The organism is Enterobacter cloacae complex sp. SHL021, assembly GCF_049237765.1.
GTDB classification, from domain to species: domain Bacteria; phylum Pseudomonadota; class Gammaproteobacteria; order Enterobacterales; family Enterobacteriaceae; genus Enterobacter; species Enterobacter cloacae.
In genome coordinates, this window is record NZ_JBMKJG010000011.1 from 1 (window position 1) to 56,123 (window position 56,123).

Below are 56,123 nucleotides of genomic sequence, written 5' to 3' on the forward strand. Positions count from 1 at the left end.
GTCCTCGGCATTGAGTTGCATCAGACGCCGGATTACGAAGCCGGGGCCGACTTCTTCACCTGCTATGAGGGTGACGTCGTTTTCTGGCTCCAGGTCGATAAACCGATCGAAGGCGGAATATTCGTCGGGTACCGAGGCGCGCAACCGGCGCATGTTGGCCTGGTGCTTAACCGAAAAGCCATTCATGCACGCGGGGAAAACGGAAGCGTGAAAGAGGATTCATTGCTGGTCATTCAGCGGGCATTCACTAAAGTGGAGTTTTTCGAATATGGCGCTGGTTGAGATATCGAATTTTCCAGGAACGCCTAAGCTGCGTTGCAGGGTGCCAAACGGCACCCTTTTTTATGACTGGCTGGCGGCCAATGATGCTAACTTTCACCGCGATCTGCTGATCGTCCGCAACGGAGTAAAGCTGGGCGACGATGACGAGCTGGCGTTTGAGTTGAGCGAACTGGACCACATCCAGATATTCGACCAGCCGAAGGGCATTGTCGGCGACATCCTGAGTCCGATCTTTAAAGTCGTTGGTCAAGTATTTTCGTTCCTGGCGCCGAAGCCAGCAATCGCTAACAACGGCGGTAATACCGTCGACTCACCGAACAATAGTTTGACCGGTCAGACAAACACCGCGCGCGTCTACAAAGCCAAGCCGGATATCTACGGCCAAATACGTTCGTTCCCGGATCTGATTCAGGAATCGGTTTTCGAATACGTGCACCAGACGTCCACCGATGGCGGCCTGAAGTACGTTACAGAGTGGATGTGCATCGGGATCGGCAAATATGATTACGAGTCCGTGCGCTACTCAGAATCAAGCCTCGGTTCACTGGCCGGTGCCGAATTCCAGTTCTTCCAGCCTGGCGAAGTTATCCCGCAGATCGTTGAGGGGTACGGATTCGATGACGTTGACGGTCAGGAAGTTCCCGGTCAGAACGAAGCCAGCGACTTCCCGATAGAAACAGCAACGGCAAACACGGTTGTCAGCGGAACGTATTCCGGCGGACAGATAGCGATGAAAATCGTCAAGCAGTCTGAGTTTGACTATTTCATGGGGCTGGTGCTGCCGCACGCGGTGACTTTCACCATTAACGTGACGTACAGCACGGCCTCCGGAACCGTTACTACCGATGCTACATTCTCCGGCACGCTGATCTCCGCCGTTGAAACAAACGACGGCGCGGTTGTTAACCCGGTGCGCTGGTACACGTTTACGATGAACCAGCTGGAGGGTCCGCAGGACATCCCGGCGAATGCAACGATCAACACCACGAAATTCGTCCTCAACGATAACGAGGCGCTGGTGGTTGGGCCGTTCTTTTCCCCGGTCGAGTCAACGCAGCTGTGGCTGCATACTCAGTCCAGCCTCGGCGGGAAGAAAGAGACGAACTGGAAGGTTGTCATCTGGAAAATCGACGACGACTACAACCAGGTTCCCGGCACACAGCAGACGTTTACGTACCGGCAGACGACTCCACACCAGTCGACGAGTGAGGTGTTCTACCGCACTGACAAAATCACACCTTCCGGGGGATTCGGAAAGTACGCGGTCAGCTTCCAGCGCACAGATAACTCCAGTGATGCAAGCCTGTTGAAGGTCGAAGAGATCCACAGCATCAATATCAGGACAAACGTCGTTCACCCGACCGACACGCTGGTACGTGTGAAGGTGAGGGCGACAGAGAACGCCCTTGGCAGCCGAGAGCGCAAATATAACGCTCTGGTGACGCGCCACACCATAACGTACGACCTGGACACGCAGACGGTGGATTACACGCTGCGTCCGTCGCGCTCGTTCGCTGATGCAGTGGCGCACACCTGGCTCATCATGGGTGAGCAGCCGGTAAGCAGCATTGACCTGTACGGCCTGTACTCGATTGCTGAAAGCCTGCCTGATGAGCGCCTGGGTTACTTCGACTACACGTTTGATGACGAGAACGACTCGCTGGGCGACCGCGTGCAGGCGATCTGCAATGCAGCGTCGGTGGTGGCGTACTGGGACGACGGCGTGCTGACGTTTACCCGTGATCAGAAGGTTGATTACCCGGCTGCCGTATTCAACCGGGCCAACATGAAGACGGACGAATACAAAATGACGTACGAAGCCACTCTTCCGGGCGGCTACGACGGCGTGCAGGTGTCCTATGTCCACCCCACAACGAACAACAAGACATACATCAACTACCGCGTGCTGAACGGCGCTATTGTCGAACAGGAAGCCGAGAACCCGAACAAACTTGAGATAGTCGGCTTCCGTAACGAGTATCAGGCGCGGGAACGCGCGCTGCGCGAAACGAAACGCCTGATCTACTCCCGGGTGAAGATGAACGCCAAAGTGTTTGAAGATGGAATCATTCAGGTAGGCAGCGTCATTCAGATGCCGGACATCTACGACAGCAACCAGCAAGGTGGTTACGTAACCGGCCGATCCGGAAATGACTTCGATACCAGCGAGCCGATCACCTTCACCGGTTCGATGTATGTGCTTGTCACCGATAGCCTGGGCAATCCGACACTGCGTTATCCGGCAACCGCACGCACAGACACAAAGTACGGCTTTACCGCGGCAATACCCGACATTCAGCTCAACATATGGAACGGAGACACTGTGCAGCTTCCGTCGCGCTATCTCATTGCGACAGTCGAGGAGCTGGACGGTCAGCTATGGACGGTCAACAGCATCAAACCGAACACAGATAATACGGTTTCACTGACCGTCGCGGAATACAGCGACGCCATCTACCAATAAGAACCGTCCCCGACCAACCGAACCCGGCCACCGCGCCGGGTTTTTTTATGGAATCAATATGACTACGCAACCTACCAATTTGCCTGTCCCAAGCGAATCACCACGCGATGCTAAGTTTAACGCGGGGAAAATTGACGAGTTCGTTACTTCTTTTTCCCATGCTTACACTGACCGATTTGGCAATGACCACTATACGATTGAAGGAATTCGCTGGCTTGCCCAGCAGGCAATAGCTGCCTTCGGTTATATCACGATCGATTCATTTCAGGATGGGGCAACTCTTACATTGCCAAATCAGGTGCTGCGCTGGAAGTTGCCTGACGGTGATGGCGATTATTATCGCTGGGATGGTTCATTCGGTTCTGCTGGTAAAGTCGTTCCGGCAGGCTCAACACCAGCAACAACTGGTGGGGTAGGGAAAGGTGCGTGGGTAAGTGTAGGTTACGCAGCAGCCCTAAATAATTTGCTGTCGGCTCAACCAGGCGCCAGCAATATTCTTGGCCTGATGCTGAAATTCACTCCAGTAGCCTATGGTGCATTAGCTAACGCCACTGACGATACGGCGGCATTTACCGCATGCATGGCTGCTATGCCTTCAGGCGCGACAATGGATCTTCAGGGCCTGACTTACTCGGTTACAGACATCGAAGTAACCAAGCCGATGCGCATCATCAATGGCACCATCAACGTGTTGTATGGCTCAGTCAAGGGTGGAATATGGGTACATGATACCCATGATGTCCGCGTTGACAATGTTAATACAAATGTAGATTATTTAAATAAAAGTTTATACACAGCCGAAAACGTATCAGGAGTTATATTCGAAAACTGTACTAACGTCACCGCCACAAATATTAATGCAATTGGTTCGAAATGTGATACATACTTACCTACAGGCTCATGGGGTTGTCCTATTCATGCATACCAGTGCGATGGCGTTGTTTTGCACAATTGTAAAGGAAGCCATTCTGATAAAGAAGGAATCATGACGCGTTTGTGTGATAACGTGAAGATGGGCATGATCCATGCAGAGGATTGCGGATACTCAGGCGTTGGTACATCAGGTGGTAATGGGCTTATCGCATGTAATATATGGTCATATCGTTCAGGGAAAACTAATTGTTCTTTCAATAGTACAAATTTTGTAATTGCAGGTATTTATTCAGAAGGGAATCTTGATGAAGGTGGTGTTTGTCTTGGACACAACCATGAAGTAGCTCAATACACAGGAAGCGGAACGGCATCGGGGATTACAATTATCAACTCAGCAAAGAGTGGATTAGTAGTTGGTAAGCACAAAAATATTACTCTTGATGGTGTAACTGTTGATACTTGTGGAACGGTTGCAGCAGGGGCAGGGATAGTGATTAATGATGCAATGGAAGGTAATTGCAATGTCCTGATTGGTAACATCAACCTAAAAAATATAACAGGCACTGGGATTAATTATCTCTACAATGGGAATACGAATTTAACTATTGATGGTGGTGTTATACAGGGCTGCACGCTAAATGCAATCCAAGCTCAGCACAATGGTTTTACTAATATAAAAAATGTTACTTTCAGGGGTAATGCTTATGACATAGCCGTGTTCCCATACGCTTCTGACGGCACTCAAAAAATGACTGCTTTGAACGTTCAAAACTGTGATATGGAATTCACTACCAACTGGAACGTTGTTTTCCGTGGTATTCAGCATGTTAAGTTTGACGGCATAGCAGCGCTTGGTTTCAATTCTGGAAACACATCAACTATGGCATCTATCAGGTGCGATACGATTGTCGGAAGCACATTCGAACTGCCAGATTCTATCGAGTTCAACAACAGTCGTTTTAATGGCGCTGTAGGTTCCGGCGTTTCGGCAACTATTGTGATTGGCGATGATGGCCTTACTACTACTGGTAAAAGACTGAAAGTAAATGGATGTCATTTCGGAGATACCACCAAAAAACCAATTCAATACACCGCCGCAAGGATGGCAATGCAGTGGGGGAGAAATACAAGGGGAACTGACACCGGACTGCAAACGGTGAGCATACCATCATCAGGCTCTGTCGTTGTTAATAACAGCAACATCACCACTGAAGGTATGCCAGTCATGGTTGCTCGTGGAAACTCCGGATTCTATGTATCATCCTGGGCATTGGGAACTATGACTATAAATAATACTGGCGCTACTTCGATCAATCTGACGATACAGCACTAATACAAAGGCCGCTATGCGGCCTTTTGTTTTAGTATTGATGTAAATAGCTTTGTATTCTCAAAGAATTTTGCAGAAATATATGCTATGAGCATACTCACAGAAAAGCCAATTGCAGACATTGTTAACGCGTTATTAAGATTGTCCTGACTGTATTCCTGAGAGCATCCAAACACAAAGAGCAGTATTGGGAAGTGGATTATATAAAGCGTGTATGAGAAAGATGCCATAGACGGAAGGATTGAAAGCCGGATATCTCGCTCTATCACAACCTTCTGCAACAATGCCGCCATAAGCATACCAAGTGCAACGTTAACAAGGGTTAGATTTGAATTGGTGAAATTATCGTATATGATAAAAAGCCTGTAAAATGCATAAACCGTGGCACAAAGTAGTGCCAGGGAAGTTGCTAGTCGAGATGCTTTTATCACCCCGTCATGCATAAGGCATAGAATTGCACCCAAAACCCACACGATTGAGTAATAGAAGAATGGTGAGTTATTAGAAATTCCCACGTATCCAATCGCTAAACCTGCAATAATCAACTCCTTCCTACCGCTGAGTATCATCCCTGCTATAACGTAGTACCACACCTCAATTGACAGGCTCCAGAGTGGAGAGTTTGAAGCTGGCGACATATCACCTACAAACCCATTAGACATAATGGCAGACGGGAGATAGCCAAACAGTTCAACATTAAAGCCATATTTGTTTACCCATCCATTTGCTGTCGAAAGGCTTCCGTCACCAGAAATAAAAAAACTTTGAGAAAGAATGGTAAGAGCCGCAACAATAATGAATGAGAATATAAGCGGAGGATAAATTCTTGCGAATCTCTTTATTGCATAATCTGTTAAATCTAGCGACCCATTACGTGCAATGTTGCCAGTTATGGATTTTGTGATCAAAAATCCACTGAGCACAAAGAAAATCATTACACACGACTGGGCCAGAACAGCGAAAAATCTGTAATATTCAGGAAGGTGTTGATTAATGAAGAGCTGAGCACAGTGACAAATCACTACTATCACAGCCGCTAATCCACGCAATGTATCGAGGGATACTGATTGATTAGCTGTCAACCTCTTGTAATACAATGATTTCATATTGTTATCGAATGGGCAGTTAGTTTATCCCAATGATAATGCTATTTTTAGGAACTTGCACTTGATCCATGCCCACGAATGATAATACTGTATATGCACACAGTACATTTGTGAGGTGACTATGCCACGCACAGCAGACATACATACCGCCTTTGTCGCGGCTATACAGCTAAACCCAAAGGGCTACCAGTACCTTCGGACCGAGAGCTTCATCGAGAAGCTGCGTGAGTACAACTGGCACTTTACTAGGTCAGATGCCAATGCCTGGATAGAGCGTTACCAGCAAGACTTTGTGGATAAGACAACAGACCACAGCGATAACCGATACTGGATCCTGCGTAACATGGGGAGGGTGCAATAATGGGCTTTCCTTCACCAGCATCAGATTACGTTGAGCAACAATTATCTCCTGCTGTGCTGTGTAACATTGGAGCGGATAGCAGAGTGCTTGAGACAGATATTGGTTTTGCAGTTATCGAGCCGTGCGTGAAAACCTGCGAAGGAGATGTCCTTCTGATTCTGAGCGATGGACGCACGCAGTTTGCAAAGCTGATGGGTAAAGCGCTCATTACGGATGATGGGGAGGCAATAGAAGGAGCTGCGCTTGCAGATGTGGAGGTGCTTGGAGTGGCGACGTTCTTCATCAACCGAGTAAGGGAAGATGACTCCCCGGTGATGTGATGGGGCATGGATGGGACATAAAACAGCACTCGCTCTAAGGTGAACTTAGACGACTGATGTTTTCGACAACTGCAACCATTTGTTATTTGGAGCGCTCTTGGACGATCTTTGTCGATTATGAAAAATATATGCTCATGTGATGGGGATGCAGGTCTAAGACCTGGACGATCTTCGCTGGCAGCCTTAGCGCTTTAATGCCACAATATTTTTTTCTTCGAATGCAGGAAAGATGATGAAAAAAATAGCAATTGCTGGCGCGCTGCTGGCACTCACCGGGTGCGTACAGGTAGATAGCTACAAGGATGTGATTAAACATCCTGTTCCGGCACATCTGGCGGGATACTGGCAGTCAAAAGGGCCGCAGAGCAAAATGGTCAGCCCGGAGGCGATTGCCACGCTGGTGGTGACGGAGGAGGGCGATACGCTGGACTGCCGTCAATGGCAGCGCGTAATTGCCGTGCCGGGTAAAATCATGCTGCGTTCAGACAGCTATTACAACGTAACCAGCAAGCTGGATATCTACCCGCTGGAGCGCGATGGCTCGGTGCTGGAGTATGATGGCATGGAGCTGCAGAAGGTCGATCGCCCAACGGTTGAATGTGCCGATTACCTGAGCAAAAATCCGCTGGAGAGTAAGCTACCGTAGCCGTTTTTGGTGTTTGCACCCTCTCCCTGTGGGAGAGGGCCGGGGTGAGGGCATCTGGCCGCACTCTTCAAATACTACAATGCATCCTCAATCACCCACACGCTCACGCTTCCGCCTTTGCAGGTAAATGTCCCTTCGCCATCCGCTGCGGTGGTGACCGTTTCTTCACGATTGCCGAGAAAATCACGCCAGGTTTTGTTCCCGTAGTTTTCCCCAAGGCAGATTACCTTCTCGCCATCATCACCGTTGGACATCACCACCACGCAACCGGGATCCTCTTCCGTGCCACTGCGGCTGAATGCGATGCAGTTAGGGTGGTCAAAAAACAGCGTCTGCACGCCGTGGGCAAAGCGCTGACGGGCGAGGATCAGCTCGTGCAGTTGCTCAATCACCGGCATATCAATGTGGTAAGTTTCACCGTCTCCCCCGTTATCGTCATAGCTGGCGCCAAAGAGATCGGGATAAAACACGCTCGGCACGCCATTTTCCCGCAGCAGGATCAGCGCATACGCCAGCGGTTTAAACCAGGCTTCCACCGGGGCTTCAAGCGCCTGCAACGGCTGGGTGTCATGGTTGGCAACCAGCGTCACCGCATGGAACGGATCGGCCTCCACCAGCGTGCCGGTGAAAATCAGGCTCATGTCGTAGTCCCGCCCCTGACGCGAGGCCTCGTGGAATTTCATCTGCAGGGGGGCATCAAACAGCATTGTTTTACCCTCGACCTGATTAATATAGGCCTGCAGTTTATCCACCTCGTGCGACCAGTATTCCGCGACGATAAACAGCGGCTGCGTCGCCACTTCCTGAACGTGTTCAATCCACTCCTTATAGAACCAGGCGGGGATGTGTTTGACCGCATCCAGGCGGAATCCGTCGCAGCCGGTTTGTTCCATGACCCAGCGCGCCCAGTATTTGATCTCCTCCGTCACGGCATGGTTACGGAAATCGATATTTTCGCCCATCAGATAGTCGAAATTACCCATTTCGTCATCGACCTGATCGTTCCAGCCTTCGCCGGTGTAGTCATTGACGATTTTGAAGATGCCATCCTCATCGGGGTTTTCGATGTGGTCGATGCCGCTAAAGCATTTGTAATCCCAGACGAACTGCGAATACTGTCCGGCGCGGGCAGGGAAGGTGTAACGGGTCCAGGCTTCACACTCGATGATCTCATCATCGATTTGCGTTCGGTCCTGTTCGTTCACGCGCTGAACGCGAACGTGCTCTTTCTCATCGGCGCCCATTTTGTGGTTAACCACCACATCCAGCAGCACCGCGATGTTATTACTTTTGAGCGCATCAATGGCTTCCAGAAGCTGGGCTTTATCACCGTATTTGGTGGCAACACTGCCTTTCTGGTCAAACTCGCCGAGATCAAACAGATCGTAAGAATCATACCCGACCGAGTAACCGCCCGATGCGCCTTTATAGGCTGGCGGCAGCCAGATCATATTGATGCCGATTTCGTTAAGATTGGGGGCTAATGCCGTGACCTCTCGCCACAATTCACCGCCTGCAGGGTAATACCAGTGAAAGCATTGTAACAGGGTGGGGTTTTTCATCGTCCGTGCTCCAGAAGCCGTTTGGCTGACTTCTGGAGTATGGATGAAGAAATCATAATTGTGTGTCGCGGGTCAAACTTTCTGGATAAAGAATATTCCCTGACAGCTTTCCATAGGTTGATGTGATGGATTGCTGTTTACCGGTTTGATCAATGAGGCTGCGCAGTTCGTCCATGCGTGTGGCAAGCAGCATTTTGAGCTCGGTCTCGTTTTGCAGAACCTTCTCGAGTAGAAAACGTGCCTGCTCAATCTGGGACGGATGTGCCTCCGAAATAGGGTTTTTGGAGATATTCTCTACCAGCTGAACATAAGATATCTCAAGGGTAATGAGCTCGTCCCAGAGACCGGAACGAGCATGTTTTAACATGGTAAGGCTGAGGTTATAGAGGGCCTGCCAGTTATCAAGAGCGGACGCTGGATTATTCATCAATAGATATCCTGAGAAGAAGGACCATTGGGACCAATTTGTTTCCACGCATCCGCAATGTTATTGAGCAGCGCTTCGACCTCTACAATCGCCTCCACGTCGTTACGCAGATTTGCATGCAACAAACGTCTGACCATGTACTCGTACAGCGCAGCAAGGTTGCCCGGCAGTTCACTGTCGATCTCCATATTCAGACCGGCTTTTAACCCGTTATCGATAATATTGATCGCCTTCGATAAGGCTTCGCCTTTTTCGGTGATTTTACCTTCGTCCAGGAAAAGACGGGCGCGGACAAGGGCACTCAGTGCCCCGTCAAACAGCATTACGACAAGTTGATGCGGACTGGCACTCAGCACCGCGCTTTCCAGCCCGACCTGCTGATAAGCTCGGGCGCCATTTTGTGCATACATATACGTTCCTTACGACTAAGAACTGAACTGCTGTTTCAGGTAGGTGGCCGTGTTATTCAGTTTACTCATCATGGTATCAAGACTGTTGAACTGTGCTTTATAACGGGCCATCGTGGCTTCGATGCTCGCTTCCATTGCGTCGTAGCGCTTATCCAGGGTTTTCAACGTGCTGTTGATACCGTCAGTCGCGCTTTTGATGATCCCTTCTTTACCGGTGGTCGTGCTCAGCATGGCGGTCAGGGTATTGCCCATCTGCGTGGCCAGACCGGTTGTTTTGCCATCGCCAATAAAGTAGGCCTGCACCGCTTCCGGGCTGTCGGTGAGCGCTTTTGTCAGTTTGGCATCGTCGATTTTCAGGTTACCCATTGAGCCGTCAGCGCCCACGGTAGGATCCTGGGTGATACCGAGCTGGGCCATGATCGCGTAGGAGCCAGACTGGACCACGGTCAACATATCGCGCAGCTGTGACTGCACAGAACGCACGGTGTTGTCACCCAGCAGCGCGCCGTTGCTGGCGGACTGATCGGCACCGGCTTCCACCTTCACATACTTGGTGATGCTGGCGATGGTCGACTGCAGGGAGTTGTAGGCGGTAACCCAATCCGTGACGGCTTTTTTGGTGGCATCGGTAGAGCGGGTGACATCTAAATTTTCGCTCTTGGTGCTTTCTGCCTTCAGGGTGAGGGTTACGCCCGGCAGCGCGTCATTAATTGTGTTGGTCGAACGCTCAATGTCGATGTCGTTGATGGTAACCAACGCATTTTGTGACGCGGTTTGCTGATTCATCGCGCCGGTATTCGTGGATGAGTCGTAGCTGATAATGCCTTTTAAGGTGTCGTCACCGGTCACTGTCACCGTCATGTCATTGGCCGTGCCGGTGGTTTTCGAGGACAGCATCAGGGTGTACTCGTTGTCCTTCGACTTCACTACCGTTGCCGTGACGTTGCCGTTAGCCTTGTTAATCGCGCTGGCAATACCGTTCAGGCTGGTGTCGCCGTCAGCAAGATCGACGGTCAGCGGTTTGGTGGTGCCTGGCTGGCTGATGGTGATGGTACGCGTGGTACCGGTAGTCGCTCCCAGCTGCGCGGTGGCACTGGTCTGGACGGCAGAGGTTAATACCTGAGCTTTCGCCAGCGATTTAACCTGTACGCTATAGGAACCAACCGCTGCACCGGCCGTGGTCGTGGCGCTGAAGGCGGTGTTGGTTGAGCCAATAGACGCCGCGTTCCAGGTGTCCGTTTTTCCCAGGGCTGCAGTGGCGGTATTCAGCGACGTCATTGCACTTTGCAGCTTACTGAACGCGCTCAGCTGGGCATTATAGGACGTCTGCTGATTGGTGATGGTGTTCAGCTTGGTTTTTTCAGCCGTTTCGAGGTTGTTATACAGTGTTGCCAGATCCAGACCTGAACCTACGCCCAGACTCGTAATAGTCGCGCCTGAAGAGAGAGTGATTGAGCTACTCGCCATTTTTTTATTTCCTTTAGCCAATGGTAGTTTCAGGTAGTTATCGGCGACTTATGCAGATAGTTTACGTTTCAGGTAAAAAAATTATCGGCTGAATAGCGCTCAACCTTACGGCCATATAGCACTATTGGCGCGTGAGAGACATATATAAAAGAAAAACGCGGGAAGAATAAAATGTGAAAACGTTTCCTGAAAAATAGCGTTTCTGATGGCGCTCTGAGTAGACTTTAATAACTATAAATTTATTAAAATCAATTGGTTAATAATTTTTTGACGAAATTTCTAAAGTCTTATTCAGACCCGTCGATAACTTTCATGACGGTGAGAGACGCCGTGAGTGTTAAGGCACCGACCCTAGAAACCATTTTTGAAGGAATTAAATTATGGCAGTTATCAATACTAACCTGTTGTCCCTGACCACTCAGAACAACCTGAACAAATCTCAGTCTTCTCTGGGCACTGCTATCGAGCGTCTGTCCTCTGGTCTGCGTATCAACAGCGCGAAAGATGACGCTGCTGGCCAGGCGATTGCTAACCGCATGACCTCCCAGGTTAAAGGTATGACCCAGGCGGCGCGTAACGCCAACGACGGTATCTCCCTGGTTCAGACTGCTGAAGGTAACCTGAACGAAATCAACACCAACTTACAGCGTATTCGTGAGCTGTCTGTTCAGGCTGCTACCGACACTAACGGTTCTTCTGACCTGACTTCTATCAACACTGAAATCAAACAGCGTCTGGCTGAAATCGACCGTATCGCGGGCGCAGCTAACTTCAACGGTAAGAAACTGCTGGACGGTTCCGTATCTACCGCGCTGAAAATTCAGGTTGGTGCAGGTACTTCTTCTAACGACACCATCTCCATCGACAGCAACGCGCTGATCAACGCCACCTCTGGTACCCTGAGCGCTGGCCTGAGCACTGCAATCTCTGATAACGCCTCTGCACAGGCTGTTATCTCTGCTGCTGACGCTGCAATCGCGAAAATCGATACCGCGCGTTCTAACATGGGTGCGATTCAGAACCGTTTCGAATCTACCATCAACAACCTGAACAACTCTATCAACAACCTGTCTGCTGCTCAGTCCCGTATCCAGGACGCTGACTACGCTACCGAAGTTTCCAACATGTCTCGCGCGCAGATCCTGCAGCAGGCTGGTACTTCTGTACTGTCTCAGGCAAACCAGGTTCCACAGGCAATGCTGTCTCTGCTGCGTTAATCGCCGCGCCTGTTTCACAAAAGGTTGCTGGAAACAGCAACCTTTTTTTTTGCCCGTCAGACAATCTCCGAAATAAGCCATTATTCCCGGGGGTGTTCCTTCCATTATCCCGGATATTCCCTTGTACGATGGGTAAGAATCGCAATCTTACTAAGAGAATCGGGATGAACAAGTTCGAGCGTACACGATCGCTGCATCAGTTTTACCGTGACGAATTTTCACGGTTAATTTTCCTGCCGGAAACGGATGCATTGCCTGCGCATATCGTTACCGAAATCCTGCATTATAAAAATTCCGATATTGCCACGCTCGAACCCCAGATCATGGAAGCCATGACCGATCTGGATGCAGACAAAGAACTCGCCGTGAAGCGCATGCTGTGCGCGATTGCTGCTGCAAACGCCGCGTTTGATTTTAAAAATGAAGGGAAGCCCACGCCATTTTCAAAAGAGATGAGCGACACCATTACCGGCTGGGTGGTAGAGGCGCTTCAACACGACAACAGCATTAATCTACTGGTGGCGGGTATTCAGGTCTTCTTCCGCATTAACGAAATTGACGCCGCCTTATTCCTGATTTCTAACTACTACGCGGTGGTGAGTCCATCCCCAACCGTGATGAAAATATTGTTGTTGGTTTGTCTGATGGAAGATGATTTTAATCAGATGCAGACGCTTATCCAGCAGCTGACCGCCAATCCTGAACATATTGGTGAAGACGCGTTAACGATGCTGATGATCGTCACGGGCATTCATAAGCTGGGTGGCTGTCCCGAATCGTTCATCGATTTTTCCGCCCTGAAAATGCCTGATTATGAGCCTGATTTTTCGCACTACGAGTGGCTTCTTCCGGCGGAAGAAAACGGAAAAACCACGGTTCTGGTGGCGTGCGACAAACGTTATTACTTCGATCATGCCCTGACGCTGTTAGGGTCTGTCTACTACACCAACGGCGATGGGCTTAACGTTCACCTGCATCTTTATAACCCGGATGATGAGACAAAGGCGCACGTTAATGCCCTGCACCAGCGTTTTCCGGGCATGGTGATATCCGCGACGGCCGAAACCATTACACCTGTTTTTGGTATCAACGTCTGGTACGCCTCAAGACGCTTTGTCTTCCTTAGCTATGCGCTGAGCGTATTCACGTCACCGATCATGGTGCTTGATGCGGATTGTCTGGTGCGTAAGAACTGGTCGGATATTGAGCCACATCTCCCGAAGAGTGAGATTGTCCTCTCTTACAGCAACGGCGCGCCGCCGTGGGAGCAGGTGCCTGCGGGCTTTGTTTATACGGTCCCTGGCACGCTTTCGCGTAAATACCTTTCGCTTGTCGCCACCTTTATTGACTGGAACTTACGTCGCGGTAATGCGGAGTGGTTCCTTGATCAGGTCGCGCTGTCGGTCTCTCTGGATGCCCTTCCGGCGATAGAACAGATGGCCATTCATCGCGAGCCGCTGGAGAAACTGATCGACATTCGCTACACCGACGACACGTTCAGCTGGACCGTGACCACGCAAAAATCAGGCGGCGAAGCGTACCAGAACTATAAAGCTGCGATGCAACAAACCTATTTTGGCTAACCACTGAACTCATGGAACTTTCTCTGTATGTTGTATCCAGATAATCGATTCACGCTATCCAGTCTGCAGGCTGCCGCTGCCCTGTATCAGTTTCCTGCCGGGGCGCCTGAGAATGCGCGCGTCCTGGATTTAGGCTGCGGACAGGGAGATGTGTTGTTATCCGCTGCGCTGGCCTGGCCGGATTGTGTCGGGATAGGGATTGATAGTAACGAAGAGGCTGTTTCAGCGGGGCAGAGGCAGGCGCAGCGTCTGGGTATCGCCAATATCGAACTGGTTGCGGCGGGTCTTAACGATGTGTTGAGCGTGTCGCCGGGTGAGTTCGATTACATTCTGATCCGCGGGGACTTTATTCCTGCTGGCATGCCAGAGCGTAACGCGCTGTTGCAGTGGTGTCGCCGTCATTTGGCGGCGCGCGGCATGATTGCCATTCATCAAACCTTTACCCCGCCTGAGTCCGCGGCGCAATATGTCCAGGATGCGCTGGCTTTCCATGCACGTCTGGCGGGCCGGCCAGAAGAGCAGGTGGCGTTTGCTCGCGGCATGCTCAGCTATCTGGCCATGACTCAGCCGGAAGGTGAGATCAAACACCATGTGCTCACGATGGAGCACGTTGACGACGCCACTCTTAGTGAGATGCTGGCAAGCGCCACCCATACCTCCGGTCAGTTTATTCACTTCAACGATAGCCTTTCCGCCTGCGGGTTACGCTACGTGGGAGATGCGCTGCCGCAGTACGAAACGGGTGAAAGCGTTAGCGAGCAAATTCATCAGCTGCACGCTCTGGTCTCATCCGGACAGACGTCGATTGCCGCGCAGCAATATCTCGATTTTGCCGTCAACCGTCGCGAGCGCGTCAGCCTGCTTTCCCGTGATGATGCCGTCAACGCGGCGGCGCTGGATTTTACCCGCCTGAACACGCTGCACTGGGCCGGTGATTTCAGGCGTTACCGCAACGAACGGGGTGAGATTGTTAATGCTCACACCAACGCGGAAGGGAAGTTTTTCTCAACGCTTAATACCACGACCCTGCACATTCTCGATCTGCTTGGCGGCGCATGGCCGCTGAGCCTGTCGTTTGAACAGCTGGTGTTCAACACCCGTCTTCCTGAAAAGGAGGAGGATGTCGCCCAGCAGGTACTTGAGTCACTGAAAGATCTGTTTCTCAATCAAATTCCGGGACTCTACTGGGCCGGTTCACCAGGGCCATACAATGTTCAGCCGGAACGTGAACTTGCCTTCATTTCACCTCTTCAGGCAGGCGATGACGCCGACGTCACGTTTAATCTGTGGGGCGCGCGCGTCACGCTTAGTCAGGAAGAGCGTGAATTTGCACTTGCAGGCATGGATGTCAATCAGGCCAAAAGCAGCGAACTTTTTTCAGCACTGAAAGCGAAAGGTCTGTTGAAAGGCTCCCCTGAAGCGTGGCGCAGAGCACAGCAGCATTATTTACGCCCGGGGGATGTCGACTATCTCAAACATAGCATCGATACGCTGTTGCTGCTTAACGTCGGGTCGCAGCAGGGCGGTTTACTGGCTGACGGACAGGTAATGGCAGGGGAGAAGGATGAACAGGATCCTGCTATCGATGTCATCTACAAAAACGTCAACGCCCTGATTGCTGCGGGGCTGGCTAAAGACGCGCGCGATTATATCCGGGGACAGATTGAAAACGATCCCCATAACCTGCATATGCTTCGCTGCTATTCCCGCGCCAGCCTGCTGATGGGGGACTGGGATGAGGCCTTATCGGCACTCGGTCAACTGATGAGCCGCTACTCTGCCGGGCAGGATATCTGGTTCGACCTGGCCACCGTGCTGCAGAAAAAGGGTGAGTTGCATTATTCAGCCCGCATCCTCCAGGCGCTGCTGCGGTTGAATAAAAATAACGCGTCATTCTGGAATACGCTGGCGGTGGTGTATCACTCGCGCCGCAACATGGCCATGGCTGAACGCTGTGCCAGAGAGTCTTTGCGCTATAACGCCACGAACCCGCTGCATCTCGCGATGATGGGCATCATTCTGAGTGATAACCAGAAACTGACGGAAGCACGCTATTTCCTTGAGAAATCGCTCGAGTTTGCGCCGGGTGATTTTGACTGTTTCACCAGCTTGCTGTTTGTTCTGACCCACGATTTTTCCGTCTCGCCGGAGGTGCTCTTCGAGCGCCATCTTGCTTATGGCGAGCTGGTGAGCGCATGGGCGAAAAAATTCGACCTGGCGCTGCCGTGGCAGGGTAGCAAGGATCCTGAGCGGCCGCTGCGCGTCGGCTTTGTCTCCGGCGATTTCCGCAACCACCCGGTAAGCCGTTTCCTGCGGCCGTTCTGGGATGGTATGGACCGGGAACAGTTCTCCCTCTACGGCTATAGCACGCTCGATAAAGATGATGCCGTCACGGAGCACTTCCGCAACACCTCGACGAAGTGGTTATCCGTTACCGATCTCGATAACGTTGAGCTGGCAAAACAGATCCACAGTGACGGGATCGATATTCTTTTTGACCTCTCGGGCCATACCACCGGAACGCGGTTACCTGCGTTTGCCTTTAAGCCTGCGCCAGTGCAAATCACCTGGCTGGGCTACCCGGGCACAACCGGGATGACGCAGATGGATTACCGCATTATCAGTACCGGGTTTGTCAGAAATGCGGCGATAGACGCGCAGTTCACGGAGAAGCTGATTGCAATCCCGCTTGATAACTTCTTCGAGCCGGATGCGTCCAGTCCTGACGTCAATACGCTGCCAGCCCTGACGAACGGCTGGTTTACCTACGGTAGCTTTAACCGTCCTAAAAAATTGAACGATCGGGTCTTCGCGCTGTGGGCGCGCATTCTCCAGCATAACGCCACGTCACGGCTGCTGATTGGTTTTATGGATGATGACGCGATGATCGCCCGCTACCGCAAGAAGCTCAATGCGCTGGGCGTGGCGGATGAACAGCTCATCTTCCGTAAAACCACGGGAATGGAGGCCTACCTGCAGATGCATCACGAGGTGGACATGCTCCTTGACTCCTTCCCATACAACGGAGGCACCACCACCAGCCATGGCATCTGGATGGGCGTCCCGACGCTCACCCTGGCAGGGGCGACCTATCCTGCCCGTCAGGGGCTGGAGATTATGCATATCTACGGGCTGGATGAATTTGTTGCGGAAAGTCAGCAGGACTATTTCGATAAAGCCGTGCGCTGGCAAACCCAACTGGAAACCCTTAACGCCTTGCGCCAGAACATGCGGAGCACGATCCCGACGCAGGGGCAGAGCAATGTGGCGATTCCTTTCCAGCAGGCCCTACGTCAGGCCTGGCGTAAATGGTGTGCTGACGAAGCACCTCACAGTTTCCGGGTAACAGGTACTGAGGATTAACTTATGAAAAATGTCTACGTTACCAGTCCACTTCTTCCGCCACTTGAGGAGTTTATCCCTTACCTGGAGACCTTGTGGGAAAGTAAAATTTTGACCAACAGCGGGCAATTCCATCAGCAACTGGAAGAGGCGCTGGCGGCCTATCTGGGCGTAAAGCATGTCTGCCTGTTCTCTAACGGCACGCTCGCGCTGCTGACGGCGCTGCAGACATTGCGTATTACGGGCGAAGTGATCACCACGCCATACTCCTTTGTCGCCACCTCTCACAGCCTGCTGTGGAATGATTTAACGCCGGTGTTTGCCGATATTGACCCTGTCACGTTTAATATCGATCCGGATCGCATTGAAGAACTGATTACGCCTAAAACAACGGCCATCATGCCGGTTCACTGCTACGGTATTCCGTGCGATATGGAACGCATCCAGAAGATTGCCGATACCTATGGGCTGAAGGTGATTTACGATGCGGCCCACTGTTTCGGCGTCAAACAGGATAACGCCAGCATTCTCAATTATGGCGATCTCTCCGTGCTGAGCTTCCACGCCACGAAGGTATTTAATACCTTCGAAGGGGGCGCCATTATTTGCCACGACGCCAAAACCAAACAGCGCATCGATTATCTTAAAAACTTTGGCTTTGCCGATGAAACCATCGTGATGGCGCCGGGTATTAACGCCAAGATGAATGAAGTGCAGGCGGCCATGGGACTGCTGCAATTAAAGTATATTGACGGTGCGCTGCAGGAACGTGCGGTGATTTATCAGCGTTACGTTGAACTGCTCGATGCCGCGCTTCCGGCGCTGGAATACATTAAACCGGCCAGTAATATTGAATGGAATTACTCTTACTTCCCGGTACTTATTCGCGCAGATTCGGCGGTCAGCCGGGATGCGATTTATGCGGAATTACGTAAGCATAATATCTATGCCCGCCGTTATTTCTATCCGCTTATCAGCGCCTTCCCGATGTATCGTCACTTCCCGACGGCGAATGTACAACATCTCCCGGTTGCCGATGAAATTTCTCATGCGGTGCTTTGCCTGCCTATCTATCCCGGACTGCCGGTGGCCGATCAGCGTCGTATTATTGAGATTATTCAGGGCTTGTTTATCGATGCTGCTCATGCGGCAGAGCCAGCGCTGGTAGTCAATGGATAGGAAAGGAACCCGATGAAGCTGGCGATCATGCAACCCTATTTTTTCCCGTATTGCGGCTATTTTCAGCTCATGGCGGCCGTTGATGCTTTCGTGGTGTATGACAACATCAAATACACGAAAAAAGGGTGGATTAACCGTAACCGTATTCAGGTTCGCGGTGCGGAGTCGTTAATCTCGCTGCCGCTAAAAAAAGACTCGGACTTTCTGGATATCAGGGAGCGGCAGCTCTCAGCCGCATTTGACCGCAACAAGCTGTGCAATCAGATAATCGGGGCGTATCGCCACGCCCCCTCATTTTCTGCGGTAATGCCGGTTGTTGAGGAGATTATTCAGAACCCGGACGATAACCTGTTTAATTATCTGTGGCAGGGGCTGAACCGGCTGCGGGACTTTTTTGGCTTCTCCTGCGAGCTGATTGTCTCGTCCTCATTACCGGCGAATCACGCGTTAAAGTCTCAGGATCGCGTCATCGATATTTGTCAGGTGATGAACGCCCGTACGTATATTAATCCTCCGGGGGGCATGGCGCTCTATTCCCGGGAGGATTTTGTCGACCGCGGGCTTGAGCTGAAATTTATCCAGCCGCAGCCGTGGCACTACCCGCATTCTGACGCGGCGTTTATTCCGTGGCTGTCGATTATTGACGTCATGATGTTTAACCCTCGCAATGAGGTGGTTCGTCGCCTCCAGCATGGTTATGAGTTAATTTAATATGTTTACATGGAAAAAATTGGGTAAGGTCTTTACCCCGCAGGAAGTGACCCATCTCCCCTGGCTTAAAGAGTTTGCGCAGGCCCCTGCGACGCTGATCTTTGATGATTTCGTACGCGTCTATTTCTCCTGCCGTCCACCCGCCGATGAACAGGGAAAATATGTCAGCTACTCCGCCTGGGTCGATTTGGCACGTGACGATCTCTTCCACGTGTTGCGCGTCGCCCGCGAACCGATTCTCCCGTTGGGCGGATACGGAGAGTTCGACGAATTTGGAACCTATCCCGTCTCCGTAATGCGCGATAACGATGTGGTAAAAGCCTGGTATGCAGGCTGGACCCGCTGCGAATCGGTGCCGTTTAACGTGGCGATTGGCATGGCGGTGAGCCATGACCAGGGGGAAACCTTTGTTAAAGCGGGCCCGGGACCGGCAATTGGCTACTCACCGGATGAGCCGTTTGTGATGAGTGGGCCAAAAATTCGTAGATTCAATAACCAGTGGCAGCTTTTTTATATCGCCGGGCGCAAATGGAAGTGGGTGGATGGCCGCGCAGAGCCGGTCTACAAGATCCGCATGGCGACCTCAGACGATGGCATCAACTGGACGAAGCTGAATAAAGATCTGATCCCCAGCCGTATCGAAGAGGACGAGGCGCAGGCCAGCCCGGATGTCTTTTACGCCAACGGCAAATACCATATGTTCTTTTGCTACCGCTACAGCGCCCATTATCGCGGAAAGCAGAACGGTTACCGCATCGGCTACGCGTGGAGTCTGGATATGATCACGTGGCATCGGGATGACAGTAAAGCTGGCATTGATGTGTCTGCCTCCGGGTGGGATGCCGAGATGATCAGCTACCCCCACGTATTTGAACTGGATGGCACTATTTACATGGCTTATCTGGGGGATCAGGTGGGCCGCTATGGCTTTGGCCTGGCACAACTTGAGGGCAAATTATGCTAACCCTGAACTGGCGTAAGCACGGACTTATCTATTCGCCGTCACAGTTTCCTCCTCTGGCAAATGGGGTGGGGTTTGCTCAGTCTCCGCAAGCGCTGGTGTTTGATGACTTTGTCCGTATCTACTTCTCCACGCGTGAGCAAGAAAAGCACTCAGCAAAGTTCATCAGCCGCGTCTGCTATGTGGATATGGATAAATCTCTGCGGGAGGTGCTTCGCATCAGTCCCGAGCCGGTGCTTGCTCCTGCTGAACTGGGCACATTCGACGAGCACGGTATTTTCCCCTGCAACGTTCTGCGTCACGACGGCAAAATCATGGCCTGGACAACCGGGTGGAACCGTCGCGTTTCGGTCTCGGTTGATACGGCCATTGGTCTGGCAGTAAGCACAGACAATGGCGAACACTTCACCCGTGTCGGTACCGGGCCGGTGATGGGCCCCTCATTGCACGAGCCACACTTAGTGGGTGATGCCTTTGTCATCCATACCCGTGAACGTTTCCACATGTGGTACATCTTTGGCACGGGCTGGAAAAAGCGCACGCCGGAATCGGTGCCGGATCGCATTTATAAAATTGCCCATGCGGAATCAGACGATGGCATCAACTGGCAGCGTGACAGCCAGCAAATCATTCCTTCGGTGCTGGGGGAAGACGAATGCCAGGCGCTGCCGACGGTGATTGAAATCAATGGGCGGTATCATATGGTCTTTTGCTTCCGGGAGTGTTTCGACTTCCGTACTGGGCAGGGGCGCGGTTATCGTCTGGGCTATGCCTGGTCTGATGATTTACACCACTGGCATCGTGATGATAGCCAGATGGCGTCGCTCGCGTCCGTGGATGACTGGGACAGCGAAATGCAGTGCTATCCCCATCTTTTCCGCTGCGATGAAAAAGTCTACTTGCTTTATAACGGTAATGCGTTTGGCAAAGCGGGCTTCGGCCTTGCGGAACTGGTGTTATGAATCGCTGGGTGTTTTGTCAAAACCGCGCCTCTCGTGAGGAGATAGTCGAACATTTTAACCGGTGTGACCCGCTATTTATTGCGTCAATCAGCGAAAGAATAGCGTTACAGGACTATGCCCAAAAAATAGTGGCGCGGGCATGGCGAAGCGAAGCCTGGCAAAACAACACGCTCACCGGACTGGTGGCTGCCTATTATAACGCGCAGCGTCAGCAGGGATTTATTACGAATGTTTCCGTTTTGCCGGACGCTCAGCATTGCGGCATGGGTAGTCAGCTGTTAATTCAAAGCATTGCACATTTACACTCCCAGGGTGTGACTGAAATTAATCTTGAAGTCGATAAGAATAACGTGTCGGCACAACGTTTATATCTAAAGCATGGTTTTACCTTTGGAATAGCAAACGGTTCAAAGATAACCATGACTTTACAGAGAGAGAAAACAACATGACCCTTCGTGATTACAATCTGGAAATCAAGGATACTGCCGATCATCAGTACGCCTATAACTTTGATTTTGATGTGATGCACCCTTTTATGATTCGTGCGTTCACACCGTTCTTTAAGCCGGGTAATTTACTTGAACTGGGTAGTTTTAAAGGTGATTTCACCGCACGCCTGGCTGAAAAATTTAACGCCATCACCTGCGTGGAAGCTTCCGAAGAGGCGATGACCATCGCCCGTGAGCGCCTGGGAAAAAATGTCTCGTTTGTCCATTCCCGCTTTGAGGATGTTCAACTTCCTGAGCGTTATGACAATATTGTTCTCACCCATGTGCTGGAGCATATTGACGATCCCGTTAACCTCTTAAAACGCATTAATGATGAATGGCTAACGGATGACGGACACCTTTTTCTGGTGTGTCCCAATGCGCATGCCGCTTCCCGACAGATTGCGGTTAAAATGGGATTAATCTCGCATAATAGTGCGGTGACAGAGGCCGAGTTTCTCCATGGCCATCGTTGCACTTATTCTCTGGATACGCTTGAGAGAGATGCCCGTCTTGCCGGACTGAATGTGGTTTATCGCACAGGTATTTTTTTCAAAGCGCTGGCTAATTTCCAGTGGGATAAACTTTTACAGACGGATATCATCTCGACGCAATATCTTGAGGGCTGCTACGAGTTAGGCCATCAATACCCTGATTTATGTTCAAGCATATTCTTGCTGTGTAAAAAAGGCTGACGTTATTCCTGCTGCAGGATGCATGTTATCCCGACATGCATCGGTAACCCCCAAATAACCCCTTATTTTACCCACTATTCATCCAATTGAACGCCCTGCAGAATCGGATAATCATGCCGATAACTCAACTAACGCAGGGCTGTTTATCGTGAATTCACTCTATACCGCTGAAGGTGTAATGGATAAACACTCGCTGTGGCAGCGTTATGTCCCGCTGGTGCGTCACGAAGCATTGCGCCTCCAGGTGCGTTTGCCGGCGAGCGTGGAACTGGACGATCTGCTACAGGCGGGCGGTATCGGGTTATTGAATGCAGTTGACCGATACGACGCTCTGCAAGGAACGGCATTTACCACTTACGCAGTTCAGCGTATTCGTGGTGCGATGCTGGACGAGCTGCGCAGCCGGGACTGGGTGCCGCGCAGTGTTCGCCGCAACGCGCGCGAAGTGGCGCATGCGATGGGGCAGCTGGAACAGGAACTGGGACGCAACGCGACGGAAACGGAAGTGGCGGAACGGCTTGGTATTCCTGTTGAAGAGTATCGTCAGATGTTGCTCGATACCAATAATAGCCAACTCTTCTCTTATGACGAGTGGCGCGAAGAGCATGGCGATAGCATCGAGCTGGTGACGGATGAGCATCAGCAAGAAAACCCGTTACACCATTTAATGGAAGGTAATTTACGCCAGCGCGTGATGGAAGCCATTGAAGCTTTGCCAGAGCGCGAACAGCTGGTGTTAACCCTCTATTATCAGGAAGAGCTTAATCTCAAAGAGATTGGCGCTGTTCTGGAAGTGGGAGAGTCGCGGGTAAGCCAGTTGCACAGCCAGGCCATTAAACGCTTACGAACCAAGCTGGGTAAGTTATAGGTGATTGATTCACCTGAAAAATGCCGCACAACGTATTGACAACCAGGAGTTATCATGACGGTGCAGCAATCTAAAAGACGGCCTTTAAGCCGCTACCTGAAAGACTTTAAACACAGCCAGACGCATTGCGCCCACTGTAACAAGTTACTCGATCGTATCACGCTGGTTCGTCGTGGCGAAATCGTCAACAAAATTGCGATTTCTCGTCTCGACACGTTGATGGACGAAGCCGCGTGGCTCGAAGAGCAGAAAGAGTGGGTGGCGCTTTGCCGTTTCTGTGGCGATCTCCACTGCAAAGAGCAAAGCGACTTCTTCGATATTATCGGTTTCAAACAGTTCCTGTTTGAACAGACCGAGATGAGCCACGGGACCGTTCGCGAATACGTGGTTCGCCTGCGTCGCCTGGGACAGCATCTGACCGTGAATAATATTTCCCGCGATCTGCTCAAGACCGGCTACCTGGATGAAAACCTGGAGCCGTGGCTGCCTGCGACCAGTACCAATAACTACCGTATTGCGCTGCGCAAGTACGCACAATATAAGGTCCAAATGCCGGCGGCGGTAAAGCAGAAAGCCCACGCCGGGACAACTTCTGATATATATTAAAAAAGAATAAGATGTAGCGCAGTCGCCTTTGACCTTGCAGGCGATTTCTCTACACTACACAAAAATTCCACTATATCGGGGTACTTATGAAATTAGCACTTCTGGGTCGTCAGGCGCTGATGGGCGTTATGGCCGTTGCGCTGGTCGCGGGAATGAGCGTGAAAACCTTCGCCGCAGAGAACCTGCTTAACAAAGTGAAAGAGCGCGGTACGCTGTTGGTCGGGCTGGAAGGAACCTATCCTCCGTTCAGCTTCCAGGGTGATGACGGTAAACTGACCGGTTTCGAAGTGGAATTTGCAGAAGAACTGGCGAAACACCTTGGGGTGAAAGCGTCCCTGAAACCGACCAAATGGGACGGTATGCTGGCGTCGCTGGATTCCAAACGTATTGATGTGGTGATTAACCAGGTGACCATTTCTGACGAGCGTAAGAAGAAGTATGACTTCTCCACGCCGTACACCGTGTCCGGTATCCAGGCGCTGGTGAAGAAAGGCAACGAAGGCTCAATCAAAACGGCCGCGGATCTGAAAGGTAAAAAAGTCGGTGTCGGTCTGGGAACCAACTACGAAGAGTGGCTGCGCCAGAACGTTCAGGGTGTGGATATCCGCACCTATGATGATGACCCGACAAAATACCAGGATCTCCGCGTTGGCCGTATCGATGCCATCCTGGTTGACCGTCTGGCGGCACTGGATCTGGTGAAGAAAACCAACAACACCCTGGCGGTCGCCGGTGATGCGTTCTCTCGTCAGGAATCCGGGGTTGCTGTCCGTAAAGGTAACGAAGACCTGGTCAAGGCGATCGACTCCGCCATTGCGGATATGCAAAAAGACGGCAGCCTGAAAGCGCTTTCTGAGAAGTGGTTTGGGGCAGACGTCACCAAATAAGTCTTTGACGTTAAAAAAAGGCGCTTTTAAAAGCGCCTTTTTTATTTCTTACGCGTCTGCGTGCATAATGAAAAATATCACATTTTGTCTGAGTTACCGGAGAACCCATGTCACTACAGAATTTAACGCGCTTTCCCCGCCTGGAGTTTATCGGCGCGCCGACGCCGCTGGAGTATCTGCCGCGATTTTCTGACTATTTAGGACGCGATATTTTTATTAAGCGTGATGACGTGACGCCAATGGCGATGGGGGGCAATAAGCTGCGCAAACTGGAGTTTCTGGCGGCTGATGCGCTGCGTGAAGGGGCGGATACGCTCGTCACTGCAGGGGCGATTCAGTCCAACCACGTTCGCCAGACGGCGGCGGTGGCGGCAAAACTTGGGCTGCACTGCGTGGCGTTGCTGGAAAACCCAATCGGTACACGGGCAGAGAACTACCTGACCAACGGTAACCGTCTGCTGTTGGATCTCTTTAACGTGCAGGTTGAAATGGTCGATGCGTTGACCGACCCGACCGCACAGCTCGATGAGCTGGCCACACGCCTTGAAGCACAGGGCTTTCGTCCGTATGTCATTCCGGTGGGCGGCTCGAATGCGCTGGGTGCGCTGGGATATGTGGAAAGCGCGCTGGAGATTGCTCAGCAGTGCGAAGGGGCGGTGAGCCTCTCGTCAGTGGTGGTTGCCTCTGGCAGTGCAGGCACGCACGCGGGGCTGGCCGTCGGGCTGGAGCACCTGCTGCCCGACGTTGAGCTGATTGGTGTGACGGTATCGCGCAGCGTTGCGGATCAGAAACCCAAAGTGCTGAGCTTGCAGCAGGCGGTGGCAGAGCAGCTGGAGCTGAAGGCAAAGGCCGATATTCTGCTGTGGGACGACTATTTTGCGCCGGGTTACGGCACGCCGAACGAAGAGGGAATGGAAGCGGTTAAACTGCTGGCGCGCCTTGAGGGCATACTGCTGGATCCGGTCTATACAGGCAAAGCGATGGCCGGGCTTATTGATGGCATTGCGCAGAAACGCTTTAAGGATGAAGGGCCGATTTTATTTGTGCACACCGGCGGCGCGCCCGCGCTGTTTGCCTATCATCCTAATGTCTAAAAATCAGGTCGAAAAATAATAATGCAAGAAAGTATTCAACTGGTTATCGATTCGCTGCCGTTCCTGCTGAAAGGCGCGGTGTTCACCTTACAGCTCAGTATTGGTGGCATGTTCTTCGGCCTGGTCCTCGGGTTTGTGCTGGCCTTAATGCGTATGTCGTCCGTCTGGCCGGTGCGCTGGCTGGCTCGTTTTTATATCTCTGTGTTTCGCGGCACGCCGCTTATCGCGCAGCTCTTTATGATCTACTACGGTTTACCACAGTTCGGGATTGAACTGGACCCGATCCCGGCAGCGATGATTGGCCTGTCGCTTAATACGGCGGCGTATACCTCGGAAACCCTGCGTGCGGCAATTTCGTCGATTGATAAAGGGCAGTGGGAAGCCGCGGCCAGTATCGGTATGACACCGTGGCAAACCTTGCGCCGGGCCATTCTGCCGCAGGCGGCGCGGGTGGCGTTGCCGCCGCTCAGCAACAGCTTTATCAGCCTGGTGAAAGACACCTCGCTCGCGGCGACGATTCAGGTGCCGGAGCTGTTCCGTCAGGCGCAGCTTATCACCTCGCGCACGCTTGAAGTGTTTACCATGTATCTTGCTGCCTCGCTGATCTACTGGGTGATGGCGACGGTGCTGTCTGCCCTGCAAAACTATTTTGAAAACCAGCTTAACCGCCAGGAGCGTGATCCAAAATGAGTGCTATCGACGTTAAAAACCTGGTGAAGAAATTCCACGGGCAAACGGTGCTCCACGGGATCGATCTGGAGGTGGAGCAGGGTGAAGTGGTGGCGATTATCGGCCCGAGCGGCTCAGGAAAAACCACGCTGCTGCGCAGCATTAACCTGCTTGAACAGCCGGAGGGAGGCACCATTCGGGTTGGGGAGATCACCATTGATACCGGTAAATCCATCAGCCAGCAAAAAGGCCTGATCCGCCAGCTGCGCCAGCACGTGGGGTTTGTTTTCCAGAGCTTCAATCTGTTCCCGCACCGGACGGTGCTGGAGAACATTATTGAAGGTCCGGTGATTGTGAAAGGTGAACCAAAAGAGGAAGCCACGGCACGCGCGCGTGAACTGCTTGCCAAAGTGGGGCTGGCAGGAAAAGAGACCAGCTACCCGCGTCGTCTTTCGGGCGGGCAACAGCAGCGTGTGGCGATAGCCCGCGCGCTGGCAATGCGCCCGGATGTGATCCTCTTTGACGAACCCACTTCTGCGCTCGATCCTGAGCTGGTGGGCGAGGTGCTTAACACTATTCGACAGCTGGCACAGGAAAAACGCACCATGGTCATTGTGACTCACGAAATGAGCTTTGCCCGTGACGTCGCCGACCGGGCTATTTTCATGGATCAAGGACGGATTGTGGAGCAGGGGCCGGCAAAAAGTTTATTTGCCAACCCGCAACAGCCGCGAACCCGTCAATTCCTTGAAAAATTCCTTATGCAGTAGCATTTTTGCACGCATTTGCTCCAGATTTTTCTTCTGGAGCAAATTATTCTCTCGCGGTTTCGTCTGCCATGTTTTTTTATTCCGCTCAGTACAGATAAACCTTATCAAAACTAAAGTTAATTGTGTTATTGCCGATATTTTGTGGTTAGAAATAAGTTTTATGTGTTAGGTTATATTCACCTTAATAATGAATATCATTTCAGAGGCTTCATTTAGTAAGTATGAAGGATTCAGACTTTTTCACCTGGCGACGGGATTGCTTCCTCCGGTTTCAGGCACTGACCAGTGCCAGTGAGGTATATCAGGAACTACAGCGACAAACTCAGGCGCTCGAATTTGATTATTACGCACTCTGTGTACGCCATCCTGTGCCATTTACGCGCCCCAGGATATCTGTACACGCCACGTATCCACAACGGTGGATGGCGCAATATCAGTCAGAGAATTATTTCGCCATTGATCCGGTGCTCAAACCGGAGAATTTCATTCAGGGCCATTTACCCTGGACGGATGAATTATTCGCGGACGCTGAGGCATTATGGAATGGCGCACGCGACCATGGCTTGCGTAAGGGAATAACACAGTGCCTGATGCTGCCAAATCACGCGCTCGGTTTCCTGTCCGTTTCGTGTACCAGCGTTCAGGCGGGCGCGATCACCAGCGAAGAATTAGAGCTGCGGTTGCAGATGCTGCTGCAAATGGCGTTAACCAGCCTGCTGCGTTTTGAAGATGAGATGGTGATGCCACCCGAAATGAAATTCAGCAAACGTGAGCGGGAAATTCTGAAATGGACTGCGGAAGGGAAGACATCAGCGGAAATAGCGATCATTCTCTCTATCTCGGAGAATACCGTTAACTTCCATCAGAAGAATATGCAGAAGAAATTCAACGCGCCAAACAAGACGCAGATTGCGTGTTACGCGGCGGCGACAGGGTTAATCTGAGCAGAGAGAACGTTCTGCGTGCCAGACGAGATAACGGCTGAATGCAACACATTCAGCCGTTTTTTTTACTGACGGTAGGCTTGTTTAATTTGCTTAACGGTATTGGCAAATACCGCTGACTCAGCCTGGTTTTCCATCTGCGCGATTTGCTTTTCCATTTTAATGATCACACGTCCGGCGTCAGCCTGACCCATTGCCTGTAACATCAGCGTCAGCAGGGCTTTCAGGCAGTTGACTTCCTGGGCCAGTTCCTGGCTATTCTCCGCAGTTGCAAATTCAGGTGTGCTCATTTATTTTCCTCGTTATAAAACAGCGCTCGCGCGCGATGATGCAAGTCAAGGCGGCGGAGTATACCACAAGCTGTTCCAAAAAATGCAGCGGTTGTTTTTCATACTTTTCCGCAGGGTGTTTATTTGCATAAACACCGCGTGCCAGTAAACTGTACAGGGTCGAAGATTATTAATTGTTTATGGCCGGTTCGCTTGCCGTTAATTATTGTTACAAAAATTTAAGAACTGTTTTTTTGACCGTGACGGGGCAGCGATTTTTGTAACCTTTTGAATACAGATGCTTAAAAAAAGCCGTACAAGCGCTCACCGCGCGGGCTTTCTTTCCAGCATCTGTACAGGCTAATTTCCAAAAACGCGAGCGAAATCGAATAGCCGGTTTTTTAACGTTTTAATCTTGTGAGGAAAAACGTTAATATAAAGCCAATTATCACTCAGTAGCGTTATCCCTATTCTGGAGACATTCCCTTTGATCAACGTCCTTCTTGTTGATGACCACGAACTGGTGCGCGCAGGGATACGACGCATTCTTGAAGATATAAAAGGTATTAAAGTTGCCGGTGAGGCGTGCTGTGGCGAAGATGCCGTTAAATGGTGCCGCACCAATTCAGCCGATGTGGTGCTGATGGATATGAACATGCCCGGTATCGGTGGGCTTGAAGCAACACGCAAAATCGCGCGTACCTTTGTTGACACAAAAGTCATCATGCTGACCGTACATACCGAAAACCCGCTTCCTGCGAAGGTGATGCAGGCAGGGGCGGCAGGTTACCTCAGTAAAGGCGCCGCGCCGCAGGAAGTGGTGAACGCGATTCGTTCCGTCTTTGCCGGCCAGCGTTACATTGCTTCCGACATTGCGCAACAAATGGCGCTGAGCCAGATTGAGCCGGAGAAAACCGAATCTCCGTTTGCCAGTTTGTCTGAGCGTGAATTGCAGATTATGCTGATGATCACCAAAGGCCAGAAGGTAAATGAGATCTCGGAGCAACTGAATCTCAGCCCGAAAACGGTGAACAGCTATCGTTATCGGATGTTCAGTAAACTGAACATCCACGGTGATGTTGAACTGACTCATCTTGCCATCCGTCATGGTCTGTGTAATGCGGAGACGTTATTAAGTCAGTGAGTGATGTATTTGATTCAAAAGCATTTCTGAAAACCGTGACCAGCCAGCCTGGCGTTTATCGCATGTATGACGCTGGCGGTACGGTTATCTACGTGGGGAAGGCGAAAGATCTCAAGAAACGCCTCTCCAGCTATTTTCGCAGCAACCTTGCCTCCCGTAAGACTGAAGCGCTGGTCGCGCTCATCCAGAATATTGATGTCACCGTCACCCATACGGAGACAGAAGCACTCCTGCTTGAGCACAACTATATTAAGCTCTATCAGCCGCGCTATAACGTTCTGCTCCGGGATGATAAATCCTACCCGTTTATTTTTCTGAGCGGCGATACCCATCCCCGGCTCGCGATGCACCGTGGTGCGAAACATGCGAAGGGTGAATACTTTGGGCCGTTTCCTAACGGCTATGCCGTGCGTGAGACGCTGGCGCTGCTGCAAAAAATCTTTCCTGTTCGTCAGTGCGAAAACAGTGTCTACCGTAACCGCTCGCGTCCGTGCCTGCAGTACCAGATTGGCCGCTGTCTGGGGCCCTGCGTCGCCGGGCTGGTGAGTGAAGAAGAGTACGCGCAGCAGGTTGAGTACGTGCGCCTGTTTTTAGCCGGTAAAGACGATCAGGTCCTGACCCAACTGATTGCCCGTATGGAGAAAGCCAGCGCCGCGCTGGAGTTTGAAGAGGCCGCGCGCATACGTGACCAGATTCAGGCGGTGCGCCGGGTGACGGAGAAACAGTTTGTTTCGAACACCGGTGACGATCTCGACGTGATCGGCGTTGCCTTTGATGCCGGTCTGGCCTGTGTGCATGTGCTGTTTATTCGTCAGGGCAAAGTGCTCGGCAGCCGCAGCTATTTCCCGAAAGTACCAGGCGGTACGGAGCTGGGTGAAGTGGTTGAAACGTTTGTCGGCCAGTTTTATCTGCAGGGGAGCCAGATGCGCACGCTACCGTCGGAGATCCTGCTTGATTTTAACCTTGCCGATAAAACCCTGCTGGCCGATTCCTTATCCGAGCTGGCGGGACGTCGGGTGAATGTCCAGACCAAACCGCGCGGCGACCGTGCGCGTTATCTGAAGCTGGCGCGTACCAATGCCGCGACAGCGCTCAGCACCAAACTTTCCCAGCAGTCGACGGTGAGTCAGCGTTTAACGGCTCTGGCGACGCTGCTGAAATTGCCGGAAGTGAAACGCATGGAGTGTTTCGACATCAGCCATACCATGGGGGAGCAGACCGTTGCTTCCTGCGTGGTGTTCGATGCGAACGGTCCGCTGCGTGCTGAGTATCGTCGCTACAACATCACCGGCATCACCCCGGGGGATGACTATGCGGCAATGAATCAGGTGCTGCGTCGTCGCTATGGTAAAGCTATTGAAGAGAGCAAGATCCCGGATGTGATCCTGATTGACGGCGGGAAAGGGCAGCTCGGCCAGGCGAAGGCGGTCTTTGAATCCCTGGATGTCAGCTGGGATAAAAACCATCCCCTGCTGTTGGGGGTGGCAAAAGGGGCCGATCGTAAAGCCGGGCTGGAGACGCTGTTCTTCGAGCCGGAAGGTGAGGGCTTTAGCCTGCCGCCGGATTCCCCGGCGCTGCATGTTATTCAGCATATTCGCGATGAGTCACACGATCACGCCATTAGCGGTCACCGTAAAAAACGGGCGAAGGTGAAAAACACCAGCACGCTGGAGACCATTGAAGGCGTTGGGCCAAAACGTCGCCAGATGCTGCTGAAGTATATGGGCGGATTGCAAGGATTACTCAACGCCAGCATGGAGGAAATTGCAAAAGTGCCGGGTATTTCGCAAGGGCTGGCAGAAAAGATCTACTACTCGTTGAAACATTGAGGGCTCTGTAGCAACATAGAGCTAAATTTTACTGACAACAAATAGTTACCGTCATTATGCAATATAACATCCCTACGTTGCTCACTCTCTTTCGCGTCGTGCTTATCCCGTTCTTTGTACTCGCGTTTTATCTGCCGTTTGTCTGGGCCCCTTTTGCCTGTGCGCTGATTTTCCTGGTTGCCGCGGTCACCGACTGGTTTGATGGTTATCTGGCGCGCCGCTGGAACCAAAGCACCCGTTTTGGTGCTTTCCTCGATCCGGTGGCCGATAAAGTGATGGTGGCTATTGCCATGGTGCTGGTGGCTGAACATTACCATACCTGGTGGGTGACACTGCCAGCCGCCACCATGATTGGACGCGAGATCATCATCTCTGCACTGCGTGAATGGATGGCTGAACTGGGTAAACGCAGCAGCGTGGCGGTATCCTGGATCGGTAAAGTGAAAACCACCGCGCAAATGGCGGCGCTGGTCTGGATGCTGTGGCGTCCGAACGCCTGGGTAGAGTGGGCGGGAATCGGCCTGCTGTGGGTTGCCGCGGTGCTGACCCTGTGGTCAATGCTGCAATATTTGAACGCGGCGCGCGGAGATTTGCTTGAACAGTGATCGTTTCGCCGTAATTTTCAGCAAACGATCCGGGGATGCAAAAAATAACGTTGACTCATCACGTCATATCAGTAGAATGCAACGCATCGAACGGCGGCACAGTTAGCCGGACGATAATGAAATCAAGTGGTTAGCAGTTAACTTGATGACATGCGGGAATAGCTCAGTTGGTAGAGCACGACCTTGCCAAGGTCGGGGTCGCGAGTTCGAGTCTCGTTTCCCGCTCCAGATTAAAGACATGCGCAATAGCGGGTGTCAGTTTAAAAAAGTTTTACGGCGCGTTAGCAAAGCGGTTATGTAGCGGATTGCAAATCCGTCTAGTCCGGTTCGACTCCGGAACGCGCCTCCACTTTCTTCCCGAGCCCGGATGGTGGAATCGGTAGACACAAGGGATTTAAAATCCCTCGGCGTTCGCGCTGTGTGGGTTCAAGTCCCACTCCGGGTACCATGGGAAACAAAGAATAATCAAAGCAATAAGCAGTGTCGTGAAACCACCGAAAGGTGGTTTTTTTGTGTTTGAAATTTGCTTTTCCTGGTATGAATGCAAGAGTGGGTGCAAAAAATAAGGCGGATTAACCGCCCTGCATTAGACTGTAACGCGCTCGTTCCATGCGTCCGAGTATTGGACATTCCCGTCGCAGTACTTCCAGGTGATACGCTCATAGCGGAGCTGTATACCTTCGTTGTGATTGTGTATCTGTAATGCTGGCTCTTTGCAGTTATGCATAACGGGGTTAATACTGACTACCCGGACGTTTTCAAGCAACATATTGAAGTATTCAACTTCTTGTCCTGCATCGTTGATTTTATACCATTTTATCTCTGCGCTTTTTAGCGTCTGGCCAGTTGCTACCGCTTTGTAGAGGTACGGACTCGAGCTATCAAACTCTTTTTCGATTACGAGAGGCGCATGGAGGCGCGTACCGGTTATTTTGCCCGTCCCGTTATCGGTCGGAACCAATAAGCCGTGGCTAAAGGAAAGCACTTCAATGCTCCCTTCACGATCTAAAATATCAACAGATCCTTTGATATCCGCACCACCATCATCCTTAAGCCATAAGTAAGCAGGAATAGCCATTTCAAAAACTCCTTTTTGATGATTAAACGGTCATTAACGGCTAAAACTGGATAGCGCGTAATACAGATTGTGCCATTGGTGATTGAAATGAAATTACGTTACTTATTGATATTAATAATAAAAATTTTAAATTGATCTCGGGCAATATACACAATCTCAATTACTTTTATGTTGCCTGCTTTAAATGGCTACAGAGATCAAGGATGGCATGTATACCAATTTACCCACCCCGTGGGCTGGAGATTTTACGGGAACATATCAGACTCGCGAGAGCACGGTGCGAAGTGCAGGACATGGCCGCTCCGCTAACGTATATCTGGTTTTATCAGCGAGTCAGAAACGGTGGGCCGTGGGATTACAAACAAAAAAATCGGCTGTGGGCTGATTTTGGTAACTTTCATTTCGGGGCAGTGGGCTATGCTGCTTGCATTCCGGCAGAAATTTTACATATGGCCGCTGGTGCGGCGCAGTGGAAAGCGGGCACATCAAGAAAAGAATGGGGAAATTTCATGCAAGGCCCACCGTTCGGCGATGACCCGATTGATCAGTTCTGGATAAAACAGGGAATAGACTATGCTAAACAGCACCACTTTTAGAGTGCTGCATTGGACCGCCACTGTGATTATGGCCGTTATGATCGCGATGTACTGCTATTTACAGCATATTCAGCGCTTAACTGTGCGAGACAAGCTTTACGAGGTTCGTCAGCTCACTCCGCGGACGTGGCTATATATCACTGAATACGCAGAACCGGACACGACAACAGGGGACGTATACCGCTATTTTTTGGCGAGCAAGTTTGACGGCGATCCCCTGGAGGGACTCGAAAAACAGCACATTGCCCCCACGCTTACAGCGAACACGCCACGAGCAAAAGTTGATGGAATCGGAAATAACATCTCTTTCACCGTTCACGGCACCGTATACGACTTTACGACCTCCGCATTTTTTTATGATGCTGAGGGGATAGCGGTCGCGCCATCGGTCGATTTAACTGCTCGCGGTGAAGGCTGGGATAAAGGGAAATTCAACAAATAAATAATGTTGGCGCGCTCTGCTGTTCAAGAAGTTAATGACCAGCCTTTGACATCACACCCCGCCCAAATACGCCTTCCTCACCTCCTGATTCCCCAGTAACTCCTCTCCGCTGCCGCTCAGGCGGATCTGCCCGTTAACCATCACGTAGCCGCGGTCAGAAAGCTTCAGCGCGTGGTGCGCATTCTGCTCCACCAGAAAAATGGTCATCCCGTTGCGGGCCAGTTCGCGCAGCGTCTGGAAGATCTGTTTCACCACAATCGGTGCCAGGCCGAGGCTGGGTTCATCCAGAAGCAGGAGTTTAGGGCGGCTCATCAGCGCCCGGGCGATAGCCAGCATCTGCTGTTCCCCGCCGGACATGGTCATCGCGCGCTGTTTACGCCGCTCTTTGAGGCGAGGGAAGAGGTCAAACATGGTGTGCATATCTTCCGTTGCAAACTGGCTGCCAATGGGGATGGTCCCCATCAGCAGGTTCTCCTCCACGGTCATATCGGGAAAAATGCGTCGTCCTTCCGGCGCCTGGGCAATGCCTTCGGAGGCGACATAGTGGGTCGATTTATGGCTAATGTCCTCTCCGCAAAACACGATCTGCCCGCTGCGAATACGCGGCTGGCCGAAGATAGACATCAGTAATGTCGATTTACCCGCGCCGTTAGCGCCAATCAGCGCCACGGTTTCCCCTTTGTTTACTTCAAGGGTTACCTGTTTCAGCGCCTGGATCACGCCGTAAAACACGTCCACCTCGCGAAAGGCCAGCATCGGTTCGCTCATCGATTGACCTCGTTTTCATCGGTGCCCAGATACGCGGCAATCACTTTTTCATCATGCTGGATCTGCTCGGGTTTTCCCCTGGCGATGACGTCTCCATGGTCGAGCACAATGATGTCGTCCGAAATCTCCATCACCATCCCCATATCGTGTTCAATCAACAGTACCGTAATGCCGTGGTGGTCGCGCAGAAAACGGATGATGTTGCTGAGCTTGTGCGTTTCAACCGGGTTGAGCCCGGCGGCGGGTTCATCCAGACAGATCATCTCTGGTCCGGTGCACATGGCGCGCGCGATTTCCAGACGCCGCTGCTGGCCGTAGGACATCTCGCCCGCCAGGCGATTGGCACACTCCACAAGATCCACCACCTCAAGCCAGTAAAAGGCCCTGTCCAGGGCATCGCTCTCTGCCCGTCGGTAAGCGGGGGTATTGAGGATCCCGGCGAGCAAATTACGGTTAACGCGCATATGCTGTGCGACCAGCAGGTTTTCCACGACCGACATCTCGCGGAACAGACGAATGTTCTGGAAGGTGCGTGCCAGCCCGGCGCGGTTAACCAGATGCGTCCCGCCAAACATCTTATAGAAAAGGCGCTGCCCCAACTGTGCAGGGTGAATCCAGTCGTCCGGCTGGAATTTTTGCCCGAGTACCTGAATGACGTTGGTCGTTCTGTTGCGTGCGTTAAACAGAATGTTCCCGCCGGACGCTTTATAGAAGCCGGTCAGGCAGTTAAAGACGGTGGTTTTGCCAGCGCCGTTTGGGCCGATAAGGGCGGTAATCGAACCGCGCTGCACGTCGAGATTGACATCATTAAGCGCCTTGATCCCGCCAAAATGCATCATCAGGTGCTCTACGCTTAATATCGTTCCGTTCATGGCGCCACGCCCTTACGCACGGCAAACCCGCTGCGGTTAATGCGGATCAACCCGCGCGGACGCCAGATCATCATCACCACCATCAGCATGCCAAACAGCAGGACGCGATACTCAGCAAAGCTGCGCAACAGCTCGGGTGTCACGGTGAGCACAAAGGCTGCCAGTACGACTCCGAGCGTAGAGCCCATGCCGCCCAATACCACGATGGCGAGGATCAGCGCAGATTCAAAAAAGGTGAATGAGGTTGGATTCACAAAACCCTGATAGGTGGCAAAGAACACGCCCGCAATCCCGGCCGTTGACGCGCCCAGCGTAAAGGCCGAAAGCTTAACCAGCACATGGTTGAGGCCCATGGAGCGGCAGGCGATTTCATCTTCCCGCAGGGCTTCCCATGCCCGGCCAATTGGCATTCGTGTCAGACGATGCTTGATATAAAGCACCAGCAGCACCACCAGAAACAGCACCGCGTAAATAAAGATAAACTTCATATTCGGGTTGTACGTCAGATGGAAAAATTCATGAAATGGCACGCCACCTTCTTTGGCGCGTCGACCAAACTCCAGTCCGAAAAACGTAGGCGGTGGGGCTGACACGCCATTAGGCCCGCCGGTGAAGGTTAGCCAGTTGTTCAGCACCAGACGGATAATTTCCCCGAACCCGAGCGTCACAATCGCCAGGTAGTCGCCATGCATGCGCAGCACCGGGAAGCCGAGCAGGGCACCGGCAGCCGCAGCCATAATTGCCGCCAGCGGCAGCATGCTCCAGAATCCGAGTCCCAGATATTGATACCCCAACGCCAGCCCGTAAGCACCGATGGCGTAGAAGGCGACATACCCCAGATCCAGCAGTCCGGCCAGACCCACGACGATATTCAGGCCGAGGCCGAGCAGGACGTAAATCAGCCCGAGGATAGCAACCGTCAGCAGGTATTTGGTGGCGACAAACGGGAAGCAGATCGCAAGGGCGATCGCCAGAGGAATAACCCAGCGCAGACGGCTTTTGTATTCCGGCGGGCGAACATATACCCCCGCGCTGTCGGCTTCGAACCGCGCCTGAAAACGGGCCCCGGCAGAGGTACTTAAAAAAGCGCTCAGCAGAAAACGCCCAACCATCACTGTGCCGACCATCCAGGCCAGGCGCTGTCCGGCAAAGTTAAAGCTATACCCGTCCAGTACCACGCCCGCAATTGGGCCAAAAATAATCAATGCGATCAGCCCGGAAAACATCGTGTCCAGCAGGCAGCGCTTGAGGGGGAAACCGTGTGATGTCATCGTTTTCTCCTTCACACTTTGGCGACAACAGGGCGGCCGAGCAGCCCCTGAGGGCGGAAAATCAGGATCATGACCAGCAGCCCAAACGAGAACACATCTTTGTAGTCCGAGTTCACCATGCCGGAAAACTGAGCCTCGGCCACCCCCAGAATCAGCCCGCCGAGCATCGCGCCGGGCAGCGAGCCGATCCCTCCTAGCACCGCGGCGGTAAAGGCTTTGATACCAATCACAAACCCGACGTAGAAATCAAAGGTGCCGTAATTCATGGTAATGAGCACCCCGGCCAGACCGGCCATTGCCGCGCCGATGACAAATACCAGCGAAATAATCCTGTCGGTATTTATCCCCAGAATGGAGGCCATTTTTCGATCCTGTTGTACCGCGCGACACATGCGTCCCAGCCGGGTATGGCTGATAATCCAGGTGAGCAATAGCATCCCGGCGAAGGAGGCGACCAGAATGAATACTTTGGTATAGGTAATCTGCACGAACCCCTCTCCCAGATGCAGACGAATCACGCCATCCAGCATGGTGGGCACCCCTTGCTGACGCGGCCCCTGGCTCAGTTGCGCGTAATTTTGCAGGATAAGCGACATGCCGATGGCGGAGATCAGCGGTGCCAGACGGGTGGAGTTGCGTAGCGGTTTATAGGCAATGCGCTCGATGGTCCAGCCATACACTCCGGTGACCACGATGGTGAATACCAGCGTGCCGAGGATCAGTAGAGGGAACGACTGCAGGCCGAAGAAGGAGAGCAGCGCCAGGCCAATCGCGCAGAGATAGGCAGAGATCATATACACTTCGCCGTGGGCGAAGTTAATCATGCCGATGATGCCGTACACCATCGTATAACCGATGGCGATGAGTCCGTAGACGGAGCCCAGCGTTAAGCCATTAATTAACTGTTGCAGGAAGAATGTACTCATCTTAGCGCGCTCTTTATAACGGCCGCGCAAACCGCGCAGCCTGATGTGTTGTTTGCGTCGGCAGGCGGCCCTGCCGACGTTGAGCGTGACTCCGTCCTGTTACGGCACTTCCTTATACTTTCCTTTGTCGTCCCACTGATACACCACGTAGTCAGAGACTTTCAGATCGCCTTTGCTGTCCCAGGCTTTTTTGCCCATCACCGTATCGACGGAATTAGCCTTCAGCCATTCGCTGGCTTTGGCTGAGTCCTTGCCGCCCGTCGCCTTGAATGCCGCGGCGATAGCCTGCACGGAGGCATAGGAGTAGAGGGTGTATCCTTCCGGTTCGAATTTACCGGCGCGGAATTTCTCAATTACCGCTTTACCGTCCGGGATCAGGCGCGGATCTTTACCGAAGGTCATATAAATGCCGTTGGTATATTGGGGGCCTCCCGCCGCGGTCACCATCTCTTCGTTGACAATACAGTCGCCGGAGAAGAATTTTGCCTGCACGCCCTGTTCACGCATCTGGCGAACCAGCGGGCCGGCTTCTGGGTGACAGCCCCCGAAGAAGACGACGTCCGGTTTTTGCGCCCCAATTTTGGTGACCAGGGCGTTAAAGTCTTTTTCACCGCGGGATAACCCTTCGTACATCACGTCCTGCACGCCGCGTTTTGCCAGTGCGGCTTTGGTGGCGTCCGCCAGCCCCTGACCGTAGGTGTCTTTGTCGTGAATGATCACCACCCGTTTGGCTTTCAGCTTGTCGATAATGAAATCGCTGGCGACCTGACCCTGCTGGTCATCGCGGCCGCACATGCGGAACATATCGCTCATGCCGCGCTCGGTAATCTGCGGGTTGGTGGAGCCAGGCGTGATTGCGATGATCCCCGCGTCGCTGTACACCTCAGAGGCGGGCATGGTGGACGAAGAGCAGAAATGACCGACCACCGCGTTGACCTTATCCTGGTCGACTAAACGGTTGGCGACGGCAACGGCCTGCTTGGGCTCGCAGGCATCATCTCCCTGAACCAGCTTAATTTTTTCACCGTTGATCCCGCCTGCGGCGTTAATGTCCTCTGCTGCCTGTGTTGCGCCATGCCAGTACTGATCGCCGTAGGTGGCATTGGGGCCTGTAAATGGCCCGGCCACGCCAATGACAATATCTGCCCGGGCGGAAAATGCCGTCACCAGACAACCGGCCAACACAAGAGAAAGAGGAGTTCTGATTAATTTCAGCGACATTATTGTGTTCCTTAGCAATGAGGTTTTTGCACCACGGTGTAAACCCGAACGCCCGACGGCGCAGCCAATCAAAAACACGAGCGAGAAAAATGATGTTACGAACAAGATACGGTCAGCATCCTGCTTAATACGGCGAGGTTTCCATGCGCAGTGTCGCGTGCTGAAGATTAAGCAAAATCGTTGCCAGAATGGTTAACCTGTTGACGGCGTTGCGACATGTTGAGTATAGAGCGCCGTTGTACGCAGCCTTGCGGAACGCACTGAAATTACAGCGGAGATCACATCTCGTTAACAATAAAGCCCATAAGTTGTGCAAGGGTCACGATTTGCACGTTTTTGCAGCAATAATTCCCGTAACTTCCGCCGGGAAAGGCGTACGATATGTGCTAGGATCCTTTCCTTTTTGATCAGGAGTGTCAGCAATGACTGAAGGCCCATTAAATGAAAGCGAAATGGCGTGGCTGGAAGAGACGTTAATGTCTTACGGTCATGACGATGCGTCCGTGATTGACGTGTCCGAACTGGACGGCATGCTTACGGCAGTGCTTTCCGGCCCCGTGGTTGTCGAGCCAGACACCTGGCTGGTGGCGGTATGGGGCGGCGAGAAATATATCCCGCGCTGGAAAAACGATCGAGAAATGAACCGTTTTATCGATCTCTGCTTTAAGCATATGAACGACATTGCTGAGCGCCTGAGCGAATTCCCGGATCAGTTTGAGCCGATGTTTGGTTATAACGACGTGGACGGCCAGAGCTACACCGTGGTGGAAGAGTGGTGTTATGGCTATATGCGCGGCGTGTCGTTGACCGACTGGTCTGCACTGCCTGAAGAGCTGAAAGCGGATCTGGATGTCATCGCGCTTCACGGCTCAGAAGAGAACAGCGAGAAGCTGGACGCGCTGAGCGAAGAGGAGTACATCGCCAGCATTGAGCGTATCCAGCCAGCGGCGCTGCGCTTATACGACTACTGGTCTGCTAACCCACAGCAACCGGAAGCGAAGAAACCGATTGTTAACGGCACAAAGGTCGGGCGTAACGATCCGTGTCCGTGCGGCAGCGGGAAGAAGTTTAAGAGCTGTTGCTTACACTGATAAAAAAGGGGCTGTCGATAGCCCCTTTTTTTTACCCCACTTCCGGCAGCATTCCCGCCGCAATTAAAAATTGCACCAGAATAATGACGACCCCGCAGGCAAACACAATGCACAGCAGCGGCTTTCCACCTGCCACCCTGTATCCTTGCCGGGCATGCTGTTGGCGGCTCTTCCACGCCAGCAGAGAAGGGAGCAGCAGGGCAAGGATGGATAGAGCCACCCCCGCATACCCCAGCGCCATGACAAACCCGCGCGGGTAGAAGAGGGCAAAGGCCAGCGGAGGCAGGAAGGTGATCGCCCCTGTCTGTAAGCGGCCGGTGACGGAATTGCGACGCTGGAACAGATCTGCCAGATAATCGAACAGACCGAGCGCCACGCCCAGGAAGGAGGTGGCCAGCGCCAGATCGGCAAACAGATGCACCGCCAGCTCCACGTGTGGAGAAGTTACCACTTCACGCAGCGTCAGCAAGAAACCATTCAGACCGGCGTGTTCCGCCATCAAGCCAATAAAGGTGGAAGAGTCGATACTGCCCAGCGTCACCAGCTGCCAGAAAATGTAGGCAATCAGCGGGATGGCGCTACCGATAACAAACACGCGGCGAAGCTTGCGAATATCACCGTTCATGTAGCTGACAATGCTTGGCACACTGCCGTGGAAGCCAAATGAGGTAAAAATGACCGGGATCGCGGAAAGCGCCAGGCCTTTTTCCAGCGGCAGCGTCAGCAGGTTGACCTTATGAACATGCGGTGCCAGCAGAACCAGCATTACAATCAGAAAAAGAATTTTGGCGCTGAATAAAAAACGGTTAAACAGATCGACCAGCGAGGTGCCCACACAGACTACGCCGCCGCCGATGAGCGTAAAGAAGATGGCCCCCGTCGCTGGCGTAATGTCAGCACCGAACCCGTCGTTGACGCTGGAAGCGATCAATTCCCCGGCACCGCTGATATATGCAGCGGTCAGGGCGTACATCAGAAACATCATACTAAAGCCTGTCACCCACTGTCCGTAACGGCCCAGATAGCGTGCCGCAAGCGAACCCAGCCCGGTATCGGCGGGGACGTGCTGATAAACCTCAAGCAGCAACAGCGCGGTGTAACACATTAATGCCCAGAGCGTACCCAGCAGCAGTAATGTCATGCCAAATCCGACGCCCGCGGCGGCCAGCGGCATCGCCAGCATTCCTGCGCCAATCGTCGTTCCGGCGACGATAAAAATACTTCCCAGGGTTCTGTTTTTCACGCTTTCCTCTACAACGCTTCACGATCGCGACAAAATCTGCGGCGCAGAGTAAGGGAAAAGCCGTATTTCGTCAAATGACCGTTACAAGAAGTGTAATTTTAACTTTACGATTTTAGCCGGGCGAGGCTCTTCAGGTAACTCTCTGATCCTTCGGAGGTGTAAGGCTACTTCATAAGGACAATAGGATCGCGTGAAAATCAGGCGTAATTTAAACAAAAATTGCAAAACATAAAATAAAATGAGGGTCTGATGGCGGGGGAAAATCCATTCACAGCGGCCTGGAGCCGGGGAGGCAATTTGCTATGTCACGGCCACTGGATCATCAGCTGGCAGAATACGGCGCTGACGTTGCCGGAATCCCGACGTGAAAAGGATATGGGCACATGGGCGATTTATTCGATTATCGATCCTGAGGATGAGACCTTTGCACAGGGGTTAAAAGAGGATGAGTGGATAATCGAAAACGTGGACTGGCTGACGGATTTATTCTTCGACGCCGGGATCCCGCTTGAGGCGGCAAACTACCGGTACTTTTTCCAGGCCGTAAATCCGCATGACTGGCGCTGTACCAGTTGCGCAGGTTGCATGTAAAAAAATACGGCGCTGAAAGTCAGCGCCGTATCGATATTAATTCTGGGTATCAAGCGTAGAGAGTTCTTTATCAATAAAGTAAAGACCTTCACCGGTTTTACCGGCCAGCGATAATTTATCCAGAACCGATTTAAACAGTTTCTCTTCTTCGTGTTGTTCGGCCACATACCACTGCAGGAAATTAAAGGTTGGATAATCCTGGCTGGTCATTGCCGCATGCACCAGTTCGTTAATTTTCTGGGTGATCAGCTGCTCGTGCTCGTAGGTAGCGCGGAAGAGTTCATCAAGTGAGCCATACTCCGCAAACGGTGATGCCACGTTATCAATGCGCGGCAGGCTGCCGGTATCTGTCAGATAATCAAAGAGACGCTGCATGTGGGTCATCTCTTCCTGAGCGTGACGACGCAGGAACGCGGCGGCACCTTCAAAGCTGTGATAGCTGCACCAGGCACTCATCTGCTGGTAGAGCAGGGAGGAAAAAAGCTCAAGATTCATTTGCGCATTGAGCTTGTCGATCATTTCAGTTTTCAGCATGGTGACGCTCCGGTTTATTATTTCTGGTTCACAATGAGCGACACTATAATTTGTTATTGAATTATATGCAAAACGTAAAATAAATATTTGTTTATTTAAAAATACGAATGGGAATAAAACGCATTGGCGATATTTATATTTATAAATGAGAATTATTTATTTTAACGGGCTGCCAGCCAAAACTGGCAGCGCAGATTAATACCACGGATTACTGGTGGCCGGTTTAACAGCATAACCCATGCATTTGTACTGAATGGTCACGCTCTCGTTCAGACACAGTGAGCCGCTAATCAGGGTGCAGGTTTTAATGGGCTGCCCATAGGAAGAGGCGGTGGCATATCCCATGCCCTGGCACGCTTTGGTTGCAGTGCCATTGTTCACATATTCATCAGACCAGGCGTTTTGCAGGGCGGCCTGACCATAGTCAAGGCGGACTATGCCATTTGGCGCATCCAGACTGCTCACCTGTGCCTGGCGGTTGATGCTACATCCCGCGAGCAGCAGGACCGTGCCGACAACGAAGACTCTTTTCATGGTTCGCTCTGAGTGGAGGGAAATACGTTATCGTACCCCTCGCTGTCCGCCGCAATGCCCTGAATAGCCGGACAATCTGCCCTTTCTCTTTGCAACGGGCCGGGCTCAGACCTGTCATTAACAAAAATGTGAGTCCTCTTTGGTTTTTTAAAACAATCTTTCATTTAATTTGAAAGTGTGTTTGTGTGATAGTAGGGTGAAGATGAAAAGGTATCCATGATGGGCTCGCCCGCAACGCATTCAGGAGAGAGACAATGAAAATCGCACTGATGATGGAAAACAGCCAGGCCGCAAAAAATCCAGTGATTCTGAAAGAGTTAAAAACGGTCGCCGATGAAAAAGGGTTCCCGGTGTATAACGTTGGCATGAGCGATGAGAACGACCATCATCTGACCTATATCCATCTGGGGATCATGGCGAGCATTTTGCTCAATGCGAAGGCCGTCGATTTTGTGGTGACTGGGTGTGGAACGGGCCAGGGGGCGTTGATGTCGCTGAACATCCACCCGGGCGTGATCTGCGGTTACTGTATCGACCCTGCAGATGCGTTTCTCTTCGCCCAGATTAACAACGGTAACGCGCTTGCCCTGCCGTTTGCCAAAGGCTTCGGCTGGGGCGCAGAGCTGAACGTTCGCTTTATCTTCGAAAAAGCGTTCACCGGCCGCAAGGGAGAAGGTTATCCGCCAGAGCGCAAAGAGCCTCAGGTACGTAATGCGGGGATCCTGAATCAGGTGAAAGCGGCTGTGGTCAAAGAGAACTATCTGGACACGCTGCGGGCAATCGATCCTGAGCTGGTAAAAACCGCCGTTTCCGGCCAGCGCTTCCAGCAGTGCTTCTTTGAAAACTGCCAGGACAAAGAGATCGAGGCTTTCGTGCGCGAGATTGTCGGCTAACACGCGTAGTTGAATACAGAAAAAATTGTGATGTGAGTCACAAAAATATTGATTTTTGTGATGGTGGTCATATTATAGGCACATTGACGATAAAGTTGTATAACAAGTTAATGGAGCATCACAATGAAACTGCGCAAAATCCTCAAAAGCATGTGGGCTAACTTCTGCAACACCTTCAAAGACGTGCCGCCTGGCGCGATGTTCTGATAAAAAAACCTGCTTCGGCAGGTTTTTTTATGCCTGCAACCACCAGAAAGGAGATGAAAGGGGGCGTGTTTTGTTACTATGGCGGCCTTTGAATAAGGAGAATCCCCCCATGTCTCAAAACCTGAGCGCCGATCAGGAACTGGTATCTGATGTTGTCGCATGCCAGCTGGTCATCAAACAGATCCTTGATGTCTTAGATGTTATCGCGCCGGTGGAAGTGCGCGAGAAGATGTCTACCCAGCTGAAAAACATCGATTTTTCCAGCCATCCCGCTGCGGCTGACCCGGTTACGCTTCGGGCGATCCAGAAAGCCATCGCGCTGATTGAGCTGAGATTCACGCCGCAGAGTGAATCTCACTGATAGCGCGCAACGTGAGAAGGGCGACAGTGCCTGTCGCCCGAAAGCGTTTAAAAGAAGGTCTGTACCAACAGATAACTCGCCGCGCACGCACAGCTCACGCCAATTATCCCCGGCAGGATAAAGCTGTGGTTGATAATAAATTTGCCGATACGGGTTGTCCCTGAACGGTCAAACCCGATGCAGGCCAAATCGCTTGGGTAGGTGGGCAGAACAAAATAGCCATACGACGCCGGGAAGAAAGCGATCAGCATTTTCGGATCGATACCCAGCATTAACCCCATCGGCGCCACGGCCGTCAACGCTGCCGCCTGGCTGTTCACCAGTTTAGAGACCAGGAAAAGCACGATGGCGTAGGTCCACGGATGGCTTTTCACGACCCCTTCCAGCGCCAGTTTTAGCTCGTCGAGATGTGCCTGGAAAAAGGTATCACTCATCCACGCGACGCCGAACACCGAGAAAATCGCCACCATTCCGGCTTTAAAGACCGCGCCGTTAGAAATGGTCGCTGCATTGACCTTGCAGGTGACCAGCATCACCGCACCCGCAATGAGCATCATCATCTGAATGACAAGGTTCATCGACAGCGCCGTCATTCTGCCTTTCACCTCAAAGGCCGGACGCAGTTCAGGCAATGCCCCGAGCAGCACCACCACCGCGATCCCGGCGAAGAAAATCCACGTTGACCAGTAGGCCTGTTTCGGAAAACGTTGGTTCATCAACGTCTCGGTTCCGCCGTAGATAAACTCGCGCTGTTTTGGATCTTTCAGCTTTTCCTGGAATTCCATGTCATCGGCTAAATCTTTCCCGCGGCGTAAACTCCACAGGGCGGCAATGGTCACACCGAACAGCGAGGCGGGAACCGACACGGCGAGAATTTCAAGGATCCCCCACGCGTGTCCAATGCCGTGCTGGGCGGCCAGAATGGAAATCAGCGACACCACGGCAACGGAGACCGGGGAGGCGGTGATCGCCATTTGCGATGCCACCGACGCCACGGCCATCGGACGTTCCGGGCGGATCCCTTTTTTCAGGGCGATATCGGCAATAATCGGGAACATGGTGTACACCACATGGCCGGTACCGCAGAGAAAGGTCAGCATCCAGGTGGTAAAGGGGGCGAGGAGGGTGATGTGCTGAGGATGCTTGCGCAGCAGGCGCTCGGCAAATTGCATCATCACATTCAGCCCGCCTGCCGTCTGCAGGGTGGCCGCACACCCGATCACAGCGAGGATGGTCAGCATCACATCAACCGGCGGTTTACCGGGCTGCAGACCAAAGATAAACGTCAAAATAAACAGACCGATACCGCTTATCAGCCCCAGTCCCATCCCGCCAAAACGCGTGCCTGTCAGCAGGCACAGGAGGATGACAATAAACTCAATGGTGATCATGATGCTCCCTCGTCATTAATTATGTAATTAAATAAATCATTACATGTTGTAGGGATAATCATTGAGAGCGAGATCTGATTTGTTAAATCTTTTAAAAAGCAGGAGGTTGGCTGTGAAAAAGAGGCCCACTCCCGAACGGGAGCAGGCGAAAAGCTTAGTGGTGCTGTACTGTTACCAGATCGAGCAGGTGACGGTCGGTCTGTTCCGGGCATAACCCGGACTGTTGCGCGTTGCGGAGCTCATCCGCCAGTGCTTTAAGCAAAATGCCGTCCTGCTGCTGCTCTTTGTCCATATCGCGCAGGAACTGCAGTGTTGCGCTGTCATGCTGAGCCCTGGCTTCATCCGCCAGTTTATTCAGCGTGGCGCAGCGTTGCTCATACTCTTCAAGTGTTTTCCTGAATAACTCCTCCAGCGAGGAGTAGTGCCCATTAATGGCATCCGGGGCTTTGACAATAGGATTTGCCCCTGCGCCTTTCAAAAAGTTAAAGACGCGCATCATATGGGTGACGTTACTTTGTGCCTGGGTACGAAAAAAAGTGGCGGTACCGTTGAGACGGTTCTCAGAACACCACTCGCTCAAATGGAGGTGCAGATTCGACGCATAGAACTCCAGGTTCATCTGCGCATTGAGTTTTTGCATCATCGTTTGGGTAGTCATACCAATATCCTTATAGACTGTTAGTGTGATGTCCGTAACAAAACCTGAACGGGCAGGTTAAGACGAGTAAGTGGCAGAAAAGCATTTCTGCAGTGACAAAAGTCGACCGAATAATCACTTCCTGTGTTCGATATAAATAAGCATACCCCTGCTCGGTGTTTAAGAAAACTCTTAATTGGTGCGTTTTACCATACATTACAAAATTTAATATAGTACAAAAATAACAACATGTTGTTATAAAATAAGATTTATCCAATGCCTTGAAATTACTGGTTTTTAGCTATTTTAATATCGATATTCACCCAATGGGAATAGTGAGCCGGAATAATGCTCTGAGAAATAGTTAATTCAGGATTAACTATTTCAAATATATGATGCGCCGACTAAATTGCGCTAAATCAATTTTCGCAGAATAACGCCATAAAATATATTTTGCGGCAACGCCAGTGCTACATAGTTCCTGATGATGGTAACGCCGTACCGCGATCGCGCCCGGAGCGCGGGGGTTTGGGTATCAGGGATTTCTTAGCTGATCTTATGGATAATTCTGCTTATCTCGGTTTCATTTGTCCGACAAATACTGCCGTTTTTATGTCATTTTTCGCTGAATTTATGTACGCAATTACTGTAATTCTGCGGTGTGATGGCGCTCTCTTATGGATGATTAATTTCCCGCTAAAACTATCACCAGCACTAACGCTTATGACGAGGTAAGCGCTAATGCCTTGTTTTAAGTCCGATTAAATAAGAAGTACGCAAATATTCCCTACAGAAAAGAACGCTAATGCTGGAGTTTACCATGCACAAATTTACTAAAGCGCTGGCGGCCATCGGTCTGGCTGCCGTTATGTCACAATCCGCTATCGCTGAGAATTTAAAACTCGGTTTTTTGGTAAAACAGCCGGAAGAACCCTGGTTCCAGACCGAATGGAAATTCGCCGATAAGGCCGGGAAAGATTTAGGTTTTGAAGTCATTAAAATCGCCGTGCCTGACGGTGAAAAAACGCTGAACGCTATCGACAGCCTGGCGGCCAGTGGGGCGAAAGGGTTCGTTATCTGTACGCCGGATCCCAAACTGGGCTCTGCGATTGCAGCCAAAGCGCGCGGTTACGACATGAAGGTTATTGCGGTTGACGATCAGTTCGTCAACGCCAAGGGCAAACCGATGGACAGCGTGCCGCTGGTGATGATGGCGGCCACCAAAATTGGCGAACGTCAGGGCCAGGAACTCTATAAAGAGATGCAGAAACGCGGCTGGGATGTGAAAGATACCGCCGTGATGGCTATCACCGCCGACGAGCTGGACACCGCCCGCCGTCGTACCACCGGGTCAATGGATGCGCTGAAAGCGGCCGGCTTCCCGGAAAAACAGATCTATAAAGTGCCGACAAAATCCAACGACATTCCGGGGGCCTTCGACGCCGCCAACTCCATGCTGGTTCAACATCCAGAGGTGAAGCACTGGCTGGTGGTCGGCATGAACGATAACACCGTCCTGGGCGGCGTACGCGCAACGGAAGGTCAGGGCTTCAAAGCGCCTGATGTGATCGGTATCGGCATCAACGGCGTTGACGCGGTGAGTGAGCTCTCTAAAGCGCAGGCGACGGGCTTCTACGGCTCACTGCTGCCAAGCCCGGACGTACACGGCTATAAATCCAGCGAAATGCTCTACAACTGGGTCACCAAAGGGGTGGAACCGCCGAAGTTTACTGAAGTGACCGACGTGGTGCTGATCACCCGCGACAACTTCAAAGAGGAGCTGGCGAAAAAAGGACTGGGCGGTAAGTAATACGCGGTGATTGTGCCCCTCGCGAACCGCGAGGGGCCAGACGTACACACTACAGGAATCACGGAGACGTTATGCGACAGTCTGATCCGTATCTCTCTTTTCGCGGTATCGGGAAAACCTTTCCCGGTGTTAACGCGCTGACCGATATCAGCTTCGACTGCTATGCCGGTCAGGTTCACGCCCTGATGGGCGAAAATGGCGCCGGAAAATCCACGCTGTTGAAAATCCTCAGCGGCAACTACACGCCAACCACCGGCACGCTGGCCATTCGCGGCGAAGAGGTGGCGTTTGCTGATACCACCGCTGCGCTCAACGCCGGGGTGGCCATCATCTATCAGGAACTGCATTTGATCCCTGAGATGACGGTGGCGGAAAACATCTATTTAGGCCAGCTCCCGCACAAAAGCGGCGTGGTAAACCGTTCGCTACTTAATTACGAAGCGGGGCTGCAGCTGAAACATCTGGGTCTGGATGTCGATCCCCAGACACCACTGAAGTATCTCTCCATCGGCCAGTGGCAGATGGTAGAAATTGCCAAGGCGCTGGCGCGTAACGCCAAGATCATTGCCTTCGACGAACCGACAAGCTCGCTTTCCGCGCGTGAAATCGAAAACCTGTTCCGGGTGATCCGCGAGCTGCGTAAAGAAGGCCGCATTATTTTGTATGTTTCGCACCGTATGGAAGAGATTTTTGCCTTAAGCGATGCCATCACCGTCTTTAAAGATGGCCGCTACGTGCGCACCTTTACCGATATGGAGCAGGTCAATCATGACCAGCTCGTTCAGGCGATGGTTGGACGCGAGCTGGGAGATATCTATCACTGGCAGCCACGCGAATACGGCCCTGAGCGCCTGAAGCTGGAAAACGTTAAAGCGCCGGGTGTGCGAACGCCGATCTCGCTCTCGGTGCGCAGCGGGGAGATCGTCGGGCTGTTTGGTCTGGTGGGCGCAGGGCGTAGCGAGTTAATGAAAGGCCTGTTTGGCGGTACGTGCATCACCGAAGGGCAGGTATCCATTGACGGGCAGCGGGTCGATATCCAGAAGCCCGCACATGCCATCCAGGCCGGGATGATGCTCTGCCCGGAAGACCGCAAAGCGGAGGGCATTATTCCGGTGCACTCGGTACGTGACAACATCAATATTTCCGCGCGGCGGAAGTTTATTCGCGCCGGTTGCCTGATCAACGACGGCTGGGAGGAGAGCAACGCCGACCACCATATCCGTTCGCTGAACATCAAAACCCCGGGCCCGGAACAGCTGATCATGAATCTCTCCGGCGGTAACCAGCAGAAGGCGATTTTAGGCCGCTGGCTGTCGGAGGATATGAAGGTCATTTTGCTGGATGAGCCAACGCGCGGCATCGATGTGGGGGCGAAACACGAAATTTATAACGTGATTTATGAGCTGGCAAAACGCGGTGTGGCGGTGTTGTTCGCCTCCAGCGATCTGCCTGAGGTACTCGGCGTGGCCGACCGCATTGTTGTGATGCGTGAGGGCGAAATCGCCGGTGAATTGCTTCATGAACAGGCGAATGAACAACAGGCGTTGAGTCTCGCCATGCCGAAAGTTAGCCAGGCTGTCGCCTGAGTAAGGAGTTAATGATGTCCTCTGTTACTACATCCGGAGCGCCGAAATCGAAATCGGCCTTCAGTTTTGGCCGCATCTGGGATCAGTACGGCATGCTGGTGGTCTTTGCCGCACTCTTTGTCGCCTGCGCGATTTTTGTGCCCAACTTTGCCACCTTCATTAATATGAAAGGGCTGGGGCTGGCCATTTCCATGTCCGGTATGGTGGCCTGCGGGATGCTGTTCTGTCTGGCCTCGGGCGATTTCGACCTGTCAGTGGCCTCCGTCATTGCCTGTGCTGGCGTCACCACGGCGGTGGTAATCAACATGACCGAAAGCCTGTGGATTGGCGTGCTGGCGGGTCTGCTGCTGGGCGTTATCAGCGGTCTGGTTAACGGGTTTGTGATTGCCCGCCTGAAGATTAACGCCCTGATCACCACCCTTGCGACCATGCAGATTGTGCGCGGTCTGGCCTATATCATCTCCGACGGTAAAGCGGTGGGGATTGAAGACGAACGCTTCTTCACCCTGGGCTATGCGAACTGGCTGGGGTTGCCTGCGCCAATCTGGCTGACGGTGGCCTGTCTGATCCTGTTCGGCTTCCTGCTTAACCGCACCACGTTTGGCCGAAATACCCTGGCGATCGGCGGTAATGAGGAAGCGGCGCGGCTGGCGGGCGTACCGGTGGTGCGCACTAAGATCATTATCTTTGTGCTCTCCGGTCTGGTCTCGGCGGCAGCGGGGATTATTCTGGCATCGCGCATGACCAGCGGCCAGCCTATGACCTCCATTGGGTACGAGCTGATCGTCATTTCAGCCTGCGTGTTGGGCGGGGTTTCGCTGAAAGGTGGCATCGGAAAAATCTCATATGTGGTGGCCGGTATCCTCATTTTGGGGACAGTAGAGAACGCCATGAACCTGCTGAATATTTCGCCGTTCTCCCAGTATGTGGTTCGTGGCCTGATCCTGCTCGCAGCCGTGATTTTCGACCGTTACAAGCAAAAAGCGAAGCGTACCGTGTAACGTTCTTCCTGCCTTTTAATTGCTCAACTAATAACCTTAGTTGACGCCTGAACCGCCCCGCCAGTTCCGCTGGCGGGGCGGTTGTCAAATGGCGAGCGACGTCACACTGTCTATACTTACATGGCTATGAAAGAGGTAAAGGCGTTTACCTCTCGTAAACCGTAAGGAGGACCAGGGTGGCTGACTTGTTAACCGCACCGCCTGTACTGCCCGGACACTATGCTTTCTTTTTCGATCTCGACGGCACGCTCGCCGGGATAAAACCGCACCCCGACCAGGTGGTTATCCCGGAGGCGGTATTACAGGATTTGCATCAGCTCTCGCAAATGAATGAGGGAGCACTGGCATTGATATCAGGGCGCTCAATGGCCGAGCTGGATTTGCTCGCCAGTCCTTACCACTTTCCGCTGGCCGGTGTACACGGAGCGGAGCGCCGCGACATCCATGATCACAAGCACATCGTTTCACTCCCCGATGCATTAATCGAAAAGCTGCAGGCGCAGCTCGCTGCTGCACTGGCTGAACTGCCGGGCACGGAGCTGGAAGCCAAAGGGATGGCCTTTGCCTTGCACTATCGCCAGGCACCGCAGCATGAAGAGGCCGTGCTTGCGCTCGCCGCCAGGGTCGCGCAGGCGCATCCTGAGCTGGCGCTGCAGCCGGGTAAATGCGTCGTGGAGCTTAAACCGAAAGGGATCAATAAAGGGGCAGCGATCGCCGCGTTTATGGCAACGCCGCCTTTCCAGGGCCGGACGCCCGTTTTTCTTGGGGATGACCTGACCGATGAGGCCGGGTTTCGTGTAGTGAATCAGGCCGGAGGGATCTCCGTGAAGGTTGGGCCTGGTGACACTGAAGCCGAATGGCGTCTGGCAAATGTGGCCAGCGTCTGGCAGTGGATATCTGACATCGCTAACCAGCAACAACAACAAATAGCGCAAAACAAAGGGGGAAACCATTATGGGTCGCTTAGTCGTCGTCTCTAACCGTATCGCACCGCCTGACGATAAAAAAGCCAGTGCAGGTGGGCTGGCGGTGGGGGTATTAGGTGCCTTAAAAGCTGCTGGCGGGCTGTGGTTTGGCTGGAGTGGTGACATCAGTGAGGAAGAAAAACCACTTAAAAAGGTGACGCGCGGCAACATCACCTGGGCGTCATTCGCCCTGAAAGAGAAAGATTATGACGAGTACTACTCCCAGTTCTCGAATGCCGTGCTGTGGCCCGCGTTCCACTACCGTCTGGACCTGGTCAAATTCCAGCGAGAATCGTTTGAAGGCTACAGCCGCGTCAATGCGCTGCTGGCGGATAAACTGCTGCCTTTAATCGAGGAAGACGATATTTTATGGATCCACGATTATCATCTGCTTCCCTTCGCCCGCGAGCTGCGAAAACGCGGAGTCAACAACCGCATCGGCTTCTTCCTCCATATTCCGTTCCCGACACCGGAAATTTTTACCGCGCTGCCGCCGCATGAAGAGCTGCTGGAAGCGCTGTGTGATTACGATTTGCTGGGCTTCCAGACTGAGAATGACCGCATTGCGTTCCTGGATTCGGTATCGGGCAAAACACGCCTGATGACGAAAGGGGGCAAAACGCATACGGCCTGGGGTAAAACGTTCTATACCGAAGTCTATCCGATTGGGATAGAGCCGGATGAGATTGCTGAGCAAGCGTCTGGTCCGTTGCCGCCGAAGCTGGCGCAGCTTAAAAACGAGCTGAAACACGTGAAGAATATCTTCTCGGTGGAGCGTCTCGACTACTCCAAAGGGCTACCGGAGCGCTTCCTGGCGTATGAAACGCTGCTGGATAAATATCCGCAGCACCACGGTAAAATCCGCTATACGCAGATTGCACCTACGTCGCGTGGGGAAGTGCAGGCCTATCAGGATATTCGTCATCAACTGGAGACGGAAGCAGGGCGCATCAACGGCCGCTACGGTCAGCTGGGCTGGACGCCGCTGTTTTATCTGAACCAACACTTTGACCGTAAGATCCTGATGAAGGTGTTCCGCTATGCTGACGTCGGCCTCGTAACACCGCTGCGCGACGGGATGAACCTGGTGGCAAAGGAGTATGTGGCGGCACAAGATCCAGCCGATCCGGGGGTGCTGGTGCTTTCTCAGTTTGCGGGAGCCGCGAACGAACTCACTTCAGCGCTCATCGTGAACCCTTACGACCGGGATGATGTGGCGAACGCGCTCAACCGTGCTCTGACGATGCCCCTGACGGAACGTATTTCCCGTCATGCGGAAATGATGGATACGATCCGCGAGAACGATATTAATCACTGGCAGGCACGTTTTATTCGCGATTTGCGTAATATTGAGCCGCAAAGCCATGAAGGCGTTCTGCAAAAAAAGATCGCGACTTTCCCTAAACTGGCGTGATATTCCTCTGGGGGTTTAACGACCCCCAAGAGGCACCAACAGCACATCAACCAGGCTTGAGGCGACTATCGATTTCGCCGCGCAGGCCGCCCGTGAAATAAAGCTTTGGTTATGATTACCGCATATCACTAAATCAATTTTCTCTTTGCGACATACGTCGAGAATATGCGCATTCAGTTCACCTGTCGCAATGACGGTCTGATAAATGGGATATTGCGCTTTCTCCACCAGCTCCTGCAGAAATTGCTGCGTTTCTTCCTGTAATACCCCACGAATATCTTCCAGCATGGGGGCTGCCAGTTGATTGTACATCTCGGGTTCGGCCGCAAGGGTAATTAAGCTGATGCGCGCATTATGCGGGCGGGCGATGGACACCGCCCGGGCAACGAGTTGGTGACTTTCCGGTGAAACTGCAACAGAAACAAGAAGATGGGAGTAACTCATCACGCACTCCTTAGCTGTCTGAAAAACCGCGTCTGTGTCAGCATTACCGCGAAATCAGCACTTCTGCAAGAGGTGAATACGACATTAGTGTGAAGCTTCTCATAATTATTCATTAATTATTCTTATAAGAAGAATAACGCCAAACCGCGTGCAAATGAAAAAAATTAACAACTTAACGTAAATCACACATTTTGATGCGCGTGATGTTAAATCGTTTTAAAGCGTTATAGACGCAATGTGAATGATCACGCTTTGAAACAAATTTTTTACCCCTCAAGCATAACTGTATGTTTTTCATAGGTAATGAAAATGTGGCCCTGAGATGTATAGCGTGTGAATTGTTGCGGTAGTCGCTATTGCTCAAAAAAGCAATCGCCATGCGCCTTCTGTTCGCACTTCTGCATGAGTATTCGTCCATAAAGAATATAAAATGGTCTTGATTGGTTAAAAAATGAACAAATTACAAGTCTCACTGATGGATTTATGGATGATATTCACTTAAATTATGTGACATGGATCACATTTTTTTTAAATTTGAGGATGGCTGCATTGTATGTGTCAAAACTGACGAGTAGAGTTTGCGTCGAATTAGGAAAAATCTTAGTTATTTGTAAGAAATGATAAAACATGTAAGAAGCGCATCCGCGCTTCGTTGGTGCACGTTTTGCAGAATACAAACCTAAATTCAACTATGCATTTAGCCTTTTTTTTAAATACCGGGTGTTTTCCCGGCGACATCACGGGGTGCGGTCTTTCCGCATAAAAATAATAGTTGGTTATTCGGGATGGGAAAAATGCATACATCCGAGTTGCTAAAACATATCTATGACATCAACCTGTCATATTTACTGCTCGCGCAGCGATTGATTAGTCAGGACAAAGCGTCCGCGATGTTTCGTTTAGGTATTAACGAAGAGATGGCAACCATGCTGGGCGGGTTAACCCTGCCGCAAATGGTTAAACTGGCTGAAACGAATCAACTGGTTTGCCAGTTCCGCTTCGATAATCCTCAGACTATCACGCGGCTGACACAGGAATCTCGTGTGGACGATCTGCAACAGATCCATACCGGTATTCTTCTCTCCACCCGCTTGCTCAACGAAATCAGCCAGCCTGATGACGCAGCCCGTAAAAAAAGAGCGTAGAAATGAGCGAGAAAAGCATTGTTCAGGAAGCGCGTGACATACAGTTGGCCATGGAGCTGATTACACTGGGTGCTCGTTTACAAATGCTGGAAAGCGAAACTCAGTTGAGCCGTGGTCGTCTCATCAAACTGTACAAAGAGTTACGTGGTAGTCCCCCACCGAAAGGAATGTTGCCGTTTTCAACGGACTGGTTTATGACCTGGGAGCAGAACATTCACGCCTCCATGTTCTGTAATGCCTGGCAGTACCTTCTCAAAACCGGTTTGTGTAGCGGCGTCGATGCCGTAATCAAAGCGTATAAACTTTACCTTGAACAATGCCCACAGCAGGAAGAGGGTCCCCTGCTGGCGCTGACCCGCGCATGGACGCTGGTGCGTTTTGTTGAGAGCGGAATGCTTGAATTGTCGCGCTGCAACTGCTGCGATGGCAATTTCATTACCCATGCTCATCAGCCTGCAGGCAGCTTCGCCTGTAGTTTATGTCAGCCGCCATCCCGTGCAGTAAAAAGACGTAAACTTTCCCGGGATGCTGCCGATATTATTCCACAACTGCTGGATGAACAGATCGAACAAGCTGTTTAACCCGAACGTGTGGGAAAGATTCCAGCAGCGGTAAGCCATTACCGCTGCTTTTTTTTATCCTGGATTCGGTAAACGCTGCGAGCTGAACGTCCTTGCCATAGTCACTAGCGGAAGGATGATGTCGTGCTTATCTTATTAGGTTACCTGGTAGTTCTCGGTACAGTTTTCGGCGGTTACATGATGACCGGCGGGCACCTTGGAGCACTCTATCAACCGGCTGAACTTATTATCATCGGCGGCGCAGGGGTAGGGGCTTTTATCGTTGGCAACAACGGGAAATCGATCAAGGGGACGCTGAAAGCTATTCCATTGCTGTTCCGTCGCTCGAAATACACCAAAAGCATGTATATGGATCTGCTGGCTCTGCTCTATCGCCTGATGGCGAAGTCGCGCCAGCAGGGGATGTTCTCGCTGGAACGGGATATCGAAAACCCGAAAGAGAGCGAGATT

General features: G+C 52.0%; 59 protein-coding genes and 3 tRNA genes (1 of these 62 running past the window's edge). 43 read left to right on the plus strand and 19 right to left on the minus strand.

Going from position 1 to position 56,123, the window contains the following annotated elements; translation table 11 throughout:
• The 3 genes from ACOTZF_RS12565 to ACOTZF_RS12575 all read left to right on the plus strand — a co-directional run.
• The coding region (locus tag ACOTZF_RS12565) for a peptidoglycan endopeptidase (protein WP_421636096.1) at positions 1-282 on the plus strand (282 nt) is incomplete at its 5' end.
• The gene (locus ACOTZF_RS12570; protein WP_421636097.1) at positions 269-2,746 is read left to right on the plus strand and encodes a host specificity factor TipJ family phage tail protein; all 2,478 of its coding nucleotides are present in this window, start codon (positions 269-271) and stop codon (positions 2,744-2,746) included. The genes ACOTZF_RS12565 and ACOTZF_RS12570, both read left to right, overlap by 14 nt.
• A gap of 58 nt (positions 2,747-2,804) precedes the next feature.
• Positions 2,805-4,952, plus strand: a complete 2,148-nt coding sequence (locus tag ACOTZF_RS12575; protein WP_421636098.1) for a hypothetical protein — start codon at positions 2,805-2,807, stop codon at positions 4,950-4,952.
• Positions 4,953-4,963: 11 nt separating this feature from the next.
• On the opposite strand, the gene ACOTZF_RS12580 is transcribed toward ACOTZF_RS12575, so the two are convergent.
• Positions 4,964-6,055, minus strand: a complete 1,092-nt coding sequence (locus tag ACOTZF_RS12580; protein WP_421636099.1) for an acyltransferase family protein — start codon at positions 6,053-6,055, stop codon at positions 4,964-4,966.
• A 121-nt stretch (positions 6,056-6,176) separates the two neighbouring features.
• Here ACOTZF_RS12580 and ACOTZF_RS12585 point away from each other — a divergent pair, with 121 nt between their 5' ends.
• From ACOTZF_RS12585 to yedD, 3 genes are all read left to right on the plus strand, one after another.
• Positions 6,177-6,416, plus strand: a complete 240-nt coding sequence (locus ACOTZF_RS12585) for a hypothetical protein (RefSeq protein WP_348563193.1) — start codon at positions 6,177-6,179, stop codon at positions 6,414-6,416.
• The gene (locus ACOTZF_RS12590; protein ID WP_353797803.1) at positions 6,416-6,736 is read left to right on the plus strand and encodes a hypothetical protein; all 321 of its coding nucleotides are present in this window, start codon (positions 6,416-6,418) and stop codon (positions 6,734-6,736) included. Before ACOTZF_RS12585 ends, ACOTZF_RS12590 begins: the two co-directional genes overlap by 1 nt.
• A gap of 232 nt (positions 6,737-6,968) precedes the next feature.
• A complete protein-coding gene (gene yedD / locus ACOTZF_RS12595; RefSeq protein ID WP_013096004.1) occupies positions 6,969-7,382 on the plus strand; it encodes a lipoprotein YedD in 414 nt (137 codons plus the stop codon).
• A gap of 74 nt (positions 7,383-7,456) precedes the next feature.
• Here the strand turns inward: yedD and amyA are convergent, their stop codons facing one another.
• The 4 genes from amyA to fliD are packed head-to-tail and all read right to left on the minus strand — an operon-like array spanning position 7,457 to position 11,248.
• Entirely contained in the window at positions 7,457-8,944 is a 1,488-nt protein-coding gene (gene amyA, locus ACOTZF_RS12600) for an alpha-amylase (RefSeq protein WP_129252401.1), read from the minus strand.
• A 52-nt stretch (positions 8,945-8,996) separates the two neighbouring features.
• Positions 8,997-9,371, minus strand: a complete 375-nt coding sequence (fliT, locus tag ACOTZF_RS12605; RefSeq protein ID WP_013096006.1) for a flagella biosynthesis regulatory protein FliT — start codon at positions 9,369-9,371, stop codon at positions 8,997-8,999.
• Positions 9,371-9,781 (minus strand): flagellar export chaperone FliS, encoded by a 411-nt coding sequence (fliS, locus tag ACOTZF_RS12610; RefSeq protein ID WP_023622487.1) that lies wholly within the window; start codon positions 9,779-9,781, stop codon positions 9,371-9,373. Before fliS ends, fliT begins: the two co-directional genes overlap by 1 nt.
• Positions 9,782-9,796: 15 nt before the next feature.
• On the minus strand, positions 9,797-11,248 hold the full coding sequence (fliD, locus tag ACOTZF_RS12615; RefSeq protein WP_013096008.1) for a flagellar filament capping protein FliD: 1,452 nt from the start codon (positions 11,246-11,248) through the stop codon (positions 9,797-9,799).
• 380 nt (positions 11,249-11,628) lie between these two features.
• On the opposite strand from fliD, the gene ACOTZF_RS12620 reads away from it, so the two are divergent.
• The 16 genes from ACOTZF_RS12620 to sdiA all read left to right on the plus strand — a co-directional run bounded on the left by ACOTZF_RS12620 (position 11,629) and on the right by sdiA (position 28,224).
• Positions 11,629-12,465, plus strand: coding sequence for a flagellin FliC (locus tag ACOTZF_RS12620; RefSeq protein ID WP_013096009.1), 837 nt, complete (start codon positions 11,629-11,631; stop codon positions 12,463-12,465).
• Between the two features lie 164 nt (positions 12,466-12,629).
• A complete protein-coding gene (locus tag ACOTZF_RS12625; protein ID WP_129252404.1) occupies positions 12,630-14,048 on the plus strand; it encodes a hypothetical protein in 1,419 nt (472 codons plus the stop codon).
• 27 nt (positions 14,049-14,075) lie between these two features.
• Positions 14,076-17,411, plus strand: a complete 3,336-nt coding sequence (locus ACOTZF_RS12630; protein ID WP_129252406.1) for a bifunctional class I SAM-dependent methyltransferase/glycosyltransferase — start codon at positions 14,076-14,078, stop codon at positions 17,409-17,411.
• 3 nt (positions 17,412-17,414) lie between these two features.
• A complete protein-coding gene (locus ACOTZF_RS12635; protein WP_013096012.1) occupies positions 17,415-18,569 on the plus strand; it encodes a DegT/DnrJ/EryC1/StrS family aminotransferase in 1,155 nt (384 codons plus the stop codon).
• Between the two features lie 12 nt (positions 18,570-18,581).
• Complete coding sequence (locus ACOTZF_RS12640; RefSeq protein ID WP_062728741.1) at positions 18,582-19,280, plus strand: WbqC family protein; 699 nt, start codon at positions 18,582-18,584, stop codon at positions 19,278-19,280.
• A gap of 1 nt (position 19,281) precedes the next feature.
• Complete coding sequence (locus ACOTZF_RS12645; RefSeq protein WP_028028148.1) at positions 19,282-20,244, plus strand: glycosylase; 963 nt, start codon at positions 19,282-19,284, stop codon at positions 20,242-20,244.
• A complete protein-coding gene (locus ACOTZF_RS12650) occupies positions 20,238-21,203 on the plus strand; it encodes a hypothetical protein (RefSeq protein WP_013096015.1) in 966 nt (321 codons plus the stop codon). Before ACOTZF_RS12645 ends, ACOTZF_RS12650 begins: the two co-directional genes overlap by 7 nt.
• Positions 21,200-21,652 (plus strand): GNAT family N-acetyltransferase, encoded by a 453-nt coding sequence (locus tag ACOTZF_RS12655; protein WP_048972054.1) that lies wholly within the window; start codon positions 21,200-21,202, stop codon positions 21,650-21,652. Before ACOTZF_RS12650 ends, ACOTZF_RS12655 begins: the two co-directional genes overlap by 4 nt.
• The gene (locus tag ACOTZF_RS12660; RefSeq protein ID WP_023622419.1) at positions 21,649-22,386 is read left to right on the plus strand and encodes a class I SAM-dependent methyltransferase; all 738 of its coding nucleotides are present in this window, start codon (positions 21,649-21,651) and stop codon (positions 22,384-22,386) included. The genes ACOTZF_RS12655 and ACOTZF_RS12660 overlap by 4 nt, the downstream gene beginning before the upstream one ends.
• A 148-nt stretch (positions 22,387-22,534) precedes the next feature.
• On the plus strand, positions 22,535-23,254 hold the full coding sequence (locus ACOTZF_RS12665; RefSeq protein WP_013096018.1) for an RNA polymerase sigma factor FliA: 720 nt from the start codon (positions 22,535-22,537) through the stop codon (positions 23,252-23,254).
• A 54-nt stretch (positions 23,255-23,308) separates the two neighbouring features.
• Entirely contained in the window at positions 23,309-23,860 is a 552-nt protein-coding gene (gene fliZ / locus ACOTZF_RS12670) for a flagella biosynthesis regulatory protein FliZ (protein WP_013096019.1), read from the plus strand.
• 86 nt (positions 23,861-23,946) lie between these two features.
• Complete coding sequence (gene tcyJ, locus ACOTZF_RS12675; protein ID WP_013096020.1) at positions 23,947-24,747, plus strand: cystine ABC transporter substrate-binding protein; 801 nt, start codon at positions 23,947-23,949, stop codon at positions 24,745-24,747.
• 107 nt (positions 24,748-24,854) lie between these two features.
• Positions 24,855-25,841: a D-cysteine desulfhydrase gene (dcyD, locus tag ACOTZF_RS12680; protein WP_128310489.1), complete on the plus strand. Its 987-nt coding sequence runs from the start codon at positions 24,855-24,857 to the stop codon at positions 25,839-25,841.
• Positions 25,842-25,862: 21 nt separating this feature from the next.
• On the plus strand, positions 25,863-26,531 hold the full coding sequence (gene tcyL, locus ACOTZF_RS12685; protein ID WP_129252409.1) for a cystine ABC transporter permease: 669 nt from the start codon (positions 25,863-25,865) through the stop codon (positions 26,529-26,531).
• Positions 26,528-27,280: an L-cystine ABC transporter ATP-binding protein TcyN gene (tcyN, locus tag ACOTZF_RS12690; RefSeq protein WP_013096023.1), complete on the plus strand. Its 753-nt coding sequence runs from the start codon at positions 26,528-26,530 to the stop codon at positions 27,278-27,280. The genes tcyL and tcyN overlap by 4 nt, the downstream gene beginning before the upstream one ends.
• Before the next feature lie 221 nt (positions 27,281-27,501).
• Positions 27,502-28,224: a transcriptional regulator SdiA gene (sdiA, locus tag ACOTZF_RS12695; RefSeq protein ID WP_023622078.1), complete on the plus strand. Its 723-nt coding sequence runs from the start codon at positions 27,502-27,504 to the stop codon at positions 28,222-28,224.
• Positions 28,225-28,289: 65 nt separating this feature from the next.
• On the opposite strand, the gene ACOTZF_RS12700 is transcribed toward sdiA, so the two are convergent.
• Positions 28,290-28,514, minus strand: a complete 225-nt coding sequence (locus ACOTZF_RS12700) for a DUF2594 family protein (protein WP_013096025.1) — start codon at positions 28,512-28,514, stop codon at positions 28,290-28,292.
• Positions 28,501-28,581, minus strand: coding sequence for a hypothetical protein (locus ACOTZF_RS12705; protein ID WP_418250438.1), 81 nt, complete (start codon positions 28,579-28,581; stop codon positions 28,501-28,503). Before ACOTZF_RS12705 ends, ACOTZF_RS12700 begins: the two co-directional genes overlap by 14 nt.
• Before the next feature lie 399 nt (positions 28,582-28,980).
• Here ACOTZF_RS12705 and uvrY point away from each other — a divergent pair, with 399 nt between their 5' ends.
• The 6 genes from uvrY (at position 28,981) to ACOTZF_RS12735 (ending at position 32,519) form a co-directional block, all read left to right on the plus strand.
• Positions 28,981-29,637 carry a UvrY/SirA/GacA family response regulator transcription factor gene (gene uvrY / locus ACOTZF_RS12710; RefSeq protein WP_013096026.1) on the plus strand — a complete coding sequence of 219 codons (657 nt, stop codon included), beginning with the start codon at positions 28,981-28,983 and terminating at the stop codon, positions 29,635-29,637.
• A complete protein-coding gene (gene uvrC / locus ACOTZF_RS12715; protein WP_013096027.1) occupies positions 29,634-31,466 on the plus strand; it encodes an excinuclease ABC subunit UvrC in 1,833 nt (610 codons plus the stop codon). The genes uvrY and uvrC overlap by 4 nt, the downstream gene beginning before the upstream one ends.
• Before the next feature lie 56 nt (positions 31,467-31,522).
• The gene (pgsA, locus tag ACOTZF_RS12720; RefSeq protein WP_013096028.1) at positions 31,523-32,071 is read left to right on the plus strand and encodes a CDP-diacylglycerol--glycerol-3-phosphate 3-phosphatidyltransferase; all 549 of its coding nucleotides are present in this window, start codon (positions 31,523-31,525) and stop codon (positions 32,069-32,071) included.
• A gap of 152 nt (positions 32,072-32,223) precedes the next feature.
• Positions 32,224-32,299 (plus strand) — tRNA-Gly (locus ACOTZF_RS12725).
• A 47-nt stretch (positions 32,300-32,346) separates the two neighbouring features.
• A tRNA-Cys gene (locus ACOTZF_RS12730) sits at positions 32,347-32,420 on the plus strand.
• 12 nt (positions 32,421-32,432) lie between these two features.
• Positions 32,433-32,519 (plus strand) — tRNA-Leu (locus ACOTZF_RS12735).
• A gap of 138 nt (positions 32,520-32,657) precedes the next feature.
• Here the strand turns inward: ACOTZF_RS12735 and ACOTZF_RS12740 are convergent.
• Entirely contained in the window at positions 32,658-33,149 is a 492-nt protein-coding gene (locus tag ACOTZF_RS12740; protein WP_014832451.1) for an Hcp family type VI secretion system effector, read from the minus strand.
• 293 nt (positions 33,150-33,442) lie between these two features.
• Here ACOTZF_RS12740 and ACOTZF_RS12745 point away from each other — a divergent pair, with 293 nt between their 5' ends.
• Together ACOTZF_RS12745 and ACOTZF_RS12750 are read left to right on the plus strand one after the other, a co-directional pair.
• Entirely contained in the window at positions 33,443-33,745 is a 303-nt protein-coding gene (locus tag ACOTZF_RS12745) for a polymorphic toxin type 44 domain-containing protein (protein WP_226834736.1), read from the plus strand.
• Positions 33,723-34,187 carry a hypothetical protein gene (locus ACOTZF_RS12750; protein ID WP_095452733.1) on the plus strand — a complete coding sequence of 155 codons (465 nt, stop codon included), beginning with the start codon at positions 33,723-33,725 and terminating at the stop codon, positions 34,185-34,187. Before ACOTZF_RS12745 ends, ACOTZF_RS12750 begins: the two co-directional genes overlap by 23 nt.
• A gap of 51 nt (positions 34,188-34,238) precedes the next feature.
• Here ACOTZF_RS12750 and ACOTZF_RS12755 read toward each other — a convergent pair whose 3' ends face one another.
• From ACOTZF_RS12755 to ACOTZF_RS12775, 5 genes are all read right to left on the minus strand, one after another.
• Entirely contained in the window at positions 34,239-34,955 is a 717-nt protein-coding gene (locus tag ACOTZF_RS12755; protein WP_013096030.1) for an ABC transporter ATP-binding protein, read from the minus strand.
• Positions 34,952-35,827, minus strand: coding sequence for an ABC transporter ATP-binding protein (locus ACOTZF_RS12760; RefSeq protein WP_129252411.1), 876 nt, complete (start codon positions 35,825-35,827; stop codon positions 34,952-34,954). Before ACOTZF_RS12760 ends, ACOTZF_RS12755 begins: the two co-directional genes overlap by 4 nt.
• Positions 35,824-37,098 carry a high-affinity branched-chain amino acid ABC transporter permease LivM gene (livM, locus tag ACOTZF_RS12765; RefSeq protein ID WP_129317747.1) on the minus strand — a complete coding sequence of 425 codons (1,275 nt, stop codon included), beginning with the start codon at positions 37,096-37,098 and terminating at the stop codon, positions 35,824-35,826. The genes ACOTZF_RS12760 and livM overlap by 4 nt, the downstream gene beginning before the upstream one ends.
• 11 nt (positions 37,099-37,109) lie before the next feature.
• Entirely contained in the window at positions 37,110-38,024 is a 915-nt protein-coding gene (locus ACOTZF_RS12770; protein ID WP_020687620.1) for an ABC transporter permease subunit, read from the minus strand.
• A gap of 99 nt (positions 38,025-38,123) precedes the next feature.
• Entirely contained in the window at positions 38,124-39,245 is a 1,122-nt protein-coding gene (locus ACOTZF_RS12775; protein ID WP_029882586.1) for a branched-chain amino acid ABC transporter substrate-binding protein, read from the minus strand.
• Positions 39,246-39,667: 422 nt separating this feature from the next.
• Here ACOTZF_RS12775 and ACOTZF_RS12780 point away from each other — a divergent pair, with 422 nt between their 5' ends.
• Positions 39,668-40,336: a YecA family protein gene (locus ACOTZF_RS12780; RefSeq protein WP_020687622.1), complete on the plus strand. Its 669-nt coding sequence runs from the start codon at positions 39,668-39,670 to the stop codon at positions 40,334-40,336.
• A 31-nt stretch (positions 40,337-40,367) separates the two neighbouring features.
• Here the strand turns inward: ACOTZF_RS12780 and tyrP are convergent, their stop codons facing one another.
• Positions 40,368-41,579: a tyrosine transporter TyrP gene (gene tyrP, locus ACOTZF_RS12785; RefSeq protein ID WP_129252414.1), complete on the minus strand. Its 1,212-nt coding sequence runs from the start codon at positions 41,577-41,579 to the stop codon at positions 40,368-40,370.
• A 249-nt stretch (positions 41,580-41,828) separates the two neighbouring features.
• On the opposite strand from tyrP, the gene ACOTZF_RS12790 reads away from it, so the two are divergent.
• Complete coding sequence (locus tag ACOTZF_RS12790) at positions 41,829-42,170, plus strand: hypothetical protein (RefSeq protein ID WP_013096037.1); 342 nt, start codon at positions 41,829-41,831, stop codon at positions 42,168-42,170.
• Positions 42,171-42,206: 36 nt separating this feature from the next.
• On the opposite strand, the gene ftnA is transcribed toward ACOTZF_RS12790, so the two are convergent.
• Both ftnA and yecR read right to left on the minus strand, forming a co-directional pair.
• Complete coding sequence (ftnA, locus tag ACOTZF_RS12795; RefSeq protein ID WP_013096038.1) at positions 42,207-42,704, minus strand: non-heme ferritin; 498 nt, start codon at positions 42,702-42,704, stop codon at positions 42,207-42,209.
• A 195-nt stretch (positions 42,705-42,899) separates the two neighbouring features.
• On the minus strand, positions 42,900-43,238 hold the full coding sequence (yecR, locus tag ACOTZF_RS12800; protein ID WP_013096039.1) for a YecR family lipoprotein: 339 nt from the start codon (positions 43,236-43,238) through the stop codon (positions 42,900-42,902).
• A gap of 254 nt (positions 43,239-43,492) precedes the next feature.
• Here yecR and ACOTZF_RS12805 point away from each other — a divergent pair, with 254 nt between their 5' ends.
• The 3 genes from ACOTZF_RS12805 to ACOTZF_RS12815 all read left to right on the plus strand — a co-directional run bounded on the left by ACOTZF_RS12805 (position 43,493) and on the right by ACOTZF_RS12815 (position 44,699).
• The gene (locus ACOTZF_RS12805) at positions 43,493-44,131 is read left to right on the plus strand and encodes an RpiB/LacA/LacB family sugar-phosphate isomerase (protein WP_013096040.1); all 639 of its coding nucleotides are present in this window, start codon (positions 43,493-43,495) and stop codon (positions 44,129-44,131) included.
• Positions 44,132-44,254: 123 nt separating this feature from the next.
• Positions 44,255-44,338 carry a stress response protein AzuC gene (gene azuC, locus ACOTZF_RS12810; protein ID WP_129252506.1) on the plus strand — a complete coding sequence of 28 codons (84 nt, stop codon included), beginning with the start codon at positions 44,255-44,257 and terminating at the stop codon, positions 44,336-44,338.
• Between the two features lie 109 nt (positions 44,339-44,447).
• Positions 44,448-44,699 carry a DUF2766 family protein gene (locus ACOTZF_RS12815; RefSeq protein WP_023620128.1) on the plus strand — a complete coding sequence of 84 codons (252 nt, stop codon included), beginning with the start codon at positions 44,448-44,450 and terminating at the stop codon, positions 44,697-44,699.
• A 47-nt stretch (positions 44,700-44,746) separates the two neighbouring features.
• Here the strand turns inward: ACOTZF_RS12815 and ACOTZF_RS12820 are convergent, their stop codons facing one another.
• Together ACOTZF_RS12820 and ACOTZF_RS12825 are read right to left on the minus strand one after the other, a co-directional pair.
• Positions 44,747-46,090, minus strand: a complete 1,344-nt coding sequence (locus ACOTZF_RS12820) for an anaerobic C4-dicarboxylate transporter (RefSeq protein ID WP_129252416.1) — start codon at positions 46,088-46,090, stop codon at positions 44,747-44,749.
• A gap of 154 nt (positions 46,091-46,244) precedes the next feature.
• A complete protein-coding gene (locus tag ACOTZF_RS12825) occupies positions 46,245-46,748 on the minus strand; it encodes a non-heme ferritin-like protein (protein WP_020687625.1) in 504 nt (167 codons plus the stop codon).
• Positions 46,749-47,547: 799 nt separating this feature from the next.
• On the opposite strand from ACOTZF_RS12825, the gene araF reads away from it, so the two are divergent.
• The 5 genes from araF to otsA all read left to right on the plus strand — a co-directional run bounded on the left by araF (position 47,548) and on the right by otsA (position 53,503).
• Positions 47,548-48,537, plus strand: coding sequence for an arabinose ABC transporter substrate-binding protein AraF (gene araF, locus ACOTZF_RS12830; protein ID WP_028027935.1), 990 nt, complete (start codon positions 47,548-47,550; stop codon positions 48,535-48,537).
• Positions 48,538-48,608: 71 nt separating this feature from the next.
• Positions 48,609-50,123 (plus strand): L-arabinose ABC transporter ATP-binding protein AraG, encoded by a 1,515-nt coding sequence (gene araG / locus ACOTZF_RS12835; protein WP_048970809.1) that lies wholly within the window; start codon positions 48,609-48,611, stop codon positions 50,121-50,123.
• A 14-nt stretch (positions 50,124-50,137) separates the two neighbouring features.
• Positions 50,138-51,124 carry an L-arabinose ABC transporter permease AraH gene (araH, locus tag ACOTZF_RS12840; protein ID WP_013096046.1) on the plus strand — a complete coding sequence of 329 codons (987 nt, stop codon included), beginning with the start codon at positions 50,138-50,140 and terminating at the stop codon, positions 51,122-51,124.
• A gap of 176 nt (positions 51,125-51,300) precedes the next feature.
• On the plus strand, positions 51,301-52,104 hold the full coding sequence (gene otsB / locus ACOTZF_RS12845) for a trehalose-phosphatase (protein ID WP_058650813.1): 804 nt from the start codon (positions 51,301-51,303) through the stop codon (positions 52,102-52,104).
• Positions 52,079-53,503, plus strand: coding sequence for an alpha,alpha-trehalose-phosphate synthase (otsA, locus tag ACOTZF_RS12850; RefSeq protein ID WP_062728734.1), 1,425 nt, complete (start codon positions 52,079-52,081; stop codon positions 53,501-53,503). Before otsB ends, otsA begins: the two co-directional genes overlap by 26 nt.
• 15 nt (positions 53,504-53,518) lie before the next feature.
• Here otsA and uspC read toward each other — a convergent pair whose 3' ends face one another.
• Positions 53,519-53,947 (minus strand): universal stress protein UspC, encoded by a 429-nt coding sequence (gene uspC, locus ACOTZF_RS12855; protein ID WP_040019960.1) that lies wholly within the window; start codon positions 53,945-53,947, stop codon positions 53,519-53,521.
• Between the two features lie 794 nt (positions 53,948-54,741).
• On the opposite strand from uspC, the gene flhD reads away from it, so the two are divergent.
• The 3 genes from flhD to motA all read left to right on the plus strand — a co-directional run.
• Positions 54,742-55,092, plus strand: a complete 351-nt coding sequence (gene flhD, locus ACOTZF_RS12860) for a flagellar transcriptional regulator FlhD (RefSeq protein ID WP_013096050.1) — start codon at positions 54,742-54,744, stop codon at positions 55,090-55,092.
• A 2-nt stretch (positions 55,093-55,094) separates the two neighbouring features.
• Complete coding sequence (flhC, locus tag ACOTZF_RS12865) at positions 55,095-55,673, plus strand: flagellar transcriptional regulator FlhC (RefSeq protein ID WP_013096051.1); 579 nt, start codon at positions 55,095-55,097, stop codon at positions 55,671-55,673.
• A 123-nt stretch (positions 55,674-55,796) separates the two neighbouring features.
• Positions 55,797-56,123, plus strand: the start of a protein-coding gene (gene motA / locus ACOTZF_RS12870) for a flagellar motor stator protein MotA (protein WP_008500417.1). It continues 561 nt past the right edge of the window; 327 of the gene's 888 nt are visible here — the first part of the coding sequence; its start codon is at positions 55,797-55,799; its stop codon lies beyond the right edge, outside the window.

What these genes read in the sequence shown, in the direction of transcription:
- araG (WP_048970809.1), top strand. Translation starts at nt 48,609, where the DNA reads ATGCGACAGTCTGATCCGTATCTCTCTTTTCGCGGTATCGGGAAAACC.
- otsA (WP_062728734.1), top strand. Translation starts at nt 52,079, where the DNA reads ATGGGTCGCTTAGTCGTCGTCTCTAACCGTATCGCACCGCCTGACGAT.
- ACOTZF_RS12750 (WP_095452733.1), top strand. Translation starts at nt 33,723, where the DNA reads ATGCTAAACAGCACCACTTTTAGAGTGCTGCATTGGACCGCCACTGTG.
- ACOTZF_RS12745 (WP_226834736.1), top strand. Translation starts at nt 33,443, where the DNA reads ATGGCCGCTCCGCTAACGTATATCTGGTTTTATCAGCGAGTCAGAAAC.
- ACOTZF_RS12820 (WP_129252416.1), bottom strand. Translation starts at nt 46,090, where the DNA reads ATGATCACCATTGAGTTTATTGTCATCCTCCTGTGCCTGCTGACAGGC.
- tcyJ (WP_013096020.1), top strand. Translation starts at nt 23,947, where the DNA reads ATGAAATTAGCACTTCTGGGTCGTCAGGCGCTGATGGGCGTTATGGCC.
- flhD (WP_013096050.1), top strand. Translation starts at nt 54,742, where the DNA reads ATGCATACATCCGAGTTGCTAAAACATATCTATGACATCAACCTGTCA.
- ACOTZF_RS12700 (WP_013096025.1), bottom strand. Translation starts at nt 28,514, where the DNA reads ATGAGCACACCTGAATTTGCAACTGCGGAGAATAGCCAGGAACTGGCC.
- fliZ (WP_013096019.1), top strand. Translation starts at nt 23,309, where the DNA reads ATGACGGTGCAGCAATCTAAAAGACGGCCTTTAAGCCGCTACCTGAAA.
- pgsA (WP_013096028.1), top strand. Translation starts at nt 31,523, where the DNA reads ATGCAATATAACATCCCTACGTTGCTCACTCTCTTTCGCGTCGTGCTT.
- ACOTZF_RS12645 (WP_028028148.1), top strand. Translation starts at nt 19,282, where the DNA reads ATGTTTACATGGAAAAAATTGGGTAAGGTCTTTACCCCGCAGGAAGTG.
- ACOTZF_RS12805 (WP_013096040.1), top strand. Translation starts at nt 43,493, where the DNA reads ATGAAAATCGCACTGATGATGGAAAACAGCCAGGCCGCAAAAAATCCA.
- ACOTZF_RS12740 (WP_014832451.1), bottom strand. Translation starts at nt 33,149, where the DNA reads ATGGCTATTCCTGCTTACTTATGGCTTAAGGATGATGGTGGTGCGGAT.
- ACOTZF_RS12770 (WP_020687620.1), bottom strand. Translation starts at nt 38,024, where the DNA reads ATGAGTACATTCTTCCTGCAACAGTTAATTAATGGCTTAACGCTGGGC.
- ACOTZF_RS12760 (WP_129252411.1), bottom strand. Translation starts at nt 35,827, where the DNA reads ATGAACGGAACGATATTAAGCGTAGAGCACCTGATGATGCATTTTGGC.
- ACOTZF_RS12635 (WP_013096012.1), top strand. Translation starts at nt 17,415, where the DNA reads ATGAAAAATGTCTACGTTACCAGTCCACTTCTTCCGCCACTTGAGGAG.
- ACOTZF_RS12575 (WP_421636098.1), top strand. Translation starts at nt 2,805, where the DNA reads ATGACTACGCAACCTACCAATTTGCCTGTCCCAAGCGAATCACCACGC.
- ACOTZF_RS12650 (WP_013096015.1), top strand. Translation starts at nt 20,238, where the DNA reads ATGCTAACCCTGAACTGGCGTAAGCACGGACTTATCTATTCGCCGTCA.
- flhC (WP_013096051.1), top strand. Translation starts at nt 55,095, where the DNA reads ATGAGCGAGAAAAGCATTGTTCAGGAAGCGCGTGACATACAGTTGGCC.
- yecR (WP_013096039.1), bottom strand. Translation starts at nt 43,238, where the DNA reads ATGAAAAGAGTCTTCGTTGTCGGCACGGTCCTGCTGCTCGCGGGATGT.
- azuC (WP_129252506.1), top strand. Translation starts at nt 44,255, where the DNA reads ATGAAACTGCGCAAAATCCTCAAAAGCATGTGGGCTAACTTCTGCAAC.
- ftnA (WP_013096038.1), bottom strand. Translation starts at nt 42,704, where the DNA reads ATGCTGAAAACTGAAATGATCGACAAGCTCAATGCGCAAATGAATCTT.
- ACOTZF_RS12585 (WP_348563193.1), top strand. Translation starts at nt 6,177, where the DNA reads ATGCCACGCACAGCAGACATACATACCGCCTTTGTCGCGGCTATACAG.
- ACOTZF_RS12630 (WP_129252406.1), top strand. Translation starts at nt 14,076, where the DNA reads ATGTTGTATCCAGATAATCGATTCACGCTATCCAGTCTGCAGGCTGCC.
- ACOTZF_RS12790 (WP_013096037.1), top strand. Translation starts at nt 41,829, where the DNA reads ATGGCGGGGGAAAATCCATTCACAGCGGCCTGGAGCCGGGGAGGCAAT.
- ACOTZF_RS12625 (WP_129252404.1), top strand. Translation starts at nt 12,630, where the DNA reads ATGAACAAGTTCGAGCGTACACGATCGCTGCATCAGTTTTACCGTGAC.
- ACOTZF_RS12655 (WP_048972054.1), top strand. Translation starts at nt 21,200, where the DNA reads ATGAATCGCTGGGTGTTTTGTCAAAACCGCGCCTCTCGTGAGGAGATA.
- araH (WP_013096046.1), top strand. Translation starts at nt 50,138, where the DNA reads ATGTCCTCTGTTACTACATCCGGAGCGCCGAAATCGAAATCGGCCTTC.
- fliD (WP_013096008.1), bottom strand. Translation starts at nt 11,248, where the DNA reads ATGGCGAGTAGCTCAATCACTCTCTCTTCAGGCGCGACTATTACGAGT.
- yedD (WP_013096004.1), top strand. Translation starts at nt 6,969, where the DNA reads ATGAAAAAAATAGCAATTGCTGGCGCGCTGCTGGCACTCACCGGGTGC.
- ACOTZF_RS12620 (WP_013096009.1), top strand. Translation starts at nt 11,629, where the DNA reads ATGGCAGTTATCAATACTAACCTGTTGTCCCTGACCACTCAGAACAAC.
- fliT (WP_013096006.1), bottom strand. Translation starts at nt 9,371, where the DNA reads ATGAATAATCCAGCGTCCGCTCTTGATAACTGGCAGGCCCTCTATAAC.
- ACOTZF_RS12640 (WP_062728741.1), top strand. Translation starts at nt 18,582, where the DNA reads ATGAAGCTGGCGATCATGCAACCCTATTTTTTCCCGTATTGCGGCTAT.
- ACOTZF_RS12755 (WP_013096030.1), bottom strand. Translation starts at nt 34,955, where the DNA reads ATGAGCGAACCGATGCTGGCCTTTCGCGAGGTGGACGTGTTTTACGGC.
- fliS (WP_023622487.1), bottom strand. Translation starts at nt 9,781, where the DNA reads ATGTATGCACAAAATGGCGCCCGAGCTTATCAGCAGGTCGGGCTGGAA.
- ACOTZF_RS12660 (WP_023622419.1), top strand. Translation starts at nt 21,649, where the DNA reads ATGACCCTTCGTGATTACAATCTGGAAATCAAGGATACTGCCGATCAT.
- araF (WP_028027935.1), top strand. Translation starts at nt 47,548, where the DNA reads ATGCACAAATTTACTAAAGCGCTGGCGGCCATCGGTCTGGCTGCCGTT.
- ACOTZF_RS12815 (WP_023620128.1), top strand. Translation starts at nt 44,448, where the DNA reads ATGTCTCAAAACCTGAGCGCCGATCAGGAACTGGTATCTGATGTTGTC.
- livM (WP_129317747.1), bottom strand. Translation starts at nt 37,098, where the DNA reads ATGACATCACACGGTTTCCCCCTCAAGCGCTGCCTGCTGGACACGATG.
- tcyN (WP_013096023.1), top strand. Translation starts at nt 26,528, where the DNA reads ATGAGTGCTATCGACGTTAAAAACCTGGTGAAGAAATTCCACGGGCAA.
- ACOTZF_RS12780 (WP_020687622.1), top strand. Translation starts at nt 39,668, where the DNA reads ATGACTGAAGGCCCATTAAATGAAAGCGAAATGGCGTGGCTGGAAGAG.
- ACOTZF_RS12825 (WP_020687625.1), bottom strand. Translation starts at nt 46,748, where the DNA reads ATGACTACCCAAACGATGATGCAAAAACTCAATGCGCAGATGAACCTG.
- dcyD (WP_128310489.1), top strand. Translation starts at nt 24,855, where the DNA reads ATGTCACTACAGAATTTAACGCGCTTTCCCCGCCTGGAGTTTATCGGC.
- tcyL (WP_129252409.1), top strand. Translation starts at nt 25,863, where the DNA reads ATGCAAGAAAGTATTCAACTGGTTATCGATTCGCTGCCGTTCCTGCTG.
- sdiA (WP_023622078.1), top strand. Translation starts at nt 27,502, where the DNA reads ATGAAGGATTCAGACTTTTTCACCTGGCGACGGGATTGCTTCCTCCGG.
- ACOTZF_RS12775 (WP_029882586.1), bottom strand. Translation starts at nt 39,245, where the DNA reads ATGTCGCTGAAATTAATCAGAACTCCTCTTTCTCTTGTGTTGGCCGGT.
- ACOTZF_RS12580 (WP_421636099.1), bottom strand. Translation starts at nt 6,055, where the DNA reads ATGAAATCATTGTATTACAAGAGGTTGACAGCTAATCAATCAGTATCC.
- uspC (WP_040019960.1), bottom strand. Translation starts at nt 53,947, where the DNA reads ATGAGTTACTCCCATCTTCTTGTTTCTGTTGCAGTTTCACCGGAAAGT.
- amyA (WP_129252401.1), bottom strand. Translation starts at nt 8,944, where the DNA reads ATGAAAAACCCCACCCTGTTACAATGCTTTCACTGGTATTACCCTGCA.
- ACOTZF_RS12570 (WP_421636097.1), top strand. Translation starts at nt 269, where the DNA reads ATGGCGCTGGTTGAGATATCGAATTTTCCAGGAACGCCTAAGCTGCGT.
- ACOTZF_RS12590 (WP_353797803.1), top strand. Translation starts at nt 6,416, where the DNA reads ATGGGCTTTCCTTCACCAGCATCAGATTACGTTGAGCAACAATTATCT.